This window comes from Propioniciclava flava (genome assembly GCF_004126535.1).
GTDB classification, from domain to species: Bacteria; Actinomycetota; Actinomycetes; order Propionibacteriales; family Propionibacteriaceae; genus Propioniciclava; species Propioniciclava flava.
This window is the reverse complement of the sequence record NZ_PPCV01000011.1, coordinates 1-57,182: the sequence shown is the minus strand read 5'-3', so window position 1 is coordinate 57,182 and position 57,182 is coordinate 1. Positions and strand designations below refer to the sequence as shown.

At 68.4% G+C, this 57,182-nt stretch carries 52 protein-coding genes, 1 tRNA gene and 3 pseudogenes (1 of these 56 running past the window's edge); 31 read left to right on the top strand and 25 right to left on the bottom strand.

Annotated features, from left to right (window positions below; genetic code table 11):
- Positions 1-744 carry the 3' portion of an MBL fold metallo-hydrolase gene (locus C1706_RS13085; protein WP_129459690.1) on the top strand. Its footprint begins 105 nt before the window's first position, so the window shows 744 of its 849 coding nt (coding positions 106-849); its start codon lies beyond the left edge, outside the window; the stop codon is at positions 742-744.
- Between the two features lie 142 nt (positions 745-886).
- Here the strand turns inward: C1706_RS13085 and C1706_RS13080 are convergent, their stop codons facing one another.
- The 5 genes from C1706_RS13080 to C1706_RS13060 are packed head-to-tail and all read right to left on the bottom strand — an operon-like array spanning position 887 to position 4,923.
- Positions 887-1,648: an inositol monophosphatase family protein gene (locus C1706_RS13080; RefSeq protein WP_129459689.1), complete on the bottom strand. Its 762-nt coding sequence runs from the start codon at positions 1,646-1,648 to the stop codon at positions 887-889.
- Positions 1,648-2,511, bottom strand: a complete 864-nt coding sequence (locus C1706_RS13075; RefSeq protein ID WP_129459688.1) for a DUF3097 domain-containing protein — start codon at positions 2,509-2,511, stop codon at positions 1,648-1,650. Before C1706_RS13075 ends, C1706_RS13080 begins: the two co-directional genes overlap by 1 nt.
- Before the next feature lie 48 nt (positions 2,512-2,559).
- Positions 2,560-3,774, bottom strand: coding sequence for a radical SAM family heme chaperone HemW (gene hemW / locus C1706_RS13070; RefSeq protein ID WP_129459687.1), 1,215 nt, complete (start codon positions 3,772-3,774; stop codon positions 2,560-2,562).
- A 7-nt stretch (positions 3,775-3,781) separates the two neighbouring features.
- Entirely contained in the window at positions 3,782-4,621 is an 840-nt protein-coding gene (locus C1706_RS13065) for an S-methyl-5'-thioadenosine phosphorylase (RefSeq protein WP_129459686.1), read from the bottom strand.
- Complete coding sequence (locus C1706_RS13060; RefSeq protein ID WP_129459685.1) at positions 4,621-4,923, bottom strand: YciI family protein; 303 nt, start codon at positions 4,921-4,923, stop codon at positions 4,621-4,623. Before C1706_RS13060 ends, C1706_RS13065 begins: the two co-directional genes overlap by 1 nt.
- Before the next feature lie 56 nt (positions 4,924-4,979).
- Between C1706_RS13060 and C1706_RS13055 the strand changes: the two genes are divergently transcribed.
- Genes C1706_RS13055 through C1706_RS13045 form a run of 3 tightly spaced genes read left to right on the top strand, consistent with a single transcriptional unit; the run spans position 4,980 to position 6,029 of the window.
- Complete coding sequence (locus C1706_RS13055; protein WP_129459684.1) at positions 4,980-5,651, top strand: rhomboid family intramembrane serine protease; 672 nt, start codon at positions 4,980-4,982, stop codon at positions 5,649-5,651.
- Positions 5,651-5,842: a hypothetical protein gene (locus C1706_RS13050; RefSeq protein WP_129459683.1), complete on the top strand. Its 192-nt coding sequence runs from the start codon at positions 5,651-5,653 to the stop codon at positions 5,840-5,842. The genes C1706_RS13055 and C1706_RS13050 overlap by 1 nt, the downstream gene beginning before the upstream one ends.
- A gap of 4 nt (positions 5,843-5,846) precedes the next feature.
- Positions 5,847-6,029, top strand: a complete 183-nt coding sequence (locus C1706_RS13045) for a DUF6191 domain-containing protein (RefSeq protein ID WP_129459682.1) — start codon at positions 5,847-5,849, stop codon at positions 6,027-6,029.
- Between the two features lie 17 nt (positions 6,030-6,046).
- On the opposite strand, the gene lepA is transcribed toward C1706_RS13045, so the two are convergent.
- From lepA to holA, 3 genes are all read right to left on the bottom strand, one after another.
- Entirely contained in the window at positions 6,047-7,879 is a 1,833-nt protein-coding gene (lepA, locus tag C1706_RS13040; RefSeq protein ID WP_129459681.1) for a translation elongation factor 4, read from the bottom strand.
- A 79-nt stretch (positions 7,880-7,958) separates the two neighbouring features.
- On the bottom strand, positions 7,959-8,219 hold the full coding sequence (gene rpsT / locus C1706_RS13035; protein ID WP_129459680.1) for a 30S ribosomal protein S20: 261 nt from the start codon (positions 8,217-8,219) through the stop codon (positions 7,959-7,961).
- A 90-nt stretch (positions 8,220-8,309) separates the two neighbouring features.
- Positions 8,310-9,326 carry a DNA polymerase III subunit delta gene (gene holA, locus C1706_RS13030; RefSeq protein WP_241653572.1) on the bottom strand — a complete coding sequence of 339 codons (1,017 nt, stop codon included), beginning with the start codon at positions 9,324-9,326 and terminating at the stop codon, positions 8,310-8,312.
- A gap of 135 nt (positions 9,327-9,461) precedes the next feature.
- Between holA and C1706_RS13025 the strand changes: the two genes are divergently transcribed.
- The 8 genes from C1706_RS13025 to C1706_RS12990 all read left to right on the top strand — a co-directional run bounded on the left by C1706_RS13025 (position 9,462) and on the right by C1706_RS12990 (position 17,297).
- Positions 9,462-10,625 (top strand): Gfo/Idh/MocA family protein, encoded by a 1,164-nt coding sequence (locus C1706_RS13025; RefSeq protein ID WP_129459679.1) that lies wholly within the window; start codon positions 9,462-9,464, stop codon positions 10,623-10,625.
- 43 nt (positions 10,626-10,668) lie between these two features.
- A complete protein-coding gene (locus C1706_RS13020; protein WP_129459678.1) occupies positions 10,669-11,691 on the top strand; it encodes an LLM class flavin-dependent oxidoreductase in 1,023 nt (340 codons plus the stop codon).
- 120 nt (positions 11,692-11,811) lie between these two features.
- Positions 11,812-12,294, top strand: coding sequence for a SixA phosphatase family protein (locus tag C1706_RS13015; protein ID WP_129459677.1), 483 nt, complete (start codon positions 11,812-11,814; stop codon positions 12,292-12,294).
- A 119-nt stretch (positions 12,295-12,413) separates the two neighbouring features.
- Positions 12,414-13,055 (top strand): bifunctional 4-hydroxy-2-oxoglutarate aldolase/2-dehydro-3-deoxy-phosphogluconate aldolase, encoded by a 642-nt coding sequence (locus tag C1706_RS13010; protein ID WP_206661139.1) that lies wholly within the window; start codon positions 12,414-12,416, stop codon positions 13,053-13,055.
- On the top strand, positions 13,052-14,158 hold the full coding sequence (locus C1706_RS13005) for a sugar kinase (RefSeq protein ID WP_206661140.1): 1,107 nt from the start codon (positions 13,052-13,054) through the stop codon (positions 14,156-14,158). The genes C1706_RS13010 and C1706_RS13005 overlap by 4 nt, the downstream gene beginning before the upstream one ends.
- Before the next feature lie 16 nt (positions 14,159-14,174).
- A complete protein-coding gene (locus tag C1706_RS13000; RefSeq protein ID WP_129459674.1) occupies positions 14,175-14,939 on the top strand; it encodes a 3-ketoacyl-ACP reductase in 765 nt (254 codons plus the stop codon).
- Between the two features lie 7 nt (positions 14,940-14,946).
- A complete protein-coding gene (locus tag C1706_RS12995) occupies positions 14,947-16,992 on the top strand; it encodes an FAD-binding protein (protein WP_129459673.1) in 2,046 nt (681 codons plus the stop codon).
- Positions 16,993-17,048: 56 nt separating this feature from the next.
- Positions 17,049-17,297: a cupin domain-containing protein gene (locus C1706_RS12990; protein WP_129459672.1), complete on the top strand. Its 249-nt coding sequence runs from the start codon at positions 17,049-17,051 to the stop codon at positions 17,295-17,297.
- An 89-nt stretch (positions 17,298-17,386) separates the two neighbouring features.
- Here the strand turns inward: C1706_RS12990 and C1706_RS12985 are convergent, their stop codons facing one another.
- The 4 genes from C1706_RS12985 to C1706_RS12970 form a co-directional block, all read right to left on the bottom strand.
- The gene (locus tag C1706_RS12985) at positions 17,387-17,632 is read right to left on the bottom strand and encodes a hypothetical protein (RefSeq protein ID WP_129459671.1); all 246 of its coding nucleotides are present in this window, start codon (positions 17,630-17,632) and stop codon (positions 17,387-17,389) included.
- Between the two features lie 242 nt (positions 17,633-17,874).
- Complete coding sequence (locus C1706_RS12980) at positions 17,875-18,438, bottom strand: NAD-binding protein (protein WP_284690572.1); 564 nt, start codon at positions 18,436-18,438, stop codon at positions 17,875-17,877.
- Positions 18,439-18,595: 157 nt separating this feature from the next.
- Entirely contained in the window at positions 18,596-19,285 is a 690-nt protein-coding gene (locus tag C1706_RS12975; RefSeq protein WP_129459706.1) for a FadR/GntR family transcriptional regulator, read from the bottom strand.
- Between the two features lie 2 nt (positions 19,286-19,287).
- Positions 19,288-20,430, bottom strand: a complete 1,143-nt coding sequence (locus C1706_RS12970; RefSeq protein WP_129459669.1) for an L-talarate/galactarate dehydratase — start codon at positions 20,428-20,430, stop codon at positions 19,288-19,290.
- A 139-nt stretch (positions 20,431-20,569) separates the two neighbouring features.
- Between C1706_RS12970 and C1706_RS12965 the strand changes: the two genes are divergently transcribed.
- The 3 genes from C1706_RS12965 (at position 20,570) to C1706_RS12960 (ending at position 23,232) form a co-directional block, all read left to right on the top strand.
- The gene (locus tag C1706_RS12965) at positions 20,570-21,796 is read left to right on the top strand and encodes an NAD(P)/FAD-dependent oxidoreductase (protein ID WP_241653571.1); all 1,227 of its coding nucleotides are present in this window, start codon (positions 20,570-20,572) and stop codon (positions 21,794-21,796) included.
- A 143-nt stretch (positions 21,797-21,939) separates the two neighbouring features.
- Positions 21,940-22,077: a hypothetical protein gene (locus C1706_RS14100; protein ID WP_164987567.1), complete on the top strand. Its 138-nt coding sequence runs from the start codon at positions 21,940-21,942 to the stop codon at positions 22,075-22,077.
- A 24-nt stretch (positions 22,078-22,101) separates the two neighbouring features.
- Positions 22,102-23,232, top strand: a complete 1,131-nt coding sequence (locus C1706_RS12960; RefSeq protein ID WP_129459667.1) for an ABC transporter substrate-binding protein — start codon at positions 22,102-22,104, stop codon at positions 23,230-23,232.
- Positions 23,233-23,289: 57 nt separating this feature from the next.
- Here C1706_RS12960 and C1706_RS12955 read toward each other — a convergent pair whose 3' ends face one another.
- The 5 genes from C1706_RS12955 to C1706_RS12935 all read right to left on the bottom strand — a co-directional run bounded on the left by C1706_RS12955 (position 23,290) and on the right by C1706_RS12935 (position 28,791).
- Positions 23,290-23,865, bottom strand: a complete 576-nt coding sequence (locus C1706_RS12955) for a hypothetical protein (RefSeq protein WP_129459666.1) — start codon at positions 23,863-23,865, stop codon at positions 23,290-23,292.
- Between the two features lie 179 nt (positions 23,866-24,044).
- A complete protein-coding gene (locus C1706_RS12950; RefSeq protein WP_129459665.1) occupies positions 24,045-25,463 on the bottom strand; it encodes a tagaturonate epimerase family protein in 1,419 nt (472 codons plus the stop codon).
- Between the two features lie 120 nt (positions 25,464-25,583).
- Positions 25,584-26,933: a Gfo/Idh/MocA family protein gene (locus C1706_RS12945; RefSeq protein WP_241653570.1), complete on the bottom strand. Its 1,350-nt coding sequence runs from the start codon at positions 26,931-26,933 to the stop codon at positions 25,584-25,586.
- Between the two features lie 6 nt (positions 26,934-26,939).
- Complete coding sequence (locus tag C1706_RS12940) at positions 26,940-27,731, bottom strand: carbohydrate ABC transporter permease (RefSeq protein ID WP_241653575.1); 792 nt, start codon at positions 27,729-27,731, stop codon at positions 26,940-26,942.
- A 136-nt stretch (positions 27,732-27,867) separates the two neighbouring features.
- Positions 27,868-28,791, bottom strand: coding sequence for a carbohydrate ABC transporter permease (locus C1706_RS12935; protein ID WP_129459662.1), 924 nt, complete (start codon positions 28,789-28,791; stop codon positions 27,868-27,870).
- Between the two features lie 451 nt (positions 28,792-29,242).
- Here C1706_RS12935 and C1706_RS12930 point away from each other — a divergent pair, with 451 nt between their 5' ends.
- From C1706_RS12930 to C1706_RS12900, 7 genes are all read left to right on the top strand, one after another.
- Positions 29,243-30,286, top strand: coding sequence for a LacI family DNA-binding transcriptional regulator (locus tag C1706_RS12930; RefSeq protein WP_129459661.1), 1,044 nt, complete (start codon positions 29,243-29,245; stop codon positions 30,284-30,286).
- Positions 30,287-30,356: 70 nt separating this feature from the next.
- On the top strand, positions 30,357-31,517 hold the full coding sequence (locus tag C1706_RS12925) for a Gfo/Idh/MocA family protein (RefSeq protein ID WP_164987565.1): 1,161 nt from the start codon (positions 30,357-30,359) through the stop codon (positions 31,515-31,517).
- The gene (locus tag C1706_RS12920) at positions 31,514-32,380 is read left to right on the top strand and encodes a sugar phosphate isomerase/epimerase family protein (RefSeq protein ID WP_129459659.1); all 867 of its coding nucleotides are present in this window, start codon (positions 31,514-31,516) and stop codon (positions 32,378-32,380) included. Before C1706_RS12925 ends, C1706_RS12920 begins: the two co-directional genes overlap by 4 nt.
- A gap of 271 nt (positions 32,381-32,651) precedes the next feature.
- On the top strand, positions 32,652-34,385 hold the full coding sequence (hutU, locus tag C1706_RS12915) for a urocanate hydratase (protein ID WP_129459658.1): 1,734 nt from the start codon (positions 32,652-32,654) through the stop codon (positions 34,383-34,385).
- Between the two features lie 105 nt (positions 34,386-34,490).
- Positions 34,491-35,606, top strand: coding sequence for an S-methyl thiohydantoin desulfurase domain-containing protein (locus C1706_RS12910; protein ID WP_129459657.1), 1,116 nt, complete (start codon positions 34,491-34,493; stop codon positions 35,604-35,606).
- The gene (locus C1706_RS12905; protein WP_164987564.1) at positions 35,603-37,363 is read left to right on the top strand and encodes an aromatic amino acid ammonia-lyase; all 1,761 of its coding nucleotides are present in this window, start codon (positions 35,603-35,605) and stop codon (positions 37,361-37,363) included. Before C1706_RS12910 ends, C1706_RS12905 begins: the two co-directional genes overlap by 4 nt.
- 192 nt (positions 37,364-37,555) lie before the next feature.
- Positions 37,556-37,765, top strand: a complete 210-nt coding sequence (locus C1706_RS12900; protein WP_129459655.1) for a hypothetical protein — start codon at positions 37,556-37,558, stop codon at positions 37,763-37,765.
- A 13-nt stretch (positions 37,766-37,778) separates the two neighbouring features.
- On the opposite strand, the gene C1706_RS12895 is transcribed toward C1706_RS12900, so the two are convergent.
- Positions 37,779-40,058 (bottom strand): ComEC/Rec2 family competence protein, encoded by a 2,280-nt coding sequence (locus tag C1706_RS12895; RefSeq protein WP_164987563.1) that lies wholly within the window; start codon positions 40,056-40,058, stop codon positions 37,779-37,781.
- A 41-nt stretch (positions 40,059-40,099) separates the two neighbouring features.
- The gene (locus tag C1706_RS14095; protein ID WP_164987562.1) at positions 40,100-40,684 is read right to left on the bottom strand and encodes a helix-hairpin-helix domain-containing protein; all 585 of its coding nucleotides are present in this window, start codon (positions 40,682-40,684) and stop codon (positions 40,100-40,102) included.
- A gap of 682 nt (positions 40,685-41,366) precedes the next feature.
- On the opposite strand from C1706_RS14095, the gene C1706_RS12885 reads away from it, so the two are divergent.
- The gene (locus C1706_RS12885; protein WP_129459652.1) at positions 41,367-42,320 is read left to right on the top strand and encodes a DUF5996 family protein; all 954 of its coding nucleotides are present in this window, start codon (positions 41,367-41,369) and stop codon (positions 42,318-42,320) included.
- 18 nt (positions 42,321-42,338) lie between these two features.
- Here the strand turns inward: C1706_RS12885 and C1706_RS12880 are convergent, their stop codons facing one another.
- Positions 42,339-43,283 (bottom strand): DUF4192 domain-containing protein, encoded by a 945-nt coding sequence (locus C1706_RS12880; protein ID WP_129459651.1) that lies wholly within the window; start codon positions 43,281-43,283, stop codon positions 42,339-42,341.
- A gap of 108 nt (positions 43,284-43,391) precedes the next feature.
- On the opposite strand from C1706_RS12880, the gene C1706_RS12875 reads away from it, so the two are divergent.
- The 4 genes and pseudogenes from C1706_RS12875 to C1706_RS12860 form a co-directional block, all read left to right on the top strand.
- Complete coding sequence (locus C1706_RS12875; protein WP_129459650.1) at positions 43,392-43,940, top strand: DUF4352 domain-containing protein; 549 nt, start codon at positions 43,392-43,394, stop codon at positions 43,938-43,940.
- Positions 43,941-44,019: 79 nt separating this feature from the next.
- A tRNA-Ala gene (locus C1706_RS12870) sits at positions 44,020-44,095 on the top strand.
- A gap of 91 nt (positions 44,096-44,186) precedes the next feature.
- Positions 44,187-44,459, top strand: a complete 273-nt coding sequence (locus C1706_RS12865; RefSeq protein WP_129459649.1) for a hypothetical protein — start codon at positions 44,187-44,189, stop codon at positions 44,457-44,459.
- A 53-nt stretch (positions 44,460-44,512) separates the two neighbouring features.
- Positions 44,513-45,163: pseudogene (locus C1706_RS12860) on the top strand (IS3 family transposase); the annotation flags it as partial.
- Between the two features lie 30 nt (positions 45,164-45,193).
- Here C1706_RS12860 and C1706_RS12855 read toward each other — a convergent pair.
- From C1706_RS12855 to C1706_RS12840, 4 genes and pseudogenes are all read right to left on the bottom strand, one after another.
- Positions 45,194-45,670 (bottom strand): annotated as a pseudogene (locus C1706_RS12855) (ISL3 family transposase); the annotation flags it as partial.
- 242 nt (positions 45,671-45,912) lie between these two features.
- Positions 45,913-46,908 carry a UDP-glucose 4-epimerase GalE gene (galE, locus tag C1706_RS12850; protein WP_013160161.1) on the bottom strand — a complete coding sequence of 332 codons (996 nt, stop codon included), beginning with the start codon at positions 46,906-46,908 and terminating at the stop codon, positions 45,913-45,915.
- 45 nt (positions 46,909-46,953) lie between these two features.
- Positions 46,954-48,342 carry an MFS transporter gene (locus C1706_RS12845; protein WP_129459648.1) on the bottom strand — a complete coding sequence of 463 codons (1,389 nt, stop codon included), beginning with the start codon at positions 48,340-48,342 and terminating at the stop codon, positions 46,954-46,956.
- A gap of 22 nt (positions 48,343-48,364) precedes the next feature.
- Positions 48,365-51,433 (bottom strand): glycoside hydrolase family 2 TIM barrel-domain containing protein, encoded by a 3,069-nt coding sequence (locus C1706_RS12840; RefSeq protein WP_129459647.1) that lies wholly within the window; start codon positions 51,431-51,433, stop codon positions 48,365-48,367.
- Between the two features lie 267 nt (positions 51,434-51,700).
- On the opposite strand from C1706_RS12840, the gene galK reads away from it, so the two are divergent.
- From galK to C1706_RS12825, 3 genes are read left to right on the top strand one after another with little or no spacing between them, the layout of a single operon-like run.
- Positions 51,701-52,918 carry a galactokinase gene (gene galK, locus C1706_RS12835; protein ID WP_129459646.1) on the top strand — a complete coding sequence of 406 codons (1,218 nt, stop codon included), beginning with the start codon at positions 51,701-51,703 and terminating at the stop codon, positions 52,916-52,918.
- Positions 52,915-53,988: a LacI family DNA-binding transcriptional regulator gene (locus C1706_RS12830; RefSeq protein WP_129459645.1), complete on the top strand. Its 1,074-nt coding sequence runs from the start codon at positions 52,915-52,917 to the stop codon at positions 53,986-53,988. Before galK ends, C1706_RS12830 begins: the two co-directional genes overlap by 4 nt.
- The gene (locus C1706_RS12825) at positions 53,981-55,357 is read left to right on the top strand and encodes a UTP--glucose-1-phosphate uridylyltransferase (RefSeq protein WP_075893341.1); all 1,377 of its coding nucleotides are present in this window, start codon (positions 53,981-53,983) and stop codon (positions 55,355-55,357) included. Before C1706_RS12830 ends, C1706_RS12825 begins: the two co-directional genes overlap by 8 nt.
- Positions 55,358-55,404: 47 nt before the next feature.
- Here C1706_RS12825 and C1706_RS15005 read toward each other — a convergent pair whose 3' ends face one another.
- Positions 55,405-55,755: a hypothetical protein gene (locus tag C1706_RS15005; RefSeq protein WP_129459644.1), complete on the bottom strand. Its 351-nt coding sequence runs from the start codon at positions 55,753-55,755 to the stop codon at positions 55,405-55,407.
- Between the two features lie 93 nt (positions 55,756-55,848).
- On the opposite strand from C1706_RS15005, the pseudogene C1706_RS12815 reads away from it, so the two are divergent.
- A pseudogene (locus tag C1706_RS12815) lies at positions 55,849-57,179 on the top strand (ISL3-like element ISPfr3 family transposase).
- The last annotated feature ends 3 nt before the right edge of the window (positions 57,180-57,182 follow it).

Genomic DNA, 57,182 nt, shown 5'->3' with positions numbered 1-57,182 from the left:
GCCCTGGTCATCGACACCGGCAGTTCTCCCGCCCAAGGCGCAGCGATCCTGGCGGCAGCGCAGGACGTGGCCGGGGAGGTTCCTGTACGCCACGTCGTGATCACGCACGCCCACTTCGATCACTACTTCGGTCTGGGCGGATTCTCCGGCGTCACCTCGGTGGCCCACCGCGGCCTGTTTGCTGCGGCGCACGCCGCCCCGATCCCTGCCGACCAACGTGAGAGCCTCGGCGTCACACCCGATGACCTCGTCGCCCCCACCACGACCTTCTCGCTGGCCACGACGCTGGACTTGGGCGACTGCTACGTCGAGGTCGTCCATTTTGGTCGCGGCCACACCGACCACGATGTGGTGGTGCTCATCCCCGAGCGCGCCGTGGTGTTTGCCGGGGATCTTCTGGAAAGCGACGGCGGCCCCTGGGCGGGTGAGGACACGTGGCCCTCCGAGTGGCCCCAAACCCTCGATGGGATGCTCGGCACCCTCGGGAAGGACTCGATCGTCGTGCCCGGGCATGGCCCGACCATGAGCCGTGAGGACGCCTTCGCCCAGCGCGCTGAGCTGGCCTGGTACGGCGGCAAAGCCGAGGAACTTTACGATGCTCGCACCCCCGCCCAGGGCTCCTGGCGCGAGGGCGGCGAGTGGCCCTGGCCGCAGGAACAGTCCGAGGCCTTCATGGAGATCGCTATGCGGCGCCTCGCCGCCTCCGGACGCCGCCCGAGCCGTTCGCTGCGCTTGCTCACCTGAGCGTCGGCCGCCTCTACCCGCGCTGGCCTAGCACTCGGCTGCGCCCGGCTTCAAAGCTGAGTGGCGACCTGTTCCCCAGCACAGCACACCTGCTCCAGCCCTGGTGCAGCGTGCCGATCTCCACGCCGCCGTGGACGCCGGTTCAGGTTCGGGCCAGATCTTCCACTGCCTGCGCTGCCTGTTCGCTACTGGCCGTCACGATCAACGCGCCGGTGACGCCAGGCCCGTAGGGGCGTCCGTCCACCCGGGACACGCCTCCCAGTTCGGTGACCAGGAGGGCCCCGGCCAGGTGATCCCAGGGGTGAATGGAGCGGTAGGCGAGCGCATCGACCTCACCGCGGGCCAACGCCGGGTAGTCGATCGCGCACGCCCCGCGCGTCCGCCGCATCTGCAGGCGAGGGTCATGGGCGGATTCGAGCGTGCCCCAGACGGCGGCCGTCCACGGCGCGTCATGGGGCCGCACCGGCGACAGCGACTCGCCGTTGCAGGTGGCTCCGCTCCCGCGCTCGACCTCAAAGAACTGGTCGTGGCGCGGCTGCCAGATCCACCCGCGCACGGTTTGCCCGCCGCGTACCTCGGCAAGCATGACGCCGAAGTCCTCACTGCCGTGGGCGAAGTTGCGGGTGCCGTCGACGGGATCGATGACCCACGCATGGTCGGCGCCGTTCAGTCGTGTCAGCGTGGTGGGATCAGCGAACGTCGCCTCTTCGCCCACGATCACCGCGTCCGGGGTGGCGCGCTGGAGGGCTTGGGTGAGGGCCACCTCAGCCTCGCGGTCGGCGACCGTGACCAGGTCTCCCGGGTGCTTCTGTATCACCTCGTCGGGTGCCAGATGGCGGAACCGCGGCAGGATCAGGCGCTCGGTCACCTCGCGAATGAGGGCGTTGACGTCGTCGGTGCGCATCAGGACTCCCGGTCGATGTGGTCGGCGGAGACGAAGTCAATCAACCGTTCGACCTCCGTGAGTAGGTGAGGATCAAGATCCTGCCAGCCCCGGACCCGTCCCAGGATGGTCTTCCACGCGGTGGCGATGTCAGCCTGGGACTCGTGCGGCCAGCCGAGCGTCGCGCAGATGCCATGCTTCCAGTCGGTGCCGCGCGGGATACGGGGCCAGGCCTCTAGCCCCAGACGCTCAGGCTTGACGGCTTCCCAAATGTCGATGAACTCGTGCCCGGTCACGAACACGTACTCCCCGCTGACCTGGGAGACGATCCGCGACTCCTTGGTTCCCGGAACCAGATGATCCACCAGGACGCCCAGGCGCCGCCCCTTCACCGGGGCGAACTCGGCGACGATGGCGGGCAGGTCGTCGATACCGCCCAGGTACTCCACGACGACGCCCACGTGGCGCAGGTCGGCACCCCACACCTTCTCGACGAGTTCGGCGTCGTGCCGCCCCTCAACGTAGATGCGGCTCGGGAGCGCCACCTTGGCCTTCTCGACCGGGCCGACCCGGGAGCCGGAGGCGGTGTGGGTCCGGTTGTATTCCTGTGCTTTGTCGCGGGCGCTCGGCGCGCTGCGCGTCGGCCCGGTGAGGTCGATCGGTGCTCCATCGAGCCAAAAGTTGGGGCCGAAGGGGAAGCTGCGTCGCTTGCCACGGCGATCCTCCAAGATGACCACGCCGTTCTCCCAGCCGACCACGGCCCCGACGAACCCCGAGGTGGGTTCTTCCAAGACCAGGTCCTTCGACACGGGGGTGGGTGTTGCCGAGGGCTTGTTGGCCCGCTGCCAGCCCTTCGCGAGCACGTCAGAGGAATAGCGGTTCACGGTCCCCCAGCCTACGGGGGCCTGCGGGGCGTGGGGCTCAGGCAGCCGTCAGTCGAGCAGGTCGCGGACGGCCGCGTCGGCGAGCAGTCGCCCGGCCTCCGTGACGCGGACGTATCCCCCGGCGCTGATGAGCCAGCCACGCCGCTGAAGTTCCGGCAGGCGGCGTCGTTCAGCGGGGGTGAGCACTGTTTCCGGTAGGCCCTGATGCAGCCGCAGTTCCAGCAGGACGCGCTCGACTCGCCGTTGCTCGGCGTCGAGCCGCTCACGCCCAGCGGCGGGGGAATCCCCGCGCCCCAGCCGCGTCGCATAGGTGCGCGGATGCTTGACGTTCCAGAACCGGACGCCCCCGATATGGCTGTGGGCGCCGGGGCCGAACCCCCACCAGTCGTCACCCACCCAGTAGGCGAGGTTGTGGCGGCATGCGTGGCCGGGGCGGGCCCAGTTGGACACCTCGTACCAGGAGAGTCCCGCCTCCCGGAACAACGCGTCTGCCAGGTCGTACTTGTCGGCGAGATCGTCTTCTTGGGGCAGCGGGACCTCACCGCGTCGGACGCGCGCGGCAAAGCGGGTGCCCTCCTCAACGATGAGCGAGTAGGCGCTGACATGGTCGGGCTCAGCCGAGAGGGCCTGCTCGACCGACGCACGCCAATCCTGCAGCGACTCCCCCGGCGTCCCGTAGATGAGGTCCACGCTGACCGATGCGAAGCCTGCGGCCCGCGCCCAGCCGACGGCCTCCAGCGCGCGACCCGGGGTATGGGTGCGTTCCAGCAGGGCCAGCACGTGCGGGACAGCGCTTTGCATCCCGAAACTGATCCGCGTGAACCCGGCCTCCACCAGGCGCTCCAGGTAGGCCGGGGTCACCGAATCTGGGTTGGCTTCGGTGGTCACCTCCGCGTCTGTGGCCAGCCCGAACGTGTCGCGAGCCGTCTGGAGCAGGCCCGCGAGATCGTCGGCGGGCAACAAAGTGGGAGTACCGCCCCCGAAGAACACCGTGTGAAGGGGACGCGGCTCCCCCAAGACGCCCCCCGCCAGGCGCATTTCGGCGGCCATGGCATCCAGGTAACTGCGTTGAGACGTCCCGGGCGCAGCCCCAAGTTCGGCCGCGGTGTAGGTGTTGAAATCGCAGTAGCCGCAACGCGTCGCGCAGAACGGGACGTGGAGGTAAGCCGACAGCCGCCGCGACGCCTGCCCGGCCAGCGCCTCGGGCGGCAACGCGCCGTCGGCGGGTGCCGGTTCCCCTTCCGGCAGGGTGGATGGGCTCATCGACGCGTCAGCCCAGAACCGGGCCGATCCCGTCGCCCACCGTGGGCAGCGGGAAGGGCAGCGGCAAACCGTCCACGGCGTGCGCGCACTCACAGGCCTGGGCTGGTTCCACGGTCACCGCCCGCTCCAGGAGGCGCTTGAGACGTCCGATGTTGCTGGCGAACACGGCCTTCACGTCACCGGCTCGCACCCCCGCCTCGCCCTCGGCGCCCGCGTCCATATCGGTGACGCAGCACACGGTCGCGTAACACAGCGCGAGTTCCCGGGCGATGGATGCCTCGGGCATGCCCGTCATCCCCACGACCGACCAGCCCGCAGCCGCATGCCACTGTGACTCTGCCCTGCTGGAGAACCGGGGACCGTTGATGACGACCATCGTCCCGCCGTCGATCAGTGGCGCCTGCCCTCCCTCGGCGGTGAGGAACACCTCCCGGGTGGCGGGGCAGTACGGATCGGCGAAGGGGACGTGGACGACGGGGCCGTCGGCTTCCCACACGGTGTGTCCAGGGCGGTAGGTCCGGTCGACGACCTGGTCGGGGACGACGAACGTGCCCGGCTGGAGCGACGGCTGGAGAGAACCCACCGCGCAGGCGCTCAGCACGCGGGAAACCCCGAGCGCCTTCAGCGCCCACAGGTTCGCCCGGTAGTTGACGCGATGCGGTGCGAACTGGTGCCGCTCGCCGTGACGGGGCAGGAACGCGACGCGGCGCCCGCCCATCTCCCCCAGTGTGATGGGGGCCGAGGGAGCCCCGAACGGGGTCTCCACCTCGACGCGGCTTCCGCCGGGAAGGAACGAGTAGAACCCTGATCCGCCAATGATGCCGATGTCGGCGCGGGTCGACGCCATCAAGACAGCGCGTCGAACAGGTCGCCCAGGACCGGCGTCCACTCACGCACGTCGATGTGTGCGACGACGCTGTTGACCTGGAACGGGTCGTTGGACAGCCGGGCCAGGGCATCATCGGCACTGTCGGCACGCACCAGCAGGAGCGCGGCAGCGGGGGCGCCCTCCGGCGAGGAGACCGGCCCAGACAACACGATGGTGCCCTCAGCGGCCAACTCCCCCAGGAACGCTCGGTGGTCGGGACGCACCGTGTCGCGCAAGGCGGTGTCGTCGCTGTAGGTGTACCAGACGGTGAACAGGCTCATGCTGGTCATCCTAGGAGTTGATTCCCGGCTGGGGGCCACCCGGCACACTAGAGGACATGAGCATTCCGACCGGCCCCTGGCAGCCCCCGGCGGCGGCCCCGACCCCGTCGGCTCAGGGCCTCACCCCCTACCCCGGCTACCCGCTCGTCGTGGACAGGCGTCCTGGCCCCATCGCGTCGTTCTTCTTCGTCGGCAGCTGGCTTGCCCTGATGTGGCTTCTCGAGGGCATCGACGTGGTGACCGGCGGGGCCCTGGACAGCCTGGGGGTCAGCCCGCGGATCATCGGGGAACTCCCGCAGATCTTCACCGCGCCCTTCCTGCACTTCGGGTTCGGTCACCTCATGGCCAATACGATCCCGTTCCTGGTGTTGGGGACGCTCACCCGCATGAGTGGTCGGCGCGAGTTTTGGGTCGCCACCCTGAGTTCGATCGTCGTGTCAGGGCTGCTCACATGGCTCATTTCGGCACCGGGCAGCGTCACGGCGGGCGCGTCCGGGCTCGTGTTCGGGTGGCTCGGCTACCTGCTGCTGCGCGGCCTCTTCGCGCGCAACTGGGTGCAGATCCTCATCGCAGCGGCTGTGTTCGGCTTCTTCGGCGGCATGCTGTGGGGGGTGTTCCCCACACTGCCCGGCGTCTCGTGGCAGGCCCACCTGGGTGGGATCCTCGGCGGCGTATTGGCGGCGTGGGGCCTGCATCGCAAGGCCAACACAGCGCCTGGACTCCGATGATGATCGAGCGCGACGTCCCCGCAGTGCTGCTGGGCGGAGATTCCACAACGACCCACAAGGAGCCACAGACGCTCGGGGCGCGTGGCGATTTCACAGACCACCTGATCCGGTTCCTCGCCGAGGCCCGCGAACGTGACCTCACGGCGATCTCGGTGATGCCTGGAAGCGTCGCGGCGCCCGGCCTAGGCTGAGCCCATGAGCTTCCTCGAAGTGCTCGACCCAGGGCTGCGGCACTGGCGCGAGCACAAGGAACTACAGAAAGTGCTGGTGCATCGCACCGACCAGGCTGGCTCAGGCCCGCCCCCGCTCGACCTGGACTCGGGCGTCATCATCGTGCACCGCCCCCAGCCACCACGCGAGGCCGACGAGCAGAGCTGAACCCCAGACCGGTCGCGCTACTTGGGCTCGCGGGACTCCCCGGTGGACAGTGCCGCGACGAAGGCCTCTTGTGGCACCTCGACCCGGCCCACCATCTTCATCCGCTTCTTGCCTTCCTTCTGCTTCTCCAGCAGCTTGCGCTTACGGCTGATGTCGCCGCCATAGCACTTGGCCAGCACGTCCTTACGCATCGCCCGCACCGTTTCGCGCGCGATGACCCGTGCCCCGATGGCCGCCTGGATGGGCACCTCGAACTGCTGGCGAGGGATGAGTTCCTTCAACTTCTTGGCCATCGCCAACCCGTAGGAGTAGGCGGCGTCCTTGTGGACGATCGAACTGAAGGCATCCACCGGCTCACCGTGGAGCAGGATGTCGACCTTCACCAACTCGGCGGTCTGTTCGCCCGCCTCGTCGTAGTCCAGGGACGCATAGCCCTTCGTGCGGCTCTTGAGCGCATCGAAGAAATCGAAGACGATCTCGGCCAGCGGAAGCGTGTACCGAATCTCCACGCGATCCGACGACAGGTAATCCATACCGCGTTGCAGGCCCCGGCGTTGCTGGCACAACTCGAGGATCGTCCCGATGTAGTCGGTTGGCGTGAGGATCGTCGCGTGCACGACCGGCTCCCACACCTCGGCGATCTTGCCTTCAGGGAACTCGCTGGGGTTGGTGACCTGATGCTGGCTGCCGTCTTCCATCACGACCCGGTAGACGACGTTGGGTGCGGTCGAGATCAAGTCGAGATTGAACTCGCGTTCCAAACGCTCGCGCACGATCTCCATGTGCAGCAAGCCCAGGAAGCCGATGCGGAACCCGAAACCCAGCGCGCCTGAGGTCTCCGGTTCGTAGGTCAGCGCCGCATCATTGAGTTGGAGCTTCTCCAAGGCTTCGCGGAGTTCGGGGAAGTCCGCACCGTCGATGGGGTACAGGCCCGCGTACACCATCGGATTGGGATTCTTGTAGCACGCGAGCGGTTGGGTGGCTTGGTTGTGCTGCAGCGTCACCGTGTCGCCGACGCGGCTTTGCCGTACGTCCTTGACGCCGGTGATGAGGTAGCCGACCTCGCCGACGCCCAGAGCCTTGCCAGGAATCGGTTCGGGGCTGATGACGCCGACTTCAAGCAGTTCGTGTGTGGAACGCGTCGACATCATAGCGACTCGCTCGCGATGCTTCAGTTCCCCATCGACGACGCGCACATACGTGACGACGCCGCGGTAGGTGTCATACACCGAGTCGAAGATGAGGGCGCGTGCGGGACCGGACGCCTCCCCGACGGGGGCGTCGATCTGGGCGACGATCGCGTCCAGCAACGCGGGGACGCCGACCCCGGTCTTCCCGGATACCCGGAAGACGTCTTCGGGCTCGCAGCCCACCAAGGAGGCGAGTTCCTCGGCGTACTTCTCCGGTTGGGCGCCGGGCAGGTCGATCTTGTTCAGCACCGGAATGATCTGGAGGTCGGCTTCCATCGCCAGGTACAGGTTGGCCAGCGTCTGGGCCTCGATGCCCTGAGCGGCGTCCACCAGAAGGACAGCACCCTCGCACGCCGCGAGCGAGCGGGAGACCTCATAGGTGAAGTCGACGTGGCCGGGCGTGTCGATCATGTTCAGCACATAATCGGTTTCACCCACCCGCCAGGGCATGCGGACGGCTTGGCTCTTGATCGTGATACCGCGCTCGCGCTCGATATCCATCCGATCCAGGTATTGCGCACGCATCGAGCGCTCATCGACCACTCCGGTGAGTTGGAGCATCCGGTCGGCCAGGGTCGACTTGCCGTGGTCGATGTGGGCGATGATGCAGAAGTTGCGGATGATCTGCGGGGGCGTCGCCCCAGGCTGCGGCGCGCTCACGCGCGTCCCCCTCTCCGGATGCGGGTACGACACAACGTCGCCCCGGCCTTACCCGGCGGGGCGACGTCGCAAACGTTCGTCAGAGCGCGGCGGCAGCCGAAGCGACGGCCGACTTGCGGTTGGCCGCCTGGTTCTTGTGGATGACGCCCTTGCTGACGGCCACGTCGAGTTCACGGCACGCGACCTGCGCCAGCTTCTGCGCCTTCGCAGCGTCCCCGGCCTCGGCGGCCTCGTGGAACTTGCGAATGTGCGTCTTCAGAGCGGACTTCACGGCCTTGTTGCGCAGACGCGCCTTCTCGTTCGTGAGGATCCGCTTCTTCTGGGACTTGATGTTCGCCACGGGCAAGCCTTCGGTTCAGGTTCGATCTAAGGGGTGCGCCCACTATGGACGCGATCCACAAGCTTACCAGTGCCGCGCCCCGGCCCCAAATCAGCGCCCCATGCCCGATTCGGGACGCCGCCCCCGCAAGGCCGCGACGTCCAACACCATCCGCTCCAAGGCAAACGCGGGGTCGGCGGCCGAGCCTTTGACCGCCGCATCCGCCACCGCGACCCGCTGCAGCGCATCCGCCAGGCCGCGCGCCGTCCAGTCCCGGGAGTGCCGCACCAGATCCTTCACCTTCCACGGTGGAACGCCGATCTCACGAGCGACATCGCCATCGCGCATGCGCTGTCCCGCCAGGTCGCTATAGCGACCCTGCTGCCGTACCGCGGCGGCCACCGCGCTGGTCACGAGCACAGGAGCCACACCCGTATCCAGGGCCCACCGCAACGCCCCGAGCGCCTCGTTGCGACGCCCCGCCATCACGTGATCGGCAACGGTGAAGCTCGTCACATCTGCCCGCCCCGTGAAATACCGCCGGACCGCAGCTTCGGTGACGACACGATCATCGGAGTCGGCCAGCAACTGACGAATGGCCCCGGCGACCGCCCGCGCGTCCGCGCCCAACGCCTCCACCAGACGCGCCGCCGTGCCTTGATCGATACGCCCACCCACCCGCCGGGCCTCGTTGATGGCAAACCCGGCCAGTTCCCACGGTTTGATCGTGGGGCAGTCCACGACGGCGACCTTGGCCTTCTTCAAGGCGTCCAGCAGGCGCTTGCCTTTGACTCCCCCCGGATGCACGAGCACCAGACCAAGATCGCTTTGCGGGGTCTTCGCGTAGCCCGCGAGAGTGTCGAACAACTCGGCCGGGACCTCGGAAATCGGGTTGATGATCACGATGGCGTCCGAGGCGAACAGCGACCCGGTCGTCGCCTGTGCCAAGGCGGACGCGTCCAGACCTGCGCCCTCCAGCGTGGTGACCGACGCCTCAGGACGCTCGGCCAGGGCCCGCTGCGTCAGGCTTCGTATCGCCCGCTCGGCCAGCAGGGCCTCAGGGCCGCTCACGAGCGTCACCGCACCGAAAATCGCCGTCTCCTCCACACGGACATCCTGCCAGCGCACGCAGACATCCATCGCCCCTACCGCACGCAGCCTCGATGAGCCCGGCACACGGACGGCCCTTCACCACCCACCTCTGCGTCAGCTCCCCCTGCGATAAGGTGGCCGGTAAACGCATTCCCATGCTTGGAGGCACCGGTGCCCAGCACAACCATCGCGCAAGTCGGCGTCCGAGGCTTCGGCACGATCCACCTGGAGCGCATCGACCGGTTGACTCCCAGCGGGCGCGTCTCCCTCATCGCGACCGCCGACCCCGGCGGCCCCCTCAACGATCGCGACGTCGCCTGGTACCCCAGCCTCTCCGACCTGCTCACCGAGCACGCCCCCGACATCGTCAGCATCGCCACACCGATCGGCACGCACGCACCCCTCGCGATCGAGGCGCTGCAGGCCGGAGCGGACGTGTTCTTGGAGAAACCTCCTTTCGCGTCGCTGGCGGAGTTCGCCCAGGTGATGGAGGTCGCGCGAGCGACCGGTCGCCACGTCCAGATTGGCTTCCAGAGCCTCGGCTCCGCCGGCGTGACCCGACTGCGTGACCTCGCCACGGACGGCACGCTGGGCACCCTCACCCGCATCAGTGCCCGTGGAGCCTGGCTGCGCGATCGCGGCTACTACGAACGGGCCCGTTGGGCCGGACGCCGAACCCTCGACGGCGCCCGCGTCGCCGATGGGGTGGTGACCAATCCCCTCGCCCACGCGATCGCCACCGCGCTGTGGCTGGCCGGTGCCACCACGCCCGACAGCATCACGGCCATCACCACCGAGCTTTACCATGCGCACCACATCGAGGCCGATGACACCAGCTTCGTCCGTATCGATCTCGTCGAGGGGCCCCCAGTGTGCGCGGCGTTGACGTTGGCCGCGCCTGGCCAAGGCACCGCGGTGGTGACCCTGGAGGGCACCCAGGGCGTCGCGACCTACGAATACACCCGCGACGTGCTGCACCTTCATACGCGTGCGGGGACCACGCACGAGACCTTTCCGCGCCTCGACCTCTTGGAGAACTTCGTCGATCACCTCGAGACGGGGGCGCCGGCCCTCGTGCCGCTCGCGGAGACGATCGGGTTCATGTGCGTCTTGGAGGCAACCCAACTGCGACCTGCTCCGGTACAGATCCCCGAGCAGTACCTGACATGGGAAGGCGAAGGCTCGGCGGCACACCCGGTCGTCGACGACGTCGAGTACTGGATGGACCAGGCCTTGCACCATCAGGAGGGATTTGCGGCGGCCGGGGCACCGTGGGCCGACCCCGCCGCGGTCGCGATCTGGCGCCCCAACGCCGACCCCGGGCCGCTCGGCTGACGGTGTCGGGAATGAACGCCCCACCCCCGGCGTTAGTTGAAACATGAAGAAGATTGGATTCTTGTCCTTCGGACACTGGTCCCCCCATCCGCAGAGCGGGACGCGCTCCGCCAGCGAGGTGCTCCACCAATCGATCGACCTATCCGTGGCCGCCGAGGAGATCGGCGTCGACGGCGCCTACTTCCGCGTCCATCACTATGCGCGCCAACTGGGATCACCCTTCCCGCTGCTGGCCGCCATCGGCGCGAAGACGTCCACGATCGAGATCGGGACCGGCGTCATCGACATGCGCTACGAGAACCCCCTCTACATGGCCGAGGACTCCGCCGCCGCCGACCTCATCTCCGAAGGGCGGCTCCAACTCGGCGTGAGCCGCGGTTCGCCCGAGCAGGTCATCGACGGCTGGCGCTACTTCGGCTATGACGCGCCTGAGGGTATGACCATGGCCGACGTCGCCAGGGCCAACACCGAGACCTACCTCAAGGTCATCGACGGGGCCCGCTTCGCCGAGCCCAACCCGAGGCCGATGTTCCCCAACCCGTACGCAGGCCCCCTGGGCATCGAGCCGCAGTCCCCCGGGCTGCGTCGACGGATCTGGTGGGGCGCAGGATCCAATGCCACCGCGGTCTGGGCCGCTCAGCAGGGCATGAACCTGATGAGCTCCACCTTGAAAGACCACGAGTCCGAGGAGCCGTTCCACGTTCAGCAGCGCAAGCAGATCGAAGCGTTCCGCGCCGCTTGGAAAGAGGCCGGTCACGACTTCCAGCCGCGCGTCTCGGTGAGCCGCTCGATCTTCGCCCTGGTCAACGATGAGGATCGTCGCTATTTCGGCGCCGACCGCAGCAGTTCCGACCAGATCGGCCAACTCGACAACGGGGCCGCCATCTTTGGACGCAGCTACGCCGCCGAGCCCGACCAGCTCATCGCCGAACTCGCCGAGGATGAGGCCATCCAGGCCGCCGACACCCTCTTGCTGACCATCCCAAGCCAACTCGGGGTGGACTACAACGTGCGCGCCCTAGGCAACATCCTGACCATGGTTGCGCCCGGCCTCGGCTGGCGCTGAGGCATCTGACCTCGTCCCTTGGGGGACGACGCACGGGGGAACCCCTCGGGACGCCACAACAGCGTCCCGAGCGGGCCGCCCTAGCCCGACATTGAGCGGCAAACCTCTAGCCTTGACGCCATGAAGCGGCTGTTTTTGATCCGGCATGGCGAGGCAGAGTTCACCGGCCACGGACGCGGCGATCGCGGTCGCCGCCTCACCGACGGCGGGCTCGCGCAGGCCGCACGGCTCGGCCACATGCTGGCGCACGCCGGCATCGAGATCATCCTGGCCTCCACCGCCGATCGCGCCCAGGAGACAGCCAAGGGAATGGGGCTGAGCGCCCCCGTCGAGTCGATCGACGCCCTCTATGACGCCTCTACCGTCACGATCGCCCGCACCCTGGCCGACTTGGATGCGACATCGGTGCAGGTTGCCGCGCTGGTTGCCCACGCTCCCGGCGTTCCTGCCCTCGTGGACGAACTCACCGGCCCCGGCAGCGATCCCGACGCCGTCGCCCGCGTGAGTACGCACTTTCCTACCGCCACCGTCGCCCGCATCGACTTCGAGGGCACCTGGGCGGACCTCTCCGGTGCGCGGCTGGCGTGGGCGAACCGCGGCTGAACCCCCTTGCCGCAGCTAGGTCCGATAAGCTGAGGGCATACCCCTCGCCCCGACCTATTCCTGGTCGCGCAGGGGCCTGATAGTGTGCTTTGGAAAGCGCTTGCCGTCTCGAGAGGACCGTGATGGACGCCCGTCTGTCTCCCATCGTTAGCCATTCTTTGATTCCGGTTGTCGTCATCGACGACGCCTACAGCGCCCCCGGCTTGGCCGACGCGCTGGTCGCCGGCGGCCTGCCGGTCGCGGAGGTCACCTTCCGCACCCCGGCCGCCGCTGAAGCGATCGCGCGCATGGCCACCAATCCCGACATCATTCTTGGCGCTGGCACCGTCCACACCGCCGAGCAGGTCGACCGCGCCGTCGAAGCTGGCGCCACCTACATCGTGTCCGCTGGCCTGAGCCCCGCCGTCGTGCGCCGCGCCCAGGAACTCGGCGTCGCCGTCCTGCCCGGGATCGCCACCGCCACCGAAATCGTCACCGCCCTCGATCTGGGCCTGGACGCCGTCAAGTTCTTCCCCGCAGAGACGTCCGGCGGCGTCCCGGCGATCAAGGCCCTCGCGGCACCCTTCCCGGACCTGACGTTCGTGCCCACCGGCGGCATCGGCCCCAAGAACATCGCCGACTACCTGGCCGTGCCCGCGATCCCCGCCTGCGGCGGCTCCTGGATGTGCCCGCGCGACGCCGTCAAGGCGGGCGACTTCGCCACCATCGAGCGACTGTGCCGTGAGGCCGTCGAACTCGTCACGTCGCTGAAGGGGGCCTGAGCATGGCGATCACCCTGCGGCCGGCCGAGGAGTGCCGCTACGACGTCGTCTCCCTCGGCGAGGTCATGCTGCGCCTGGATCCGGGCGCGAGCCGGATCCGCACCGCCCGTTCCTTTGACGTGTGGGAGGGCGGCGGCGAGTACAACGTGGCCCGCGGCCTGTCGCGCGCCTTCGGCCTGCGCGCCGGCGTCGTCACCGCACTCGTCGACAACGAGGTGGGCCATCTCGTCGAGAACATGATCCTGGCCGGTGGCGTGGACGCCAGCCACATCGTGTGGCGTCCCAGCGACGGCATCGGGCGAACCGTCCGCAACGGCCTGAACTTCACCGAGCGCGGCTTCGGTGTTCGCGGCGCCGTCGGGGTCTCCGACCGCGGTAACACTGCGGCGGCTCAACTGCGCCCCGAGGATGTCGACTGGGATTACCTGTTCGGGGAGTTGGGTGTCCGGTGGCTGCACACCGGCGGTATCTACGCGGCGCTCTCCACCGACGCCGCCGACACCGTCATCGCGGCCGTCACCGCCGCCAAGAAGTACGGCACGGTCGTCTCCTACGACCTCAACTACCGTCCCAGCCTGTGGAAGTCCATCGGCGGCCTGGAGAAGGCGCGCGAGGTCAACACCACCATCGCGCCCCACATCGACGTGATGATCGGCAACGAGGAGGACTTCACCGCCAGCCTTGGGCTGGAGATCGAAGGCGTCGACGAGAACCTCAGCGCGCTCCCCCTGGAGAGCTTCGCCGCGATGATCACGAATGCGGCCAAGGCCTACCCGAACTTCGGTGTCATCGCCACGACGATGCGCGGGGTCAAGACCGCCACGATCAACGACTGGGCGGCGATTGCCTGGTCTGCGGAGACTGGTGTGCTGCAGTCGACGCAGCGGCCAGGCCTGGAGATCTTCGACCGTGTCGGGGGCGGGGATTCCTTCGCGTCCGGTCTGGCGTTCGGCCTGCTCGACGGCCAGCCCCTGCAGACGGCCCTCGAATACGGTGCCGCCCACGGCGCGCTCGCCATGACCACGCCCGGCGACACGTCCATGGCCACCAAGGCTGAGGTCCTCAAGCTCGCCGGGGGCGGTAGCGCCCGCGTCGATCGCTGAGCGAAGGCTCACCATCATGAGCAAGGTCGCCCTGGTCACTGGCGGTAACCGCGGCATTGGCCGCGGGATCACCGAGGCGCTCCTGCGCGAGGGCTGGCGGGTGTCCATCATGGCGACCCGCCCCGCCCCGTCTGATGTGTTGGCCGATCTGGCGACGCTGGGAGAGGTGCGCTACACCCAAGGCAGCGTCGCGGACCTGGGCGACCATGCTCGTTATGTCGAGGAGACGCTCGCGGACTGGGGACGCATCGACGCCCTGGTCAACAACGCGGGCGTCGCCCCCTCCCAGCGCGACGATCTTCTCGACGCAACCCCGGACAGCTACGACCGCGTCATGGCGATCAACCTGCGCGGGCCCTACTTCCTGACCCAGAAGGTGGCCAACGTGATGATCGCCCAGGGCCCACCGGCCGAGGGCGAGATCACCGGGACCATCGTCAACGTGTCCTCGATCAGTGCCGACACTGTCTCCACCAACCGGGGTGAGTACTGCCTGTCGAAGGCTGGCGTGGGCATGGCGACCCAGTTGTGGGCGGTGCGACTGGCCCCCGAAGGCATCCTGGTCTATGAGGTGCGCCCCGGCGTCATCGCCACCGACATGACAGCCGGCGTCACCGAGAAGTACGACGCCTTCTTCGCCTCCGGCGCCGTGCCCATGCCGCGCTGGGGACGCCCCAGTGACGTCGGCGGCGCCGTCGCCCAACTGACCGCCGGACGCATGCCCTACTCGACCGGAGATGTCATCACCGTGGGTGGTGGCATGCAGATCAAGACCTTGTGAGGACGCCATGACCCACGCCGACTGGATCGACGCCCACGCCAGTGGCCACCTGAGTGTGGCAGGTCAATCCATCCCGATCGTCACCGCGAACACGGTCGTCGTCGGGACGGGAGCAGCGGGCTACTGCGCCGCGGACCGGCTCGTGATGCTGGGCCAGCGCGACGTGGTCATGGTGACCGACAAGCGGCGGGCGGGGGCGTCCCGCAACGCCGGGTCGGACAAGCAGACCTACTACAAGCTGACCCTGTCCGGCGCCGAGCCCGACTCGGTGCGCGAGATGGCCGAGACCCTGTTCTCGGGCGGCTCGATGGACGGCGACATCGCCCTGGCCGAGGCGGCCTGGTCGCCGCGGGCGTTCTTCCACCTGGTGGAGTCCGGCGTCCCGTTCCCGCACAACGCCTCGGGTGAGTACGTCGGCTACAAGACCGACCACGACCCGCGGCAGCGGGCCACCTCGGTGGGTCCGTACACCTCGCGCACCATGGTGGAGAAGCTCGAGGGACGCGTCCGCGACGGGCACCGCGTCGAGGTGCTCGACCTGTGCCGGGTCGTTGACCTGGTCGTCTCCGACGGGGCGGTGGTCGGGCTGCTGTGCGTCCGCCTGGACGTGGGCGCCGACCACCCGAGCCGCTTCCTGCTGCTGCGCTGCACCAACCTGGTCTACGCCACGGGCGGCCCGGCCGGCATGTATGCCGACTCGGTCTACCCCAACGGCCAGTGGGGCGCCAACGGCGCGGCGCTGCGCGCCGGCGTCCACGGCAAGAACCTCACCGAGTGGCAGTTCGGCCTGGCGTCGGTGCACCCGCGCTGGAACGTGTCGGGCACCTACATGCAGGCGCTCCCCCGCTTCGTCTCCACCGACGCCGACGGCGGCGACGCCCGGGAGTTCCTGGGCGAGTTCCTGCCCGACTACGGCGACCAGCTCACCCGGATCTTCCTGAAGGGCTACCAGTGGCCCTTCGACGTCCGCAAGGCGCCCGAGGGCAGTTCCCTGATCGACCTGCTGGTCTACCAGGAGACCAAGCTGCGCGGACGCCGCGTGTGGCTGGATTTCCGCTCCAACCCCGCCCGGGAGTCGTTCGACGCCTCGAAGCTGTCGGCTGAGGCCTACGCCTACCTCGAGGCGACCGGCGTCACCGAGCTGCGCGACAGCACGCCCATCCAGCGGCTGCAGCACATGAACCGGCCCGCCTACGAGTTCTACCTGCAGCGCAACCCGGGCGTCGACCTGGAGACCGACATGCTGGAGGTCGCCGTGTGCGCCCAGCACAACAACGGCGGGCTCGAGGTCGACCAGTGGTGGCAGTCGAACCTGGCCGGCTTCTTCCCGGTCGGCGAGGCGGCCGGAGCCCACGGCGTCTACCGCCCCGGCGGGGCGGCCCTGAACTCGGGCCAGGTCGGGGCCACACGGGCGGCGTCCTACATCGCCCAGGCGCGGCGTCAGGATCCGGTCGACGAGGGCACGTTCGCCGCGGCCGCCTCCCCCGTGGCCGAGCGGGCGGCGTCCCTGCTGAAGGACGCGTCCGCGCGGGCGGCGTCCGGACCGGACTCGACCGACGAACTGCTGACCCACGTGCGCAGGCTGATGAGCGACAAGGCCGGCGTCGTCCGGTCGCGAGAGTCGGTCGCCGAGGCGCGCGAGGAGATCACGCGGCTGCTGGGTGAGTACGACGCGACGATCGCCGCGGATCCCGAGAGCCGCCGCTCGGTGAGCCGGCTGTTCCTGATCCGGGACATCCTGACCAGCCAGTACGTCTACCTCAACGCCATGGAGCACTACGTCGACAGCGGCGGCCTGTCGCGCGGCTCGGTGCTGTACACCGACCCCGAAGGCACCCTCCCGACCGTGGACGCCGCGGTGACGGCCGAGCTGCCCGAACTGTTCCGGCTGCGGCTGGACGGCGGCAAGCTGGACGACGTGATCCAGGTGACGAGCTGGGACGGGGAGAACGCGCCGGAGTTCAGCTGGCGCGAGCGCCGCGCCGTCCCCGAGCAGACCGAGGCGTTCGAGAACACCTGGCGCACCTACCGCGAGAACAAGAACATCGGCTGAGCGTGCCGGCGGCGGGGCGACGCACCCGCCGCCGGACGCCTCGACAAGGGGACCCCATGCAGATCATCGCCCGCAGCGCGGACGTCGAGCCCGTCACCACCCCCGAGGGCGCCCAGCGCCGGCTGCTGAGCTACGTCGTCTCCGGCGACCTGACGCTGCTGATGGAGGGCACGCCCGACGAACACCTGACCACGGGCCCCAGCTACTACGTCCCGCCGAACGTCCCTCACGGCGTGATCATCCACGCCGACACGGTCCTGGTGGACGTCTTCACCCCCCAGCGCGAGGACTTCCTCCCCGCCTGACCGCTGAGGACTTCTCCCTACCTCGCCGAGGACTTCTAGTTAGCCCGCCGAGGACTTCCGCACTGACTGAGCGGGGCGACCCCAAGCGACTACCTGTCCTCGGGAGCCCAGGCCGTCTGATCGTCGCCGTCGAAGAACTCCTCGGGCTCCTCGGGGGCAGACGCCGCATTCAACGTGGCCTCAAGCACGGCGGCCAGTCGGATGAGCACCACGCCGATCACCAGCAGCATGGGCGCCGCGAACATCAGGACGGTGAGGAGCGAGCTGAACACCATCGTCGCCGTGGTGACCCACGGTGGCGTCGGCGTGGTCTGCTGAACGTTCGACCAAGCCATGGTGACACCGGCGTGGGCGAGCACGAGCACCGCCGCGGCGATGACGCAGTAGCGTCCCCCGGCGCGCAGTTGTGGGGGCCAAGTCAGTCATGATCCACGATATCGCCGCAGCGGCGGGAACGGCGCTCGAACCACCGGCGCGCGGTGGACGCCGGTGGCCCGAGCCGTGCGGCGGCGCCGGGAGGATCCCGTGGCCGCACGGCGTCCGGTCGGGGTAACGGGATCCCCGCCCGGAGTCTTGTTCAGCGCGGCAGTTCGGTGCCCGACAGCCGCTCGAAGTAGGACACCAGCGCGGAGTGGTCGCGGTCATCCTGACCGGACGCCGACAGCGCGGCCAGCATCTCCCGGACGGCCGCCGTCAAAGGAAGCGGAGTGGCCGTCTCGTGCCCGGTCGCCAGGGCGTTGTCCAGGTCCTTGGCGTGAAGTTCGACGCGGAAGCCGGGGTTGAACCCGCCGGCCAGCATCATCGGCCCCTTCGCCTTCATCACGTTCGAGCCGGCCAGGCCCCCGCCGATGGCGTCCAGCACCGCCGCCGGGTCGACCCCAGCGCGGTGCGCCAGCACCAAAGCCTCGCCGAGCACCGCGATGTTCACCGCGACGATGGCCTGGTTGGCCAGCTTGGCGACGTTGCCTGCACCGAGCGGACCCACCCGGGTCGCGCTCGCGCCCATCTGCAGCAGCACCGGCTTCAGCGCCTCGAACGCGGTCTCGTCGCCGCCGACCATGATCGCGAGCGTGCCGGCCACCGCGCCGGGCTCGGCGCCCGAGACGGGGGCGTCCAGCATCGTGATGCCGCGCTCGGCCAGCGCCTCGCCGATCTCCCAACCCGGCCGGCCACGTGCTCGACCGTCACCTCGCGCAGCCCCTGCTCCATCAGCTCGCCGTCCTCGGTGAGCGGCGTGACCAGCGCGGGGATGGCCCCCTGCGGCGTGAACGGCACGGCGCCCCTCCCGGGCGCGGCGCTCACGGCCGCAACCTCGACTTCGAGTTCGACAGGTGCAGCCGCATCGCCGCGGCGGCGGCGAGCGGGTCGGAGCGCTGGATCGCGGCCACGACCTGGGCGTGCTCGGCCAGCACCGTGGCCAGGTGGGACGCCGAGGTCAGGGCGCTGTTCTCGTCCAGCCCGGTGCGCTGCAGCAGGATCATGCGGGGCCCCAGCTCCTCCAGCGCCCCCAGGAACAGCCGGTTGTTGGTCGCCTGCGCGATCGCCAGGTGGAACGCGAAGTCGGCGCGCACGGCCTTCTCCGGCTCGCCGCCGACCGAGGCGAAGGCGTCCAGCGCGCGCTGGATGGCGAGCAGCTGGGTCTCGGAGCGCCGGGTGGCGGCGTGGGCGGCGATCTCGGACTCCACGCCCACCCGGTACTCGATCAGGTCCACGACGTCGCGGCGGGACGCAACCTGCTTGAGCAGCCCGTCGGCCGGCTCGGCCGGGATGGACAGCACGAAGCTGCCGCGCCCCTGGAAGCTCTCGACGAGCCCGCCGGCGCGCAGCTGCTGCAGCGCCTCCCGGACGACCGTGCGGCTGACGCCGAACTCCTCGGTGAGGCCGGCCTCGGTCGGGACCTGGCTGCCGGCCGGCATCGCGCCGGAGAGGATCCTCCCGCGCAGCTCGTCGGCGATCTCGCTGGCCAGCCCCCGCGGCGCCTCCTGCATGGTCACACCCCCACCGCGTCGCGGACGCCGAACGTCGCCGTGTCGACCGTCCAGGCGCGGCACTGGTCGGACAGCGTGATGCCCAGCCCGGGTCGGTCGGGCACGATCATGCGGCCGTCGCGGGTCTCGAGCCGCTCCTCGAACAGCGGGTCCAGCCAGTCGAAGTGCTCCACCCAGGGCTCGCGCGGGTAGGAGGCGGCCAGGTGGAGGTGGATCTCCATCGCGAAGTGCGGGGCAAGGTCAAGCCCGGCCGCGTCGGCGAGGGTGACCAGGCGCAGGAACGCGGTGATGCCGCCAACGCGGGGAGCGTCGGGCTGGATGATGTCGGCAGCGCGCGCGTCGATGAGCCGGACGTGCTCGGCGACGCTGGCGAGCATCTCGCCGGTGGCGATCGGGGTGTCGAGCCGGCGGGCGCGCTCGGCGTGGCCCTCGGCGTCGTAGGCGTCCAGGGGCTCCTCGATCCAGACCAGGTCGTAGTCCTTGAAGCGGCGGCCCATGCGCAGCGCGGTGGCGCGGTCCCACTGCTGGTTGGCGTCCACCATCAGCGGGGCGTCGCCGATCGCCGAGCGGACGGCCTTCAGTCGGGCCATGTCGACGCCGCGGTCGGGGTGGCCGACCTCGATCTTGATGCCGCCGATGCCGTCGGCCAGCGAGCGCTGGGCCCGCTCGCAGACCTCCTCGATCGGCGCGTTGAGGAAGCCGCCGGAGGTGTTGTAGGTGCGCACCGAGTCGCGGTACGGCCCGATGAGCTTGGCCAGCGGCAGGCCGGCGCGCTTGGCCTTGAGATCCCAAAGGCAGACGTCGATGGCGGCCAGCGCCTGCGTGGCCACGCCCGAGCGCCCCACGGACGCCCCCGCCCACAGGAGCCGGTCGTACACGCGCGGGATGTCGCTGGGATCCTCCCCGATGAGCAACGGCGCCACCTCGCGGGCGTGGGCGAACTGGGCGGGCCCGCCGGCGCGCTTGGAATAGCTGAACCCGACGCCGCCGAACCCCTGCTCGGTGGTGATCTCGCAGAACAGGAACGCCACCTCGGTCATCGGGCGCTGCCGGCCGGTGAGGACCTTCGCGTCGCTGATGGCTGTGCGCAGTGGCAGGATGACCTGCGACAGGGTGACGCTGCGGATCACGTCAGAGGCGGGCATCGATGGCTCCTCCTGATGGGCGATGCGATTCATCGCACAAGTGAGCTACTTGTTATACAACTGGTGCGGGCACTGGAATCCCCCTACGCTGGGGAGCGCTCCGGCCGCGCGGACGCGGCCACGACCCTGGGAGGCGAACGTGACCCGGTACGTGATCATCGGCGGAGGGCTCGGCGGCGCGAAGGCGGCCGAGGCCCTGCGCGAACTGGACGGCTCGGCGCAGATCACCCTCGTCGCCGGCGAACGGGCGCTCCCCTACGAGCGCCCGCCGCTGTCGAAGGAGTTCCTGCAAGGCACCAAGACCCTCCCCGAGTTCACGGTCTTCGAGGCGTCCTGGTACGCCGACAACGAGGTCGCGCTGCGGCTGGGCCAGTTCGCCACCGGCCTGGACGCCTCCGCCCGCGTCGTCGAACTCTCCGACGGTTCCAGCCTGAGCTACGACGGCCTCGTGCTCGCCACCGGCTCGCGCCCGCGCTCGCTGCGCGTCCCCGGCGTCGCGCGCCCGGGCGTCCAGACACTGCGCACCATCGAGGAGAGCCAGCAGCTCCGCGACGCCATCCTGACCCTGGCGCGGGACGGGCGCCGCCTGGTGATCGTCGGCAGCAGCTGGATCGCCCTCGAGGTGGCCGCGAGCGCCCGCACACTGGGGGCCGAGGTGAGCATCATCGCCCGCGGCGACCACGTGCTGGAGGCGCTGGGGCCCGAGTGGGGCGAGCGGTTCGCCGCGCTGCACCGCGATCACGGCGTCGACCTGCGCTTCAACGCCGAGGTGTCCTCCATCGACGGCGAGGGCCCCTCGGGTCCGGTCGCCGGCGTGACGCTGCGCGACGGCGCCGCCCTGGCCGCCGGGCACGTGCTGCTGGCCATCGGCGCCGAGCCGCGGGTCGAGCTGGCCGAGCACGCGGGCCTCGCCCTGGACGACGGCGTCCTGGTGGACGCCGGGCTGGCCTCCAGCGACCCGGCGATCACCGCGGTGGGCGACATCGCCAACGCGGAGAACGTCTTCCTGGGCCACCGGTTGCGCGTCCAGCACTGGGCGGCGGCGCTGAAGGATCCGGACTTCGCCGCCCGGACGCTCGTGGGCGACGAGGCCGCGCTCGACACCATCCCCTACTTCTTCACCGACCAGTACGACTGGGGCCTGGAGTTCCGCGGCGAGATCCCGGCCGAGCACCGCTTCGTGCAGCGCGGCCCCGACGACGCCTGCCTCACGTTCTGGCTGGACGCCGGCGGCGTCCCGAGGGCCGCGCTCAACCTCAACCTGTGGGACGACAGCGAGGCGATCGAGGCGCTGCTGCGCGCCCAGCGTCCGGTGGATGCCGCGGCGCTGGCCGACCCGAAGGTGCCGCTCGCGGACCTCGCCTGACCAGCGCCCGCGTCCCGACACCGCTGTGGCCAGGGCGGACGGTCGTGATCGAACAGAGACCTCATAACGTTGATCCTGAAACGTGGGTAAGCGCTATCCTCGAAGGAGAGACCACCCGCCAGGCTACGAAGGGACATCGCACCATGGCATCCAGCAAGAAGATCCTGCTCTCCGTCGTCACCCTCGGGCTGGGGGCCTCCCTGGCGCTGAGCGGGTGCGCGGGCGGCACGCCCCAGGCGTCCAAGCAGCCCGGCGATAAGACGGTCATCCGCTTCGCCTAGTGGGGCAACGACACCCGCAACAAGATCACCAACCAGGTCATCGAGGCCTACGAGAAGGCCAACCCCGACGTGGACATCGTGGGCGAGTCCACCGACGGCGGCAGCTACTGGGACAAGGTGGCCACGCAGGTGGCCGCCAACGACATGCCCGACGTGATCCAGATGGACGAGAAGTACATCTCCGAGTACGGCAAGCGCGGCGCGCTGATGGATCTCTCCTCGATCAACACCGCCGACTTCGCCGAGGGCACCGTGGAGCTGGGCAAGGTCGGCGAGAAGCTCGTCGGCATCAACATCGGCGTCAACGCCCCCGCCCTGGTCGCCAACCCGAAGGTCTTCGCCGACGCCGGCGTCGAGATGCCGGACGACGCGACGTGGACGTGGGACGACTTCCACAAGGTCGCCAAGCAGATCAGCGAGAAGGGCAACGGCCAGACCTGGGGCTCGGTCAACGTGATGAGCGTGGACTCCACCCTCAAGGCATGGCTGCGCCAGCACGGCAAGGAGCAGTGGACCGCCGACGGCCAGGGCTACGAGGCGGCCGACGTCGCGAGCTTCTACGCGTGGGGCAAGAGCCTGCCCGACGACGGCACCTTCCCCCCGGCGTCCGTCACCAGCGAGGACGAGGGCAAGGCGCTCGACCAGACCCTGATCGCGCAGAGCAAGGTCGGCATGGGCACGCTGTGGTCGAACCAGATCAACGCGATGGACAAGGCGTCCGGCCAGGACATGGCCCTGCTCCGCCTGCCCAGCCAGACCGGCCAGGCCAAGGACGTCGGCCTGTGGTACAAGGCGTCGATGTACTGGAGCGCCTCGGCCCGCACCAAGAACGCCGACGAGGTCAAGAAGTTCATCGACTACCTGTCCAACTCGACCGAGGCCGGCGCCATCCTCGGCACCGAGCGCGGGCTGCCGCCGAACCTGAAGGTCCGCGAGGCGATCTCGGAGAAGTTCAGCGCGTCCGACAAGAAGGTCGTCGCCTTCATGGAGAAGATCGAGCCGGAGCTCGGCCCGACCGCGGTGGTTCCCCCGCAGGGCGGTGGCCAGAGCCCCGACATCCAGAAGCGCCACGCGCAGAACGTCTACTTCAACCGCGGCACCCCCGAGGCGGAGGCCAAGGCCTTCTACGACGAGGTCAAGAGCGGCATCAAGTAATCCGCCGCGCGGCGAGGGCTCCCGGTCGACCGATCGGGAGCCTCGTCGCGTCCGCGGTCAGCTGGTCTTGAGCAGTTCTTCGTAGCGGCGCGCGTGCAGCTCGGCCGGCGTCGGGGACACGGTCGCCTCGACGGCGTCGAGCTCCCCCAGCGTCTGCGCCGAGAACGCGATGCCGGCCCCGGCGAAGGCGTCGCGGCCCGCCTCGAAGTCCTCCTCGTCCAGCGCGTTGGCGTACACGCACGCCTCGGCCAGCGTGGCGGCGGGCGAGAGGTCGAACTGGCCCTCCGAATCGAACGTGACGATCGGGGCCCCCTGGACGCCGTCGGCTTCGGCCCGGCCCTCGAGCCAGTAGCCGTACGCGCGGCCCTCGCCGTCGCGGGCGACCCAGACCGCCCGCGCCAGCACCTCGTCGATCGCGGCGAGGTTGGCCGCGATGTCCGGGTCGGCGCGCTCCTCCTCGCTCAGGTAAGAGGTGTCGTTCACGTCGTCCGACCCGGGCAGCAGCGGTTCTGCCTCGAGGTCGTCGAAGGGCGTCTCCTCGCCCTCGGCGGCGCCGGCCACCAGCAGGCGCAGGTCGGCGGGCAGGTCGTGGCCGCGCAGAACCTGCTGCTGGAAGTCCTCGGTCGCGCTCATCGGCGTCTCCGTCTCCGCGTGGCTCGGGGGGTCCTGACGGTCAGGGGGTGTCCACGCTGGGCATCAACTTAGCGGCGACCGGCGCGCGGGACACGCGGCGCACCCTGCCGACGCGTCGCACCGGGGAACGCGCACGGCCCCGGTCCTCGAGGGGACCGGGGCCGTGCCGTTGAGGCGGATCAGCGCTTGCCGAAGGGCGCGATGTGCGCGATGAAATGCTCCTTCATCAGCGCCGCGTACTCGTCCTCGTGGGTGTTGAGCAGGTCCTTGATCTGGACCCCGTACTCGTCGAGGACGGCGCCGTAGCCCACGTGCATGACCTGGCGGGACTCCAGCGCGGTGACCAGCTCGCCGACCTTGTCGTCGGGCACGTCGGTGGGGATGCGCGTGGTGTCGCAGGACAGGTGGTAGCTGTGGCGGTTCTCCTCGAAGCTCTCCAGCGACAGCTTCAGGATGTCGCGCAGCAGCTGCGGGTCGTGGGCGGCGACGATGCGCAGCGCCTCGATCCAGCTGGTGCCGGCGGTCTTCAGGTGCGCCACACCCCGGGTGGCCTCGACGAAGGAGGGGTAGATCGAGAACTTGTCCGAGCCCGAGTGCAGCGACAGCTTGTACGGGCCGAGCACGCGCGCGATCTCGGCGTGGTCGGAGAAGTTCTTGGCCAGCGCCTCGCGGTCGCCGATGTACTCCACGCCCTTCTCGAACTGGCCGACCCAGCGGGGCGCGAAGCTGATGAGCTCCACCCCGTTGCGCTGCAGCTCCTTCACCACGACGACGTGCTCGACCAGCGTGGTCGGCTTGTCGGTCTCGTCGATGGCGAACTCGAGCTCGTGCTCGACGCCCAGCCCCTCGACGTGGTTGATCAGCTGCAGGCCGCGCACCAGCGCGGGGCCGGCCTTGGCGACGGCGCGGAGGACGGACTCCTCGTCCAGGGTCAGCGGGCCGGACTCGAGCTCGATGGTCTGCCCGGCGTAGCGGGAGACGATGTCGTCGGCCGAGGTGTCCAGCGAGCTGAGGTCGATGGCGGCGGCCTTGCTCCGCACCGTCGCCTCGTCGTCGTCGTGGGCGGCCATGTCCATCTCGTCGCCCGGGTCGATCGTGAAGAAGACGAAGCCCGCCTCGGCGCACTCGCTCAGCGACTCCTCGGTCTTCTGGTGGTCGGCGTCGGCGCCCACGCCTCCGGTCCAGCCCTCCTGGAAGGCGCCCCAGGTGGCGTCGTCGAGGACGTTGCGCGGCGTGCGGTGGGTGCGGCCCATCTCGCGGGTCGACTGCTGCGCGAAGACCGGGTTCACTCCTGCGACGTCCTTGAACGCTTGCACATGCCCCGGGGTGGCCAGGCCGAGACGGTCGCCGGTGCCGGCCGAGGTCTCCAGCCCCCAGCGGCGAGGTTTCAGCCACGGCAGCACCGACCGCAGCGCGGCCGCATTCTCCCCCGTGGCGGGAGCCACGAACGCATCCCCGTCCCTGCGACCGCTGAACGCCGCCGTCAAGGACTCGGGGGCGCCCGTGATCACCAGCGATTGGCTACGGTCGTCGTTGCGCTGCAGCCTGAACTCGGCGCCCTCATAGGAGACGCGCGAGGCCGCGTAGTCGGTGCTCATGTCAGTACCTTTCTGGTGGATGTTGTCCGTGCGTGAGACGACGCAAGGCCGAGCAACGAGGCAGGACGCCGAAAGCTCACGTCGCGCAAACGTGTGAAGCCTCGGCGCCGCCCCGAACTCTCACCGCGTCAAGGGGATCCCCAGTTCGTCAGGGGTCACGGCCTTACCGGTTGCGAGGGACTCGTTGCCGCAGATGCCAACCGCGATCGCCCGCAGGCCATCGACATAATCCGAGGGGCGACCCAGCGGATCCGGGCCTGGACCGTTGAAGACATCCGACAACAGGAGCGCATCCCCGCCGCCGTGGCCGCCGGTCCCCTCGGGAATGGGCACCTCGTAGGCGGCCTCGAAGTGCCGCTGGACGGTGAGCCGCTCCCCCTTGTCGCGGGCCCCCACTGCGTCGGCCATGGCCGAGGGGTCGACGATGACCTTGCCGGCGGCGTCCACACTGATCCGAGCACGCTCGATGACCTCGAGTTCAGCCCGGCCCAGCGTCCCGTTGACGGCCACTCGGTACCCCTCCCACGGGCTGTGGGCGTTCAACGCGTACGACAAGGTCGGCCCGCCTTGATACTCGACGATCACCGCGAGGTTGTCCTCTGTCGTGACGCCTGGGGCGAACACGTCTTGGTCGCGCAGGTAGCCGTCGTAGTGCTCGTTGTCCAGGTAGAGCGCCGCCAGACGGGGATCATCGCGCAGGTCCAGTTCGAAGGGGCCATGCTCCCCTTCATGGGTGCCTCGGGGCGGACGCGGCGGCAGCCCGCGCGACGCCGCAGCCTCGGCGCCATAGAACTTCACCCCTCCGCTGGCGAACACTCGTCGGGGAACGTCGGCCAACCACCAGTTGATCAGGTCGAAGTGGTGGCTTGCCTTGTGAATCAGCAGCCCCCCTGAGTTGGCCTTGTCTCGGTGCCAGCGGCGGAAGTAGTCCGCGCCGTGGGCCGTGTCGAGCACCCATTCGAAGGTCATGGAGAGCGGCGTCCCGATGACTCCTGAAGCGAGGAGTTCCTTCAGCGCCGAGTTGCGTGGGCTGTAGCGGTAGTTGAACGTCACCACCACCTGATGCCCCGTCTCCTCCACCGCAGCCACGATGGCCTGCGCGGAGGGGGCATTGATGGTGAGGGGCTTTTCAACCACGACGTCAACACCGGCCCGCAGCGCGCGGACGATCATCTCGGCGTGGGTGTAATCCGGGCTGGTGATGACGACCCGACCCAGCCGCTGGTCGGCGATCATCGCCTCAAGGTCGGCAGGACCGTAGAGGGCGATGGTGTCCGGCGCGTAGCCGTACTCGGTTACCATCCGGTCTCGGTGGTAGGCCGCCCGGCCGGGGTTGCTGTCGGCGATCGCCACGAGCGTGGCGATGTCGCGGTGAGCACCCCCGATCGCGTCGGTGTACATCTGAGCACGGTGCCCGGCACCGATGAGGCCATAGCGCTGCATGGAAACTCGATTCTCCTTGACTGGCACGACCGGCTACTTGATCCCGGTGGTGGCGATGCCGCGGATGAGGAACCGCTGCCCGAAGAGGAAGACCAGGAAGACGGGGATGAGTGACACCACGCTCATCGCGAACATGGCACCCCAGTTCGACCCGCCCGTGGAGTCCAGGAAGGACTTCAAGGCGATCGGGACGGTGAACATCTCCGGCTTGGTCAGATAGATCAGCGAGCTGAAGAAGTCGTTCCAGGTCCAGATGAAGGTGAAGATCACCGTCGTGGCAATAGCAGGGGTCATGAGCGGCATGATGACGTTGAAGAAGATCCGCCAATGGCCACAACCGTCGATACGGGCCGCCTCATCCAGCTCCCGCGGCAATCCTCGAATGAACTGCACCATCAAGAAGACGAAGAAGGCGTCCGTGGCGAGGAGCTTTGGCAAAATCAAGGGAAGGAACGTGTTCAGCCAGCCGAACTGGGAGAACATGATGTATTGCGGAACGATGATGACGTGCATGGGCAGCATGATCGTCAGCAACATGATGCCGAAGAAGATGTTCTTGAACTTGAACTTCAGGCGGGCGAACGCATAGGCGGCCAGCGAGCAGGAGATGACATTCCCCAGGATGCACCCCAAAACGAGGATCACCGAGTTGAGGAGGTAGTGGCCGAACGGGTACTGCAGGGCGTTCCAGCCTTCGGTGTAGTTCTCGGTGTGCAGCCCGGTGAGGACCAGCCCGGACTCGCGGAAGATCTCGTCGGTGGGGCGGAAGGAACTGACCAGCATCCACAGGAGGGGGTAGATCATGAGCAGCGCGGCCGCGATCATCAGCACGTGCTTGATGACCGACTTGATACTCGAACCGACGCGTCCGCGTCGCCGCACCGCATGGACATCAGCTGCGCCCCCCTCATCGAGGTGGACGTCGTTGTCGAGGACAGCCTGCGCGCTGTCGGCGTGTCGATCAGTCATCGTAGAACACCCAATACTTAGAGACGTAGAAGTTCACAGCGGTCAAGACGCCGATGATGATCAGCAGCAGCCACGCCATGGCGGACGCGTACCCCATATCGAAGTTGGCGAAGCCCTTCTGGTACAGGTACAGCGTGTAGAACATCGTGGAATCGGAGGGGCCGCCCGTGCCACCGGAGACGATGAACGCCTGCGTGAACGACTGGAAGGCGCCGATGATCTGGAGCACAAGGTTGAAGAAGATGATGGGGCTGAGCAGCGGCATCGTGATCCGCCAAAATTGCGTCCACTTGGAGGCGCCGTCCACCGCGGCTGCCTCGTAGTACATGGTGGGGATCTGACGCAGGCCCGCAAGGAAGATGATCATCGGGGAGCCGAAGGTCCAGATGTGCAACAAGATGATGGTGCCGAGCGCGGTGTCGGGATTGGAGATCCAGCCCGGAAGATCAGTGAAGCCCAGTCCCATCAAGACCTGGTTGACCAGGCCGGAGGTGCCGAAGATCTGGCGCCACAAGATCGCGATGGCCACCGAGGAGCCCATCAGCGACGGCAGGTAGAACACCGAGCGATAGAACGGGAGCCCCCGCATGCCCTGGTTCAGCAGTACCGCAATGGCCAGCGCCAAGGCGAGTTGGAGCGGTGTCGAGACGAAGACGTAGGTAAACGTCACCCGCAGCGAATTCAGTAGCCGAGGATCGGCGAGCATTCGCTCGTAGTTGCGCGCGCCGATCCACTCCGGCGGGGACAGGAGGCTGTAGTCGGTGAAGGAAAGGTACAAGGAGGCAAGCATCGGGCCGATAGTGATGAGGACAAGGCCGATCAGCCAAGGCGACAAGAACAAATACCCGGCGACATTGTCGGGCGTTTCTTCCTTACCTCGGCCTCGGAGCTTGCCGAGTTCGCTGAGAGCACTCATGGCTTCTCCTCCTGCGATGTGCGGCTCGTTGGGTACGGGCAGAGTGGGGACCTCGGGTGGACGTGAATCATGGGCCCACCTGCGGCCTTCAGTGCATGTGAGTTGGCCCGCGATCTCACCATCGAGATCGATTGCCGCATCAGGGGCGGACTCACGTCCAAAGAACCAGATCTTGCGCTGCGCGCATCTGAATCACGCAGAAGCTACCACCGCGCGAGAGTTTCGCTAGAGGTGTTGCGCACGGTTCCATGAGACGGATCTCATGGCCGACCGTGGGGCTCGCGAGGATCGACACGGAGGGCCCCTTGCTCTCGTGGCAAGCCGACTCCAGTGACGGCAAGCGCTTACCGAGAATGTAGGGGTACCCCCGGGCCCCGTCAAGGAGATCCTCGATTGCCGCACACTCACCGGGTCGTTAGGGTGCAGGCGTCGGCCCGCCGAAGGGAGGACCATGGCCCGCACCACACGCAGCGCCCCCACACTGAGCGATGTCGCCCGACACGCCGGAGTGTCGTTGGCGACCGCCTCACGGGCGATCAACGGCTCGGAGACCCGCACCGTCGGAGAGGAACTGCGCCGCCGGGTCATCGATTCGGCCCAGTCTCTTGGCTACGCCCCCAACGCCAACGCCCAGGCGATGGCCCGGGGCGCGACCCGCACCATCGGAGTCGTCGTCCACGACCTCACCGACCCCTATTTCGCCGAGATTGCCGACGGCATTGCGACTGCGGCAACCGAACACAAGCTCTTCTTGACGCTGGCCACAACCGGAAACAAGATCGAGGCCCTGGGCGACATGGTCACCGCACTGGACTCCATGCGCGTGCGTGCCATCATCTTGGTCGGCGCCCGCTGGAAAGACCCCGACCTGCACCGCGGGCTCCACACCTCGATCGAGCAATACGTCAGGCGCGGCGGCAGAGTGGTGGCCCTCGGTATGGACTTCCCCGGCGTCGACTGCGTACACATCGACAACGAGGCGGGCGCGAGCGCGTTGGCCGAGGCCCTGGTGGGGCGCGGCTATCGGCGCCCGCTGCTCTTGGCGGGCCCTGAACGCCACTCGACCGCGGCCGCTCGTGCCGCCGGGTTCGCGGCCCGCATGGCCGAACTCGGCCACCCGATACCCCCCACACATCGCATCGGGTCGGACTTCACCCGCACGGGCGGGACCATCGGCATGCGACTGGCCATCGAGGCGGGCCTCGACTACGACGTCGTCGTCGCCACCAGCGACGTGATGGCCCTGGGCGCCCTCCACGAGGCGAGCCGATCAGGGGTCCAGATCCCCACCGATGTTGGACTGACGGGCTTTGGTGACGTGTCGACCCTTATCGACGTTCGCCCCAGCCTGTCCACGGTCCACGTTCCCACCAGGCAACTCGCCAGGCTGGGGCTCGACCTGGCCCTGCATGGCCCCGGCGACGGCAACGGTTCGGTAACCGTCGAGGCGATCCCCGTGCTGCGCGACTCCACCCCGCCTCGCACGGGGGCCTAAACACCCTCCCCCACGGGCGGCGCTCATGCTAGCCTCTGGGAAAGCGCATTCCTCAGAGAAGAGGTCCGACATGGGAACCACGAAGCTGACCATTGCCATGAACGGCGTCACCGGACGCATGGGCTACCGCCAGCACCTCCTGCGATCCATCCTCCCGTTGCGCGAGGAAGGCCTGACGCTGGCCGACGGCACGCGCGTCGAGGTCGAGCCGATTCTCGTCGGACGCCGCCCCGAGACCCTGGCCGCGCTCGCGAAGCAGCACGGCATCGCACGCTGGGAGACCGACCTTGCCGCAGTGCTCGCGGACCCGCAGGTCGACATCTACTTCGACGCCCAGGTGACCTCCCAGCGCAAGGCAGCACTCACCGCCGCCATGCAGGCAGGCAAGCACGTCTTCACTGAGAAGCCCACCGCTGAAACACTCGAGGAAGCGGTCGAACTCGAACGGGTGCGCGCAGCCGCCGGGGTGACGGCCGGTGTCGTCCACGACAAGCTCTATCTCCCCGGCCTGGTCAAACTGCGCCGACTCGTCGAGGAAGGCTTCTTTGGACGCATCCTGTCCCTGCGTGGCGAGTTCGGGTACTGGGTCTTCGAAGGGGACCACCAGCCCGCGCAGCGGCCGAGTTGGAACTACCGCAAGCAAGACGGTGGCGGTATGACGATCGACATGTTCTGCCACTGGAACTACGTGATGGAAGGCATCATCGGCAAGGTCGAGGCCGTCACAGCGAAGGCCGTCACCCACATTCCGACCCGCTGGGACGAGCAGGGTCAGCCCTACGAGGCGACCGCCGACGACGCCGCCTACGGCATCTTCGAACTCCGCACCCCACAAGGCGATCCCGTCATCGCGCAGATCAACAGTTCCTGGGCCGTGCGCGTCCACCGTGACGAACTGGTCGAGTTCCAGATCGACGGGACCCACGGCTCGGCCGTCGCAGGGCTGTTCTCCTGCGTCGCCCAGCAGCGCGCCCACACACCCAAGCCCGTGTGGAACCCCGATATCCCCACCACCGAGCGCTTCCGCGAGCAATGGCTCGATGTCCCCGCCAACGCCGACCTGACCAACGGGTTCCGGGCCCAATGGGAAGAGTTCCTCAGCGATGTCGTCACCGGACGCCCGCACCGCTACGACCTGCTCTCGGCCGCCCGCGGCGTCCAGTTGGCCGAGAATGGCTTGAAGTCCTCTGCCGAGGGCCGCCGGATCGAGATGGAAGCGCTGCAGGCATGACCTACCGGCTCTCGCTCAACACGGCGACGACGAAACACTGGACGCTGGAGCAGGCCGTCGCAGGCGCCCAGCACGCGGGTCTGGAAGCGGTGGGCCTGTGGCGCGATCGCGTCGCCGAGGCGGGCCTGGAGAACGCCGCCAGGATCGTCCGCGACGCAGGGCTGCGGGTCAGTTCGCTGTGCCGGGGCGGGTTCTTGTCGGCCGCAGACCCGGAGGGCATCGCCGCGGCGCTGGAGGACAATCGCTTGGCCATCCGCGAGGCTCAGGCCCTGGGCACGCACGAGTTGATCATGGTGGTGGGCGGCCTGCCCGCCTGCTCGGGACCTTCGTCGGCGGCGATCCCCGACGGCGACAAGGACATCGTGGCGGCGCGGCGCCGCGTCAGCGAGCGGATCGGTGAACTGGTGGGCTACGCCCGCGAGCACGGCGTCCGGCTCGTCCTGGAGCCCCTACACCCGATCTTCGCCGCCGATCGGGCGGTGCTCTCTACCCTGGGGCAGTGCCTCGATGTGGCGGCAGAGTTCGCACCCCAGGAGGTGGGCGTCGTGGTGGACACCTACCACGTGTGGTGGGATCCGCAGTTGGCCGACATGATCGCCCGAGCCGGGCGCGAGGGACGCATTGCGTCCTATCAGATCTGCGATTGGACGCTCCCCCTGGCCGCCGACGCCTTGCTGTCGCGCGGTCATGTCGGGGACGGCTACATCGACTTCCCCACGATCACCCATTGGGTTACCGAGGCGGGCTACACCGGCGACATCGAAGTCGAGATCTTCAACGAGGCGATCTGGGACACTCCCGGGGAGCAAACGCTGACCACGATGAAGGAGCGCTACGACCTGCTGGTCGCCCCCTACCTGTGAGGCTTAAGCCGGGTACAGTTCCTCCATGCTCGCTCGCATGAACGCCTCCGTCGCGACCGCCACCTGGCCGGTCGCACGCTGTTTGGCCATGCCCGCAACGATCTGTTGCTGTCGCTGATCGCTGAGTGACGCGCCCTCAGGCGCACCCCCGCATTCGGCGCTGCCCGCGCCTGGCCGCCTGTTCGCCGCGGCCCCGCTTCATCCCGCACCACTCGACCCGCCCACGGCGGATCGTTGGCGTGTCGCCTCCCCGTCTCCACAGAGGAACCCCATGACCAGCAGCATCCTTGCAGGCCCCACATCGTCCTACCGCGCCCAGCGGGGCCCTCACCTGCGCGCGAAGACGTGGCGGGCGGAAGGCCTGCTGCGGATGTTCGAAAACGTGCTGGAGGTCGGCGAGAACCCCGACGAGCTCATCGTGTACGCCTCCTTGGGTAAGGCCGCCCGCAACTGGGATGAGGCGCGCGCCATCGCGGCGGCCCTGATGGCCCTCGATGAGGAACAGACCCTCGTGCTCGCCTCGGGTGCCGCCGTCGGCCTCCTGGGAACCGGCCCATCCGCCCCCTTGGTGCTGTCGGCGGTCAACAACACGGTGGGCCGTTGGGCCACCTCTGACCGGTTCTATGAGCGCGCCGACGCAGGTCAGACGATGTGGGGCGGGCTCACTGCGGGAGCCTGGCAATACATCGGCCGCCAAGGCGTCCTGCAGGGCACCTACGAACTGTTCGGGACGATCGCCCGGCATCATTTCGGCGCTGCTGCGGGCCGAGAATCCGACGCGCTCGCCGGACGCTGGGTGCTCACCTCCGGGATGGGCGGCATGGGCTCCTCGCAACCCATCAGCGCCGCCATGCTGGGGCTGAGTTCCCTCACGGTCGAGGTGGATCCCGCGAAAGTTCATCGCCTGGCGGACGCCGGTGCGCTCGACCTGATCACCACCGACCTGGACGAGGCCCTGGACGCTCTCGCGCACGCCGGTGACAGCGCGAGCGTCGTCGCCGTCGGGCTGATCGGCAACGCGGCAGAGGTCTACCCCGCGCTGGTGAGCCGAGGCGTGGTGCCCGACATCGTCACCGACCAGACGGCCGCCCACGACGCCCGCTACGGATACGTACCTGCCGGGTACACGCTGGATCAGTGGCGGGCCGCGCAGGCGGAGGATCCCCAGCGTCTGGAGCGCGACGCCAGGGCAGCCATGGCAACCCAGGTGCAGGCGATGCTCGCGTTCGCCGACGCCGGATCAGTGGTGTTTGAGAACGGCAACAACCTGCGCGTCCAAGCGATCGAACACCTCAGTGAGGCCGCGTCGGCGCAGGTGAACCGGATCCCCGGCTTCATGGAGGCCTACCTGCGTCCGCTGTTCGCCCGGGGAATCGGACCGTTCCGCTGGGTGTGCCTGTCCGGGTCGAGCCAGGACCAGCGGGTGCTGGACGACCTCGCCATCGAGATGTTCGGGCAGCGGCGTCGCGAGGTGGCCCGGTGGATCGACGTGGCCCGCACCCAGATCCCGCCCCAGGGGCTCCCGGCGCGGTCGTGCTGGCTCGGCCACGGCGAGCGGTCAGCGTTCGCGCTCGCCGTGAACGCGTTGGTCGCCGACCACACGTTGGAGGCTCCCGTCCTCTTCAGCCGCGACCACCTCGATTCCGCCTCCATGACGCATCCGCGGATCGGTACCGAAGGGATGCGCGACGGTTCCGACGGCGTCACCGATTTCCCCCTCCTGGACGCCATGGCGCTCGCCGCGACCGGCGCCGACCTGGTTGCCGTCCACTCCGGTGGTGGCGGCTATGCGGGGTGGATGCAGTCGGCGGGAGTTTCCATCGTCGCCGACGGGCGCCCCGAAACGGCCGTGCGGCTGCGTCGAAGCCTGGACGCCGACACCGGGCTGGGCGTCCTGCGGCATGCGAGCGCAGGCTACGAGGAGGCCTCGGCGAGCGTCACCTCGGGCGGGGAAACCGGGAATGCGCCCCTCATCTGGCTCGGTGGCGGGTCTCGTCCTCGCTAGGCCCGCGCCACCAACTCCCTCGCACCTTCCCGCCCCATCCGCCCAAGGGCGCCCCTCAGCTCGTCCACCATCGCCCATTCCCCACATCACATCCAGGAGCACACCATGAGAGAACTGACCCCCCTCGATGCCAGCAACGCCGTCCTGGGCGGCGGCGTCCTCGCCTGCGGTGGGGGCGGTTGGAAGCACCACGGGGAACTCATGGGCGGGCTAGCCACGAGCCTGGAGCGGCCGGTGCTCGCCTCCCTCGAGGAGGTGCCCGCAGACACCTGGGTGGCGACCGTGACCGCCATCGGCGCCCCCGCGGCCAGGGACTGGGAGATCCGTCCGGCCGACTATGTTCACGCCCTGCAGGAACTCATCCGTGCCGCCGACGTGCCGATCGGCGCCGTCATGACGGCCCAAAACGGGTACTCCACGACGCTGAACGGTTGGATCCAGTCCGCGATGCTCGGCGTCACCGTCCTGGATACTGCCGGGGATGTGCGCGCCCACCCGACCGGCAAGCTGGGTGGCCTCGGCTTGGGGGAACGCCCCGGCTATGAGTCGATCCAGGTGGTCAGCGGCGGCAATCGGGCCCTGCACGGTCACTTCGTGTCGGTGAACCGCGGCAACCTCAACACGGTCGACGATGTGCTGCGCGACATTTCGGTGCGGGTGGGTGGCTTCATCGCGTCCGCACGCAACCCCGTCGAACTCGACTGGGTCAAAGCCAACGGCGCCCACGGTTCCATCTCGCTGGCCCTCGACCTGGGGTCCGACCTGGCTGCCGCCCGCCACGACGGTCCCGACCCCCTGGTGGCGGCCGCCCAGGCACGCCTTCAGGCCGACCTGATCGACGAGGGGCCGCTGCGCATCGAGAAGCGGACGCGCACCCTGGGCGGCTGGGATCGGGGAACATTCCGCATTGGGGAGCACACGGTGCCCTACCTCAACGAATACATGGCCGTCGAGCATGCCTCCGGCCGGGTCGCCACCTACCCCGACACCATCGTCATCCTCGACAAGTCCACCGGTGAGGGCTTGGCGGTCAAGGATGCCGGCAAGGGCGGCCAGGACGTCGCCTTGCTGGTGTCTCGTGCCGGACGCCTGCCGGTGTCCAGTTCCAGCATCGATCGGGCGGGGCTGGCCGAATGCGAAACGATCATGGGGATCGACTTCCTCTCCTACCTGGACGCGGATCTGCGGCCTGGCACTGCGGCCTACACCCCGGCGTCATGAGCGACACGCTTCCCGACCTGGTGAGAACGGGGTTCCACGACGGTACAGAGACCCCGACGCTGACCGACGCCTCGGCCTCGCTCAGCGCGGGAGTCCAGGGCTCCCCTGCCGGGCCTGCACTCCGCTGCCCCACGACGCGTGGCGCCATGAACGCCCACCCCCGCGTCGTCGAGATCGGGGCGCCCCTCACGACCACCGATGTCGCCGACGTGGCCATCGGTCACGCGTCGGTGCGGGTCGACCGCAGGAAGATTCTCGCGCGGCTCAGCTCCGCCCGGGCCGTCGTGGATGCCACGCTGCGCTCCGGCGTCCCGGCGTACGGAGTCAACCGGGGGCTAGGACCGCTCCGCGACCATGAGATCCCCGCCGAGCTCATGGGTGACTTTCAGCGCTACGTGATCCTCAGCCACGCGGCCGCGATCGGGAAGCCGCTCTCACGCATCGAGAGCAGGGCTGCGGTGGTGACGCGACTCAACACGCTGGCGGCAGGCGCCTCGGGGGCGTCACCGGCCCTGTTCGAGGGGCTCCTGGAACTGTTGCTGCGCGACGTGGTGCCGGTGATCCCTGATCAGGGTTCGGTGGGGGCGGCGGATCTGTCGCAGCTCGCAGCCATCGGCCAAGTCCTCATTGGGGCCGGGGAGGCTTGGCTGCCCGGTTCAGACGAGGTCGTCCCCGGAGCCACCGCACTCGCGGCGGCCGGTTTGCGTCCGCTCGTTTTGGAGGCCAAGGACGCCCTCGCCCTGGTGGGTTCGAATGCCTTGTCGGTCGCGAGTGCGTCCCTGGCACACCGCCGCTCGACGCTCGTCGCTGCCCGGGCCGACTTGGTCGCCGCCCTCACCTTGGAAGCCTTGGGGGCCAACCTCAGCCCGTTCAAAGAGGTCGTCCTCGCGGCCCGTCCGCACCCGGGCCAGCAGGTGAGCGGGGCGCGGATCCGGGAGGTTTTGTCCGACGGCGACCTGGCCCAAGGCGTCCGGCCCACCGCGTCGCTTCAGGATCCCATCTCGGTGCGCACTGTCCCGCAGGTGCATGGAGCGTTACTGGATCAGCTGGATGACCTCGAACGCGTCCTCGAGGTCGAATTGAACTGCGCGCCCGATAATCCCTTCCTCGACGCCACCACCGGGGAGTTCATTTCCAACGGCAACTTCTCGATCACCAATATCGCTGTGTCTTTCGATGCCCTCAGGATCGGGTTGGCCCACGTTGCTCTCCTCGCGGAGCGGCGGGTCGCGATCTTGGTGCGGCACCTGCGCCAGGGCGTCCCGTTGGCCGAGCAGGTGCAGCGAGTCACGTCGGCCACCGGCTACGTGACGCCCCTCATCCTGGCGCAGACGGCGTCGGCGCTGGTCGCCCAGATCAAGCATGCGGCCACGCCCATCTCGTTGAGCGGGACCACGGTGGGCGACGGCATCGAGGATCATGCGTCCTTGGCGTACTCCTCCATCCGGCTCACAGAAGCCACGCTGGACCATGTGGAGCGGCTGTTCGCGGTGGAGGCTCTACTGGCCGCCAGCGTGATCGCCGTCGCGACGCGCTCCCGGCCCTTCCGTCTGGCCAGTCCCGTCTACCGGCTCCGCGAAGCGATCCTGGAGGTCACTCGACGCTCGCACACCACCGCCGAGGTGGTGGACTGGGTGGTGGAAGCCCTCCGACGTGAACAGCGCGGCGACGATCTGTCAGAAATGCGCGCTCCGGCGACCCCGCCGCCCGTGTCCTGGTTCGACCGTGACGTCTCCCGCCACGACCAACTGCACTGAGCCAAGCCCTCAGCCCGAAGTCACGTCTGTCTCTCCCTTTTCTCTCTAGGGAACACACCCTTCTACCCAGGGAGCACACCCCCTCAGACGAAAGTGCCAGCTCAGGGTAGGCCAAAAGAATGGACGATCGACCAGGGGAGCCATTCTTGGCGAACGCGCATAACAATGGGGTCACCCGCAGAAGGGGGCCACATGAGACGACGATCCGCGCACCGCTCTTCCCGTGGTTTTCGACTCGTCCCGGGGATGGTGCTCTTGGCCTGCGCCCTCGGCTTGGCGGCGTTCGTCGCAGAATCGGCGCCCATCAGCAGCATGCTCCTGAGCGGGGCGGGTCTTCTCGGTTTCGGGTTGACCACGACGGCAGCGCTGAGGGAGTTCCTCAAGCGCCCGTCGGGGACGTAGCCCTCGCACGCCCCTACCGTTGCGGCGTCACGACGAGGCCTCCAGGGGCCGGGGCGACAGTGATGCTGCCGTGCTCGTCCGTGCGGATCACGCGAGCCCCCGTCCCCGCGACGTCCCGCACCGTTGATGCCGCTGGGTGCCCGTAGTCATTGCGAGCGCCCACGCTGATCAGGGCCACCGCCGGGCTCACCGCGTCGAAGAATGCTGCCGCATGACGGCTGGAGCCGTGGTGAGGCACCAGAAGCACGTCAGCGTCCACCGCCTCACCGAGACCTGCGTGCGACGCTTGGGTCTGCTGTTCCGCATCACCGGCCACGATCAGGCTGACCCCGCCGACGAGCACACGGATCAACAGCGACGCATTGTTCTCCGCAGACGACTCACCATCACTCACCGCGATCTCGACGGGGGCCTGGGGCGCCGTCACGATCGTCACGGTGGCCTCCCCCAGTGCCCACGCCTCGCCGCCACCCGCGAAGACGCGGGGGACTCCGGGGAGCGCCGCCGCGATGGACCGGTCGGCCGCCGCAGGGGTACGGACGCTGGAGGTCACGACCATGGAGACGCCTCGACTGCTCAGCGCGGCGATCCCGCCCGCGTGATCCGCGTGGAGGTGCGTCAGGATCAGCAGCGGCACCGTCGCCACGCCGAGTTGGTCCAAGCACCGGGTGAGCAGGCGAGGTTCGGGCCCGGTGTCGATCACGACGGCCTGCTTGGGACCTGCTCGTACGACGGTGGCGTCGCCTTGCCCGACATCGCAGGAGGCTAGGCGCCACTCGGCGTCGGGCCACCCGGGCGTGACCGGTGGACGAATCAAGGCCAGCGCTACGATTCCCGCCAACGCGACCGCCGCGAGGGGTCGTCTGAGTACGGCCGGTAGCGCGACCGCAGCCAGGAGGCATGCGACCGCCACGACGGCCTGCGTGCCCACGTGGACGGGGAGCGGGGTCGCCGCCCCGGGAAGGGCCTCACCCCAGCGTGCGACCTGTGCGATCGCCCACGCACACCACCCTGCAAGCCACGCAAGACCCTGCGCGAGGGGCATCAGCACGGGGGCTACGAGCGTTGCGGCCAAGCCCAAGACAGTGGCAGGAGCAACGAACGGTCCCGCAGCGAGGTTGGCCAGCACAGCGACGACGCTGACTTGACCGGCCAGGGCAATCACCACGGGCTCGGTCGCCACCTGCGCGGCGAGAGGGATCGCGAGGGCTTCGGCAAGCCAGCGTGGCAGCCAGTACCCGAGCGCCTCCGAGAATGGCCGAGCCCACAGCAGCAGCCCGCCGGTCGCCAGCACCGAGAGGGCGAATCCCACTGATAGCGCCATCGCCGGAGCCAGTAATACGACGGCTGTCACCGCCACGGCGAGCCGCCTCAGCCCCTCCCGAGGGCCGCCACCGTGCCCCAGTGCCGCCACGCCCACAAGCCCCATGGCCGCGGCGCGCAACACGCTGGGCTCCCCCAGACACAGCAGCACGAACCCCGCTACCCCGGCGGTGAGCACGACCGCGATCCAGCGTCCCCGCACGCCAAGCCACACCGCCATCCATCGCAGAAATCCCAGCATCAACGTCAGGTTTGCCCCCGACACTGCGGTGAGGTGCGTCAATCCCGTGGTGACGAATCGCTCCCGTAGATCATCGGAGATCCCCGAGGTGTCTCCGACGACCAGTGCCGGGACCAGCCCCCGCGCCTCGTCGGGCAATCCCGCACAGGCGGCACGCAATCCTGCACGGAGCGCTCCCACCACGTTCCAGGGAAGACCGGGAGCCTCCACATGAGTGGGCGCGCCGCGGCCCGCCACCACGACCCAGGAGGCCTCTCCAGGATCAGGTTCCTGCAGCCGCACCGACGCCTGTACCCGGCTCCCCAGGGGCAACGCCGCCCACGCCCGAGCGGCATCCCCGCTTACCATCACAGTCGCCTCCGCACCCGACGACCAAGCGCGTCCCCTCGCTTGGATGGAGCGCAGCGTCCCGGAGGCTCGCCACCACGCTGGCCTGGTTGCGGTGGCCTCCCACAGACGCCCGGCCCCCACGTCCACCTCGACGGTGGCGCTCGCACCCTCACGCGCCAAGGCCCTGGCAGCATCGCCCGTGCTCGCCGCAACCTGGACCCCACTGGACAAGGCACACAGACACCCCAGACACACTGCGGCTAGGGCCACAGCACTGCGTCGCCACCACGCCACGCCCGCAAGTGCCCCCAAAAGTACGACAGCTACCACGGTTGCGGCAGGCATCTGCGACCTGACGGCTGCGGTCACGCCCCAGGCCACGACAGCGATCAGGGGCATGACCCACACCGCGACTGGCTGAGGCGAAGACGTGTCGGCGCTCATACGCGGACCAGCGGTGCGAGTCGCTCCAGCGTCTTGGCGCCGATGCCCTCGACCTCTTGGAGTTCCTCGACGCGGGAGAACGTCCCATGAGAATCGCGCCAGGCCAGGATCCGCTGGGCCGTCACCGGACCCACGCCCGGCAGGCCATCCAATTGCTCCGCCGTCGCCTTGTTGAGGTCGAGCACGGTGTTGCCGCGCGCCGCACCACCGGCGGCGGGGGCTGCTTCACCGCGGACCTCGCCACCGACCGCAGCGGTTGTACCGATCAGGATTTGCGCGCCGTCGGTCAGCACTTGCGCCAGGTTCAGCTCCCCGGGCCGCGCCTGGGGCGTCAGGCCACCGGCGGCTGCCAGTGCGTCCTCGACGCGGGCACCTTCCGGCACACTGACCACCCCCGGGTGAGCGACCGCGCCCAGGACGTGGATGCGGATCGTCGGTTTCGGGCTCGCTGACGCCGATGCGGGAGGGGCTGTCGCGGTGATCGGGGTGGGTGTGGGGGCCGCGACCTCGATGGGACGAGCACTCGCCTGGCTGGCCGCCCACCAGGCAACCGCAAGCCCGATGAGGCCTATGATGGCCACGACCACCAGGTGGGTGCGGGTGAACCACGACAACCACCGTGACGCGAACAGCGGCTCCGCGGGTTCGTCCGGGGGGTGAGCCCGCGCACGTCGGGGTCGCTCGGTTGACGGTGGCGCTCCCCGTTCGGACCGCAGAGTCGCGCTCCGCTCGCTCGAACGACTCCCCCGAGGCTCATCCAGCGGCAACAGCGAGCGCCCCTGCCGCGGGCCACGCTCCCGCAACTCCACATCGTGACCGCTCCCAGGATGTGGCGGTGGGTCGGTGTCGTCCTCCGGTGGGGGTTGCGCGCCTTGTGACGCGACGTGTGGGGGCTCTTCGTCGCGCCACCTTGCAGGCCGTGGCTCGGGTTCAGGAGGGGCCCACATCTCGGCCGCGCTCATCATCTCGGTCGCGCCCATCGTGGGCACGCTCAGAGTCTCCGGCATACCAGGCGTGCGATCGCGACTGCCGCGAACGTCGTCGAGGACGGCGCTGAGCCTGGCCCGTGCGGCCTCACGCATCACCGAGTTCCTGCTCATGCCATCACGTTGGGCACCGTCGACGCCCACGCGCCATGACGCCGTGCACCTGTGGACAACCATGCGTCGCGCCGACCTCATCCACAGCTTTCCGCAACGACGGCCCGGCGCTAGCCTGCCGATCAGCACCCAACCCCACCCCTGTCTCGCCCAGGAGGAACCCATGACCGACGAACGCTGGCCCCGGCTTGTGGTGGATGAGTGGGCTTCCACTCGCGAACTGCTGCACATGTGGTTGCAGATCGTCGGCAAGGTGCAGATGGTCTCCACGAGCCTGCTGAACCACTGGTGGAACGTGAGCTTCGAGGTGAACGCTCGAGGTCTACGGACGCACCTGCTCCATGGCGTCGCGGCGTCCTTCGACATGGAGTTCGACTTCGTTGACCATCGCCTTGTCATCCGTGACAGCGACGGAGCACAGCACTTCATCCCCCTCGTGTCCGGCTCGGTGGCGGACTTCTATGCCCGCTTGCAGGAGGCTTTGGTTACGTTGTCGCTGGGTTGCTCGATTGTGGCGTCCCCGAATGAGGTCTCTCCGGCCATCCCGTTCGCCGAGGACACCACGGTGCGCGAGTACGATCCGGTGGCCGCCAGCACCTTCTGGCGTCAACTTGTGAGCATGGAGCCGGCCTTCTCGGCTTGGCGTGCCGGGTTCATCGGGAAGGACAGTCCCGTCCAGTTGTTCTGGGGGTCACTCGACCTCTCAGCGACACGTTTTTCCGGTCGGATGGCTCCACCGCACACCGGCAACCCGCCGAACTGCCCACCGTGGGTGATGGGCGAAGCTGAATCCCGCGAGAACGCCGCAGTCGGCTTTTGGCCTGGCGGCTCACCAGAGGGCAGCTTCTACGCGTACTTCTATCCAGAACCCTCGGGGTATCGCGACGCTCACATGCCGGTGGGGCATTTCGATACGAACCTCGGCGAGTGGATCCTCTCCTATGAGGAGGTTCGCACCAGCCCAGACCCCGACAAGACTCTCCTCGCCTTCTTGAATGCCACCTACGTCGCAGGTGCTGAGGCAGCCCACTGGGATCGGGCCGCATTGGAGGTGGATCCGCACCGCCTTGATGACCGGATCTACCGCGGGCTGGCTGCCTGGCGTCGCCGCCTCTAGCCCTCGGCCTGGGCGGTGTCAGCCCAGGCGGGTCAACGCCTGGTGACCCTCTCGCAAGCTGTCCCACTCGTCGGGGCTGAGCGCGGCCGCGTTGATCAGGTCGAGCAGGTCAACCCACTCCGGTGGGCCCTGAACCGATCCCAGTTTCTCCAGGCACACGGTGTGGAGTGCTCCTTCACCGGCCAGCCAGGCGCTGATCCCTAGGCCCACCAGCGCTCCACCGGCGCAGGCGGGAACACTCCCTCGGACGACCTGCAGCCAGAACCGCTGATGCTGCGCGGCCGACTCCCGGGTCACAGCCCGCACCTGGGCGTCCAGAAAGCCCGGGTCGTGTGACGCCAGGCACACCACAGTGGCCTCATCGAGCGAGAGATCGGGCCCACCGGCCAGATGGACCGCCGCCGTCGCCGCTGCCCGCTCCCGCAGATGCCTGATCCCGGTGAGGCTCGCCTCGACGCGCACCAGCGAGGCCTGCATATCTGACGCGGACCAGGCTGGCTCCAGCAGCGCGACCAGTTCGTCACGGCTCGCGCGCACGGGGCGACCAGCGAACGCCGCACGGGCGACATGCACGCTGCCAACACGGTCGTATGGCGTGCCGCTCGCATCGTCGGGGGTGTCGTACCACCGGCGCCCATCCGCGACGAGGAAGCGCCGCTGCAGGTCAGCGGGAAGGTCGGCGTCCATCTGCCGAAGGGCCGACCAAGCGGCATCCACCTGCCCCGAGACACCGACGAACACGAAACAGGCCCGAGGGAATCGCCCCCACAGGTGCGCCAGCGAGGCGTGGAGGCATCCCTGTGCGTCAGGAAGGTCAGCTCGGGCGGTGACGACGACCTGGGAGCCGTCGACGGCAATCACGACGAGGGACTCCTGAGGATGGAATCCCAGGAGCATGGGGATGATCTCAACCAGGTCGGTCGTGGTGGCGACAGTGACTCGCTCGGTCTCGGGAAGACTCATGCCCGCCAGTTGGGTGACCACACGGCTGATGAGGCACCGTCCACAGCGCTTTGGTTCGTCCACAGGTGTTGCGATGCTGACCTCCGGTGGTCGGGTAGCCTCGCCGCTATGACGCAACAGTGGCCGCAGCAGGATCCCTACCAGCGCCGCCCGGTCGATATCAATGCCTACGCACCGCCCAAGAACCCGAACGGCACCCGCTGGGTGATCGCCGTCGCCGTTGTCGTGGTCGCCGCCGTTCTCGCCTTCGTGTTCATCAGGCCCAACAGCGACGCCCCTGCCCCCTCCCCCACACCGTCAGCGCCTGAGCAGACTGCGGGCCCCGGCATGCCCTTCTCGCTGCCCGGCGCCACCGCAAGCGCGGGACGCTGGGAGGTGCTGAGTCGCACCTGGGACGGTGACGCCGTCGTCGCGCGCGTCAAGATCACAGCCGATCGCGGCGACATCACCTACGGCTTCGTGATGTTCTCCAACGCCGGAACGACCGTGTACGACCCCACCCCCGGCGCCCCGGCACCCGCGCTCGACACCGGGAACCTCTCCGCCGGCCAGACCACGACCGGCTACGTCCGCTTCGAGATCCCACGCGGTGACGCCACCCTCATCCTGACCACCAAAGCCGGACGGCAGATGTCGGCGCTCCCCATCTCCGGCTAGCGCTCCCCTCCCCGCGGCAACGATTTGGCGTAGAGCCCCACCAGGGGGTAACGTTCTACCTCGTTCCGCAGGGTAACTTGGGGCTATGGCGCAGTTGGTAGCGCGCTTCCATGGCATGGAAGAGGTCAGGGGTTCGAATCCCCTTAGCTCCACCAAAAGTGACATTTTCGAACCCTGCCCCGCAGACAAGCGGGCAGGGTTCGAAGTTTCTTCGGGGTCGGATGCTTGGGCCTCGGCGATCGGTGCGTGACCAGGGATGACGCAGTCCAACGCTGCCTGGACGGCCTGGCCGGGCTGGTAGCGGACGGTCTCCTCGTCGTCAAGGATGATCTTGTCGAAGAGGGCTCGGTTGAGGAAGCGGCGTTCAGCAGGTTCGCACCGCGCGTAGACGTCGCCGAGATCGGTGAGGATGTCGGCGAGCTGGTCGAGGCCCTCACGGGCGTCCTCGTAGCTGGCGGCGAGGTTCTCCAGCCGGTGTTCGATAGCGTCGAGGGTGGTGCGGATGCGTTCCTGCTCTGACTTGAGGAGGTCGAGCGGGATGGCGTGAGGCGATGTCGGATCGGACCGCATGGCGGATCGCCTCCATGAACGGGTGGTTCAGCGCGTTCGGCAAACCCAAACGGGGTAAGAGCCGCCGGCCCGGCCCGCCGGTTCACGACGACCTCTGCGCCGTGCTCGATGAGGACGGTCGGACCCGGCCTGTGTTCGCCGCGGACGCGCCGAACCAGCTCTGGCTGACGGACATCACCGAGCACAAGACCGTGGAGGGCAAGCTCTACCTCTGCGCGATCAAGGACGTCTACTCCGGCCGGATCGTCGGATACTCGATCGACTCGCGGATGAAGTCGCGGCTGGCCGTTCAGGCGCTCGAGAACGCCGTCCAGGTGCGCGGCGACATCGCCGGCTGCGTGGTCCATTCGGACAGGGGATCTCAATTCCGAAGCAGGAAGATGCTCCGCGCTCTGGCCCGCCACCGCATGGTCGGGTCCATAGGCAGAGTCGGCTCCAGCGGAGACAACGCCGCGATGGAAAGCTTCTTCGCGTTGCTGCAGAAGAACGTCCTCGACCGCCGCTCCTGGACCACACGCGAACAGCTGCGGATCACGATAGTGACCTGGATCGAGCGGACCTACCACCGCCGACGCCGTCAAGCCCGCCTGGGCCGTTTGACGTCCATCGAGTTCGAGACCATCAGGAACACGACCGTCGCACTGGCGGCGTGACTACAACCTGTCACCTATCCATGCAGCAGACCCGTCGAATCGGGCCGGGTCGTTGATCAGCAGCCGCTTGCCTTCGGCCAGGACCGCGTCGTTGGCGGTGTTCCAGGCGACGCCGAGTCCTTCGGCGACCCGGGCCACGGTGAGGTGCTGGACCACGATCCCTTCCAGCGCCCACCGCAGCCCAGCACGGGACAGCTTGGCCCGCGGTTCGGCCGCCGCGCTGGTGTCTTGGCGCCACACGCGGGTGCAGCCGGTGCACCGGTACCGACGGACCGTCACGACCAAGGTCGTCGGCCGCCAGCCCTGCGGGGCATGGGCGAGCTCGCGCGTGACCGAGTCGCGCGGGCTGCCTTCACAGCCGCAGCGGCGGCACCAGCGGTCGTCGACGACCCGGCACGCGAGAACGGCACGGTCGGGCTCGATCCGTTGCCCGGTGACGACGAGCCCGAGGTCGTCGAGCCGACAGAACTTGGTCAGGTCGGGGCAAGCGAAGGTAGCGTCAGACAAGTCGAGGTCTTCTGGATGGAAGGTGTAGGAACCCCCATCATCGGGAGACCTCGGCCCCTACCTGGCCACCGCCCCAGCTACACCCTCATCTGTGATGAGCCGATTAAGATACCCGGTGGTTGGAAAACGTCTGCCACTGAGTACTTCTCCTGGTCAACTGGGTGCGGGTTCGGGTGGTCGACATCGCGGGTGGGGTGAGGCGTGTCGTGTCCCGATGAGGCAGGTGCCGTGGTCAGCGGGTCTCACTCGCTTATGTCGGGATGGGCGGTGCGCGCCTGCCACGCCGAGGTGACCATGTCGTCGATGGAGTGGCGCATCCGCCAGTCCAGGTCGCGGGCGGCGGCGTCCCCGTTGGCGACGATGCGCGCCGGGTCGCCGGGGCGGCGCTCGCCGATCACCGGCTCGAAGGTGTGGCCGGTGCCACGCTGCATCGCGTCCATGATCTCGCGCACCGAGAGCCCGTCGCCGCTGCCCAGGTTGTACACCGGCCGCAGCTCGCGCCCCTCGGCCATCGCCGTCGCGGCGGCGACGTGGCTGGTGGCCAAGTCGGCGACGTGGACGTAGTCGCGCACGCAGGTGCCGTCCGGCGTCGGGTAGTCGGTGCCGTTGATGCGGGGCGTGCGGCCCTCGATGAGCGCCTCGATGACCAGCGGGAACAGGTTGTGCGGGCTGGTGTCGTAGACCTCGTCGGTGCCGGAGCCGACGACGTTGAAGTAGCGCAGGCTGACGTGCTGCAGCGGCGTGGCACCGTCGGTGAGCTCCAGCGCGCGGGCCTGGTCGGCCAGCAGCCACTCGCCGATCAGCTTGCTCTGGCCGTAGGGCGACTCGGGGGCGGTGGGCTGGTCCTCGGTGACCAGGTCGACGTCGGGGGTGCCGTAGACGGCCGCCGAGCTGGAGAACACGATTCGGCTGACGCCGACGCGCTGCATCGCCTCCAGCACCGCCGCGGTGCCCTGCACGTTCTGGCTGTAGGTGTGCAGCGGCCGGGCGACCGACACGCCGGCGTACTTGTACCCAGCGATGTGCATCACGCCCTCGACGTCGTGCTCACGCATCGTCCGCTCCAGCAGCGAGGTGTCCTGCACCTGGCCTTCGACGAAGTCGACGCCGTCGGGCACGAATTCCCGGTGGCCGCTGGACAGGTCGTCGACCACGATCGGGGTGATGCCCTGCTCGATGAAGGCCCGCACGACGTGCGACCCGATGTAGCCGGCTCCGCCGGTGACCAACCACGACATGTCTTCTCCTGTGTCTCTGGGGATGCTCGAAGAGGGTGCTGGTGCTCACGCGGTCACGCGGTCTGCCGACGTGCGCAGCGCCCGGTTGGCCTTCTCGACGTCGAGCCGGGTGAGGAAGGCGAGGATGATGAGGGTGGCGATGGCGGGGATCCACAGGTACATGAAGTAGAGCATGTGGATCGCGGAGCTGCTCTGGGTGGTGGCGTTGCCGACGTAGCCGCTGGCGGCCAAGAGCCATCCGGCCAAGGCTGTTCCGACGCCGCCGCCGATCTTCACACCGAGGGTGGTGCAGGAGAACATCATGCCGTCGATGTGCTTGCCGGTGCGCAGGAAGGTGTACTCGGAGGCCTCGGCGATCAGCGCATTGAGAGTGCCTTGCAGGGGGCTCATGCCCAGAGAGGCGATCGCGGAGGAGGCGATCATGAGGGGGATGCTGCCCATGTAGCCACCGGCCACGACACCCAAGCGGCCCAGGACGGCGACGACGTAACCCCAGATGTTGAGGCGGTACATCTGTCCGTAGCGCTTGACCAGAACGGGGGTGAACAGCAGTCCGATGATCAGCGGAATGTTGATCGCCCATGCGAAGGCGCCCAGACGGGTCGCGTCACCGAGGACGTAGGTCATGAAGTAGATGCCCATGTTCAGGGTGGCGGTGAAGATCTGCTGGACCAGGTAGATGACCAGGATGATCAGATAGAACTTGTTGGCGAGCAGGATCCGGGCGCCCTCCTTGAACGAGTAGCGCTCGGCGGCGGCCGGATCGTGGCCCTCGTCAAGCTCTTCGGGCGGCAGCTCCTTGACCGACAGCACCGAGATCGTGTTAACCGCCAGACCGATGACGGCATAGATGATCGCGATGGCCCGCCACCCGTCGGCGCCGCCACCCAGCATGCGCACGCCCTGGACGGTGAAGGTCTGGATGAGCATGCTGGTGGTGAACGCGAACATGAAGCGGATGGAGCCCATCTGCACTCGTTCGGCGGAGTTCCTGGTGATCAGCGCCGTCAGCGCCGAGTAGGCGATGTTGTTCGCGGTGAAGAACACCGAGTTGAGCAGGATATAGGCGAGGAAGAACCAGATGTACTTGCCCGTCTCACTGAGCCCGCCGGGGATGGCGAAGCTGGCGACCAGGGTGACAGCGCAGCCGATGTAGGGCCACAGCATCCACGGCCGAGCCTTGCCCATTCGGGTATGGGTGCGGTCGAGCAAGGCCCCGAAACCGATGTCGGTGACACCATTGAACAGCTGGGCGACCATCATGAGCGTGCCGATGACACCGGCGTTGAGGCCCATCTGGTCGGTCAGGTAGATCATCAGGAAGGCCGACAGGAACGCGTAGACCACGTTGCCGGCGATGTCACCGGAGCCGTAGCCGATCTTGTTGCCCCAGGTCAGGTACGTCTTGCCAGAACTTGCAGCGTGTGTGGGCATGGTTTCGGGTCTCCCGGTGGGTTCAGCGGCGGGTGGGGGCGAGGACGAGGTCGACGTGGTACGTCTCGTCGTCGACCCGGTAGCGGGCGAGCAGCTCGGGGCCGCAGCTGTTGGAGCCGATCCCGGCCATGGCGTGGTCGATGCACAGCACCACCTGGTCGTCGGGGTCCAGCTCGACGTCGTGTCTCGTAATCGACAGCTGCTCTTGGGTGATCCGGGAGGCGTTGAACGAGAACGGTCGCGGTGAGGTGACGGTCAGGCCACGCGCCGCATCGGCTTGCTCCACACGGACCCAGTCGCAGTCTCCGCGGCTGCCGTTCTCCTGGGGGCGGAGGTAGTCGACGAACAGTCCGTCGATGCTGCTGGTGAAGTGGCCGTGGCGGCTGGCCTGCCGCTTGTCTGGGTAGTTCTCGCCCGGACCGAGCCCGACCCACGACGCCTGGTCGAGTTCCGGTGCCAGGAAGAAGCGCAGACCCAGTCGGGGCAGGGTTGGGAACCCCGGTGTGCGGGTGACGTCCATCTGGCACCGCAATCGGCCCGCGACGTCGATGGTCCAGCTGGCGTCGAGGCGCAGGATGGGCTGGATCGTCGCGGCGTCCAGGGTCATGCGGGCGCGCACCACCACGGACCCGTCAAGGGTCTGGGCGGAACACTCATGTGCGCGGACCGCGGCATACGGGTAGCGGGCCCGTTCCCACTCCAGGCGGATGCGTCGGTCGTTGTCGGTGGGCGCGCGCCAGATGTTGACCTCCGCAGGTGCCGTGAACATCTCCTGGTCGCCCACGAGCATCGACGTGGGCATCCCGGTGCCGGTGTCGAAACGGTACTGGAAGCCGTCACCACGCACCGTGATCGCGGAGGGGTCCTGCTCGACGGCGGGGGAGACGCCACCGGGCGGTGCCTCGAGCAACTGCACGGACTGCTGGTTGCGGGGGTCGGCGACAGGGACGGCGACCTCATCGAAGCCGAGCTCCTGGCCCGCGGCGCGCACCGCGTCGCCGACGCGGAGGTGTTGCGTCACACGCAGGTGACAGCGCCCTACCCGCGGCAGCTGGGGGCGGCAGGTCACTTGGGTTTCGGTGTGGGGCGGAACAGGACGCGTGAAGGACAGGTCGCCACGATCTAGGACGATCCCGTCGCAGACCAGCTCCCAGGACAGGTCGACCACCTCGTCGAGATTTGTGAAGTCCAGGTCGTTGCGCAGCGTCAGCATGCCCGCGCCGGGGTCGTGCGCGACGACTCGGGCTGGGCGCTGCACGTTCTTCAGTTCCAAAAGGCCGGGGTGGGGTCGGCGGTCGGGCCACACGAGGCCGTCGACGCAGAAGTTCCCGTCGTGGATGACTTCACCGGAGTCGCCGCCGTACAGGTAGCAGGGGCGGCCGTCGTCGGTGTGGCCGGCTAGGACGGCGTGGTCGCACCACTCCCACACGAACCCACCGCACAGGCGAGGGTCGGTGTGGATGAGCTGCCAGTAGTCCTCCAGGTCACCGGGCCCGTTGCCCATTGCGTGGCAGTACTCCACCAGCACCAGCGGCTTGTCTGGATCGCCTGCGAGGTAGTCGAGCATCTCCTGCTGTGACGGGTACATGCGGCTGTACAGGTCGATGTTCGAGTAGTCATAGCTGCGCTTGGAACCGCGGTAGAAGGCGCTCTCGTAGTGGGTCACCCGGTCCGGGTCGAACTCCTTCATCCAGGCCAGGGAGACCTCGAGGGTGCAGCCATAGGCGCACTCGTTGCCGGCCGACCAAGAGAAGATGCTCGGCCGGTTCTTCTCGCGCTGGACGCAACGCTGCACGCGGTCCAGGGTCGCCTCCGTCCAGTCGGGACTGTCGGCGATCAGCTCGTTCCAGTGCTCGACGACGTTGTCCCAGGACTCGTCGGCCAGGAACTGGGCCTGCGTTCCGTGGCTCTCGTTGTCGGCCTCCGACATGACCAGCAGGCCGTACTGGTCGCACAACTGGTAGAAGCGGGGGTCGTTGGGGTAATGGGAGCTGCGCACGGCGTTGATGTTGTGCCGCACCATGAGTTCCAGGTCGCGGCGCATGTGGGCGACGTCGACGGTGGGTCCGGTGGCGGGGGCGGAGTCATGGCGGTTGACGCCCCTCAACGTCACCGGGCAGTCGTTGAGGCGCAGGACCACGTCGTCGATCGAGACCTCTCGCAGACCCACCTGGTCGGTGACGACCTCGTCTGGCATCTCCAGCAACAGGGTGTACAGCTCCGGGTGCTCGGGGTTCCACAGGCGTGGCCGGTTGACGTGGAGTTCGACGGCGTGGCTGTACCCGCGGGCGTCGTTGGCCTCGGCCAGCACACCGCTGGCCACCGTCGTGCCATCTGCGCCGAGCAGCGTGGCCCGGGTCTCGACCGGGCCACCCACGTAGGAGGCACGCAGGCGCACCGTGGCGCCGGCCTCGTGGATCTGGGTAGTGGTGAAGTAGTCGAACAGGTGACGGGTAGGGCGGTCGACGAGGTAAACGTCGCGGAAGATGCCGCTGGTGCGGAACTTGTCCTGGTCCTCGAGGTAGGTGCCGTCACACCACTTGAACACCAACACCGCCATGTGGTTGGTGCCCTCCACGAGCGCCTCGGTGATATCGAACTCGCTCGTGGCGTGGCTGACCTGGCTGTAACCGACGTAGTGCCCGTTCACCCACACGTAGAAGCAGGAGTCGACGCCCTCGAAGACCAGCATCGTGTCGGGCGCCGCCGCGTCGGCGTGGTGATCGAAGGTGGTCCGGTAGGCGCCGCAGGGGTTGTCCACGGGGACGTGGGGCGGGTCCAGCGGGATCGGGTAGCGCACGTTGGTGTACTGGTGAGCGTCGTGGCCCTGATGCTGCCAAGTACCCGGAACGGTGATTGGAGCGAAACCCTCGACCGTGCACCCGGGGTCCATGAAGGCCTCGTCCAGGTCGTTGACCGAGTGGTGGTAGCGGAAGTCCCACTGACCGTTGAGCAGTTGGACCCGGTCGGACGACTCACGGGCGGTGACGACATCGGTCACTGCCGCTGAGGCCGGCACGAAGTAGGCATGGGCGGCCAGCGTGTTCTCGTGCAGGACCTCCAGGCCCTGGTGGTGCTTCGGGATGCTCACCGCTGCTCCTGTTCGTTCCGGCCCCGACGGTGGGGTGGAACTCCTGTGGGGCGGTGGCCTCGTCGGACTCGGCAACTTCGCCGACCATTCTGCGCCTCCACGTAAAAATGTTTGCGGCACCATCGGGATGCTTGTTCGATGCTGCGCCTTGGATGTGCAGAATGTCAAGGTCTTGAGCGCGAGCACTTGTTCGCGCAAACATGAACGTCGACGACGAGGTCTTCCGGCTGGGCCACACGCCCGGGGTCGGCGGTGAGTAGGAACGTGATGGGTGACGATCTGGCCCAGCAGGCATGGAGTGACGAGCAGGGCACGCGCGCGGCGCTGGAACTGTTCCAGCAGCACTTCGACGGGCGACCCGGCGGCGTCTGGGCGGCCCCCGGTCGGGTGAACCTCATTGGTGACCACGTCGACTACAACGACGGCACCTGCCTGCCCATGGCCCTGCCGCACCGCACCTTCGTGGCGGTGGCGCGTCGCAGCGACACTGCAGTACGCCTGGTCACCGGTCTGCAGACAGACGCCCCGTGGCGGGGTGACCTCGCAGAGGTGCGGCCGGGCGGCGTCGAAGGATGGGTGGCCTACAGTGCGGGACCCGCTTGGGCGCTGCGGGAAGAGGGCGTGGCGACAACCGGCTTCGATGCCGCAATCGTGTCCTGCGTTCCCGTGGGCGCCGGTCTGTCGTCCTCGGCTGCGGTCGAGTGCGCCATGGGTCTGGCCCTGGGGGAGCTGAACGGCGCACCGATGGGTGGCGACGACGCGGGTCGCGCCCGCCTGGCCGCACTGTGCGTCGAGTCGGAGAACCGGGTGGCTGGAGCCCCGACCGGTGGCATGGACCAGGCTGCGTCACTGAGGTCGGAAGCTGGGACGCTGCTGCACCTGGACTGTCGTGACGGATCCGTCGAGCACGTGGCCTTCCCCATGGGGGAGATGGGTGTCGACCTGGTCGTGGTCGACACCAGGGCCAGTCACGAATTGGCCGACAGGCAGTACGGACAACGCCGTGCGAGCTGCGAGGCGGCGGCCCGGGCATTGGGCGTCGCTTCGCTGCGCGAGGTGGCAGACCGCAACCGACCCGAAGATCTCGAGCCGCTCCTGGCGGCGCTGCCGGACGAGCAGATGCGGTCCCGGGCCCGCCACCCCATCACCGAGATGTGGCGGGTGGAGGACATGGTGAAGGCTCTGGGTGCGTGTGACGCCGTGGGGGCGGGCCGGTTGATGAGCCAGTCACATGCCTCGCTGCGTGATGACTTCGAGGTGAGCGTCGCAGAGCTCGACGGTGCGGTGGAGGCGGCCGTCGAGGCGGGGGCCTTCGGCGCCCGGATGACCGGCGGTGGCTTCGGGGGGAGCATCGTGGCGCCGGTGCCGCGAGGGCGGGCCTCGGACGTTGCCCACGCGGTAGTCGAGCGGGCGCAACAGGAAGGTTTCCCGATCCCGGAGGTGCACCTGGTCACTCCCAGCGCGGCCGCGGGGCGTCTTGCATGAGTGACCAGGTCCTGCGCTCGTCGACCCGGGGTGGCGTTGGTTGGTCGGGCCGTGCCACCGCACGAGACGTCGCAGCCGTGGCCGGGGTCTCGGCGCAAACCGTCTCCCGAGTGGCCAATGGAACACAGTCGGTGGCCGAACCGACTCGGCAAAAGGTGCTCGCGGCGATGGCGCAGCTCGGCTACGCCCCCAACGCGGCCGCCCAGGCACTGCGAGCAGGGCGGTCGTCAAGCATTGGTGTGGTGGCCCACCACCTCAACCGGACAGGCGAGGCCAACATCATCGATGCGGTGTGCACCTCGGCACGCCAGCACGGGTATGACGTGGCTTTGGCCCACGCGGCCAGCGGGTCGGCCGAGGACGTGAACCGCGCGATTGCACGGGCTCGGCAGGGCGTCGCGGGCCTGGTCGTGCTGGGATTGGAGACGGCCGAACTGGCGACGGTGCGCATCCCGCCGTCCCTGCCCGTGGTGTTGGCCGACTCCTGGGCGGACCTGTCTGTGCCGAACGTGGGCCTCGACCAACAGGCCGGAGCACGCCTCGCGGTCGACCACCTGCTGGGCCTGGGGCACGACACTGTGCACCTGGTTGCCGGGCCGCGAAACTCGGTGCAGTCGAGGCAGCGGGAGCAGGGCTGGAGAGAGTCCCTCCAGGCGGCTGGACGTCGGGTGCCCGCGACGGTCAGCCATGGTGACTGGAGCCCCGCCTCCGGGTACCGCGCCGGCTTCTTGGTCGCCGATGACCCCAGCATCACCGCGGTGCTCGTCGCCAATGACGAGATGGCCGCTGGACTCCTGCGAGCCCTGCACGAACGCGGCCGCAGGGTTCCCCGTGACGTGGCCGTGGTCGGCTTCGACGACGTCAGCGCCGCCTGGCTGTGGCCCCCGCTGACCAGCGTCCAGCAGGACTTCACCACGATCGGCTTCCACCTGGTCGACGTCCTGTTGCGCCAGATCGACCGCCGCGACCATGGCGGCCCGGTCCGGGAGTCCATCCTCGTACCACCACACCTCCAGGTCCGCGCAAGCAGCGGGATCCCCAGCACCGCAGAAGGAGAACACCATGACTGACATTGGCCTGACCCAGGCCCGCGACAAGATGCATGCAGCAGGGGTTGGAGCAGCAGCGATCCGGGTGTTCGAGTCCCACTATGCGAACTTGGCCGATGGAGCCGGCGGGTATGTCCGCGAAGCCGACATCGAACCCCTCCTCGAGGTCGACATGGCCAGCGACGTCGACATCGATCGCCGTGAGGCAGAGGATGCACTCGACCGGACGGCGATCCTCAAACTCAATGGCGGCCTCGGTACGTCGATGGGTCTGGCCAAGGCCAAGAACCTGCTGGAGGTCCGCGACGGGCTGACCTTCCTCGACATCATCGCCCGCCAAGTGCTGGCCGCCCGTCAGCGCCATGGCGTGCGACTGCCGCTTCTGTTCATGAACTCCTTCCGTACCGACGCCGACACCCGCCGCGCGCTCGAGGCATACCCCCAGCTCGCCGTCCCGGGCTTGCCCCTGTGCTTCTTGCAGAACCAGGAGCCGAAGCTGAGGGTCGACGACCTCACTCCGATCGACTGGCCTCGCGACCCCAGCCTCGAGTGGTGCCCACCGGGCCACGGGGACGTCTATACCGCGCTGGACGACTCTGGAATCCTCGACCTGCTCTTGGAGCGTGGCTACGAATACCTGTTCCTGAGCAACGGCGACAACCTCGGGGCCACACCGGACGCACTCCTGGCCGGCTGGTTCGCCCAGTCATCTGCCCCGTACGCCGCAGAGTTGTGCACCCGTACCGCCAATGACCGCAAGGGCGGGCACTTGGCGATCCGCCGCCGCGACGGACAGCTGGTACTGCGCGACACGGCGCAGACAGCGCCGGAGGAAATGGACTTCTTCACCGACGAGCACCGCCATCCCTACTTCCACACCAACAACCTGTGGGTCCACCTGCCCGTGCTCAAGCGAACCCTTCAGGAACGCACCGGCGTGCTGGGCCTTCCGCTAATCCGCAACGAGAAGACCGTCGATCCGGCGGACCCCACCTCACCCGCGGTCATCCAGATGGAGACCGCGATGGGTGCCGCCATCGAGGTGTTCCCGGGAGCCAGTGCCATCGGCGTGGACCGCAACCGGTTCCTGCCGGTCAAGACCACCAATGAACTCCTGCTGTTGCGCTCGGACCTGTTCTCCTTGGATGAGGATCACCACCTGACCGCCCGAGGACCGATTCCTGAGATCCGTCTGGACAACCACTACAAGATCGTCCAGGACTTCGATCGCCGCATCCCCTACCCCCTGGGCCTGCTCGGAGCACGCAGCCTCACGGTCTTGGGTGACGTCAGCTTCGGGCAAGGCGTAACCGTCCGCGGCCACGCCCGCATCGACACGGCAGAGCCCATGCTCGTCCCTGACCACGCCGTCCTCGGCGACCCGGCTTGAAACCGTCGAGCGCCACCCCCAGATCCAAGGAGGACACTGAGGTTTTCTCACCAGGCTCCTCGCACGTGAGTAGCGATCACGAGGGCTGAGCGGACGATCTGGGTGATGCGCCAGGGGTCGAGGGTGACTTTCTGGAGGGCCTTGAAGTGTTTGATGATGGCATTGGCTCGTTCGGCTGGGGCGCGGAGTTGGGTGATGAGCCGGTTGCGGGTGTTGGTGTCGGGGGCCAGGCCGTGGCCCTTGATCGGGTGGCATGAAGCGCCCTGAGTTTGTTGGAGACTCCTGACCTTGGAAACGAGGATGGGGTTATGCCGAAGGAACTGGCGAATGGGAAGCCGACGACGCGTCGCTACTCGGTCGAGGGGAAGGGGCTCTTCCCAGATGAGGGTGTAGCGCACGTCGCGCGGCGGGCCGGCGCGTCGGTGTCGGGGTGAGGGTCGAGGTCTCCCGAGGATGAGAGTTCCTACACACTCAGCCCGAAAGACCTCGACGTGCACGACGCTACCGTCGGCGGGCGCGCTGATGCGTTCGCCAGCCCCGACCTGACTGCCTTCTGCCGCCTCGACGAACTCGGCCTCGTTGTCACCGGGCAGCGACTCGAGCCGGATCGTGCCGTATTGGCCTGCCAGGTGGTCGAGCCCGACCAGTGGTGCCGGCGCTGCGGCTGCGAAGGGAGACCACGTGACACCGTGGTCCGACGGCTTGCCCACGAACCACTGGGCTGGCGGCCCACGACGCTGGAGGTCGTCGTGCGCCGTTACCGCTGCAGCGGCTGTGGGTATGTGTGGCGCCAGGACACCACCGCCGCGGCCGAGCCCCGGGCCAAGTTGTCTCGGCGCGCTCTGCGGTGGGCGCTGGAAGGGATCGTGGTCCAGCACCTGAGCGTGGCTCGGGTCGCCGAGGGGCTCGGGGTGGCCTGGGACACCGCCAACGACGCCGTTCTGGCCGAGGGCAAGCGGGTGCTGATCGACGAGGAGCACCGCTTCGAGGGGGTGAAGGTCGTCGGGGTCGATGAGCACGTGTGGAGGCACACCCGTCGCGGCGACAGGTACGTCACCGTGATCATCGACCTCACCCCAGTGCGAGATGGCACCGGCCCGGCACGGCTGCTGGACATGGTCGAAGGACGCTCCAAGCAGGCGTTCAAGACCTGGCTGGCCGACCGCCCGCAGGAGTGGCGCGACGGCGTGGAGGTGGTCGCGATGGACGGCTTCACCGGGTTCAAGACCGCCGCCGTCGAGGAACTGCCCGACGTGGTGACCGTGCTAGATCCCTTCCACGTCACGCGCCTCGCTGGCGAGGCGCTCGATGAGTGCCGACGGCGAGTTCAGCAGGCCATCTGTGGGCACCGCGGCCGCAAGGGCGACCCGCTCTATGCCGCCCGCCGGACCCTGTCCACCGGCGCCGACCTGCTCAACGACAAGCAGAAGGACCGACTGGACACCCTGTTCGCCGACGACGCCCACGTCGAGGTCGAGGTCACCTGGAGCGTCTACCAGCGCATGATCGCCGCCTACCGCCACGAGAACCGGCGCCACGGCCGCGAGCTGATGGCCCGGCTCATCGACTCGATCAGCACCGGCGTCCCCAAGGCCCTGGTCGAGATCACCAAGCTCGGCAGGACGCTGAAGAAGCGCGCCGCCGACGTCCTGGCCTACTTCGACCGGCCCAGCACCTCCAACGGACCCACCGAGGCGATCAACGGCAGGCTCGAGCACCTGCGCGGCTCGGCGCTGGGGTTCCGCAACCTGACCAACTACATCGCCAGATCCCTGCTCGAGACCGGCGGGTTCAGACCCGACTACACCCTGGATTCGGATGAGCC

Bases quoted from the DNA above. Each gene is read 5' to 3' on its own strand.
- C1706_RS13050 (WP_129459683.1), top strand. From the start codon at position 5,651: ATGATCGAGCGCGACGTCCCCGCAGTGCTGCTGGGCGGAGATTCCACA.
- C1706_RS12975 (WP_129459706.1), bottom strand. From the start codon at position 19,285: ATGCAGGAGGCGCCGCGGGGGCTGGCCAGCGAGATCGCCGACGAGCTG.
- C1706_RS13020 (WP_129459678.1), top strand. From the start codon at position 10,669: ATGAAGAAGATTGGATTCTTGTCCTTCGGACACTGGTCCCCCCATCCG.
- C1706_RS12920 (WP_129459659.1), top strand. From the start codon at position 31,514: ATGACCTACCGGCTCTCGCTCAACACGGCGACGACGAAACACTGGACG.
- C1706_RS13015 (WP_129459677.1), top strand. From the start codon at position 11,812: ATGAAGCGGCTGTTTTTGATCCGGCATGGCGAGGCAGAGTTCACCGGC.
- C1706_RS12885 (WP_129459652.1), top strand. From the start codon at position 41,367: ATGACCGACGAACGCTGGCCCCGGCTTGTGGTGGATGAGTGGGCTTCC.
- C1706_RS13080 (WP_129459689.1), bottom strand. From the start codon at position 1,648: ATGCGCACCGACGACGTCAACGCCCTCATTCGCGAGGTGACCGAGCGC.
- C1706_RS12895 (WP_164987563.1), bottom strand. From the start codon at position 40,058: ATGCCCCTGATCGCTGTCGTGGCCTGGGGCGTGACCGCAGCCGTCAGG.
- C1706_RS12880 (WP_129459651.1), bottom strand. From the start codon at position 43,283: ATGAGTCTTCCCGAGACCGAGCGAGTCACTGTCGCCACCACGACCGAC.
- galE (WP_013160161.1), bottom strand. From the start codon at position 46,908: ATGTCGTGGTTGGTCACCGGCGGAGCCGGCTACATCGGGTCGCACGTC.
- C1706_RS12950 (WP_129459665.1), bottom strand. From the start codon at position 25,463: ATGAGCACCGACTACGCGGCCTCGCGCGTCTCCTATGAGGGCGCCGAG.
- C1706_RS12905 (WP_164987564.1), top strand. From the start codon at position 35,603: ATGAGCGACACGCTTCCCGACCTGGTGAGAACGGGGTTCCACGACGGT.
- C1706_RS12940 (WP_241653575.1), bottom strand. From the start codon at position 27,731: ATGATCGCGGCCGCGCTGCTCATGATCTACCCCCTCCTGTGGATGCTG.
- C1706_RS12935 (WP_129459662.1), bottom strand. From the start codon at position 28,791: ATGAGTGCTCTCAGCGAACTCGGCAAGCTCCGAGGCCGAGGTAAGGAA.
- C1706_RS12830 (WP_129459645.1), top strand. From the start codon at position 52,915: ATGAGTGACCAGGTCCTGCGCTCGTCGACCCGGGGTGGCGTTGGTTGG.
- C1706_RS12985 (WP_129459671.1), bottom strand. From the start codon at position 17,632: ATGGCTTGGTCGAACGTTCAGCAGACCACGCCGACGCCACCGTGGGTC.
- C1706_RS12930 (WP_129459661.1), top strand. From the start codon at position 29,243: ATGGCCCGCACCACACGCAGCGCCCCCACACTGAGCGATGTCGCCCGA.
- C1706_RS12995 (WP_129459673.1), top strand. From the start codon at position 14,947: ATGACCCACGCCGACTGGATCGACGCCCACGCCAGTGGCCACCTGAGT.
- C1706_RS12845 (WP_129459648.1), bottom strand. From the start codon at position 48,342: ATGCCCACACACGCTGCAAGTTCTGGCAAGACGTACCTGACCTGGGGC.
- C1706_RS13000 (WP_129459674.1), top strand. From the start codon at position 14,175: ATGAGCAAGGTCGCCCTGGTCACTGGCGGTAACCGCGGCATTGGCCGC.
- C1706_RS12970 (WP_129459669.1), bottom strand. From the start codon at position 20,430: ATGCCCGCCTCTGACGTGATCCGCAGCGTCACCCTGTCGCAGGTCATC.
- C1706_RS13055 (WP_129459684.1), top strand. From the start codon at position 4,980: ATGAGCATTCCGACCGGCCCCTGGCAGCCCCCGGCGGCGGCCCCGACC.
- hemW (WP_129459687.1), bottom strand. From the start codon at position 3,774: ATGAGCCCATCCACCCTGCCGGAAGGGGAACCGGCACCCGCCGACGGC.
- C1706_RS12900 (WP_129459655.1), top strand. From the start codon at position 37,556: ATGAGACGACGATCCGCGCACCGCTCTTCCCGTGGTTTTCGACTCGTC.
- C1706_RS13045 (WP_129459682.1), top strand. From the start codon at position 5,847: ATGAGCTTCCTCGAAGTGCTCGACCCAGGGCTGCGGCACTGGCGCGAG.
- C1706_RS12875 (WP_129459650.1), top strand. From the start codon at position 43,392: ATGACGCAACAGTGGCCGCAGCAGGATCCCTACCAGCGCCGCCCGGTC.
- C1706_RS12825 (WP_075893341.1), top strand. From the start codon at position 53,981: ATGACTGACATTGGCCTGACCCAGGCCCGCGACAAGATGCATGCAGCA.
- C1706_RS13065 (WP_129459686.1), bottom strand. From the start codon at position 4,621: ATGGCGTCGACCCGCGCCGACATCGGCATCATTGGCGGATCAGGGTTC.
- C1706_RS12990 (WP_129459672.1), top strand. From the start codon at position 17,049: ATGCAGATCATCGCCCGCAGCGCGGACGTCGAGCCCGTCACCACCCCC.
- galK (WP_129459646.1), top strand. From the start codon at position 51,701: ATGGGTGACGATCTGGCCCAGCAGGCATGGAGTGACGAGCAGGGCACG.
- C1706_RS14100 (WP_164987567.1), top strand. From the start codon at position 21,940: ATGGCATCCAGCAAGAAGATCCTGCTCTCCGTCGTCACCCTCGGGCTG.
- C1706_RS12925 (WP_164987565.1), top strand. From the start codon at position 30,357: ATGGGAACCACGAAGCTGACCATTGCCATGAACGGCGTCACCGGACGC.
- C1706_RS13060 (WP_129459685.1), bottom strand. From the start codon at position 4,923: ATGAGCCTGTTCACCGTCTGGTACACCTACAGCGACGACACCGCCTTG.
- C1706_RS12910 (WP_129459657.1), top strand. From the start codon at position 34,491: ATGAGAGAACTGACCCCCCTCGATGCCAGCAACGCCGTCCTGGGCGGC.
- hutU (WP_129459658.1), top strand. From the start codon at position 32,652: ATGACCAGCAGCATCCTTGCAGGCCCCACATCGTCCTACCGCGCCCAG.
- C1706_RS12955 (WP_129459666.1), bottom strand. From the start codon at position 23,865: ATGAGCGCGACCGAGGACTTCCAGCAGCAGGTTCTGCGCGGCCACGAC.